49 protein-coding genes and 10 tRNA genes (2 of these 59 only partly in view) are annotated in these 57,671 nt (G+C 56.8%); 35 read left to right on the forward strand and 24 right to left on the reverse strand.

Annotation, left to right across the window (positions count from 1 at the left end; all coding sequences use genetic code 11):
- On the forward strand, positions 1–61 hold the final stretch of the coding sequence (locus RGV06_RS20365) for an MFS transporter (RefSeq protein ID WP_322151064.1). Its footprint begins 1,814 nt before the window's first position; only the last 61 of its 1,875 coding nucleotides appear in the window; its start codon lies beyond the left edge, outside the window; its stop codon occupies positions 59–61.
- Between the two features lie 108 nt (positions 62–169).
- Here the strand turns inward: RGV06_RS20365 and sugE are convergent, their stop codons facing one another.
- The 3 genes from sugE to rdgC all read right to left on the reverse strand — a co-directional run bounded on the left by sugE (position 170) and on the right by rdgC (position 2,625).
- A complete protein-coding gene (sugE, locus tag RGV06_RS20370; RefSeq protein WP_019827695.1) occupies positions 170–484 on the reverse strand; it encodes a quaternary ammonium compound efflux SMR transporter SugE in 315 nt (104 codons plus the stop codon).
- 118 nt (positions 485–602) lie between these two features.
- Positions 603–1,568: a bile acid:sodium symporter family protein gene (locus RGV06_RS20375; RefSeq protein ID WP_019827694.1), complete on the reverse strand. Its 966-nt coding sequence runs from the start codon at positions 1,566–1,568 to the stop codon at positions 603–605.
- Positions 1,569–1,704: 136 nt separating this feature from the next.
- A complete protein-coding gene (gene rdgC, locus RGV06_RS20380) occupies positions 1,705–2,625 on the reverse strand; it encodes a recombination-associated protein RdgC (protein WP_019827693.1) in 921 nt (306 codons plus the stop codon).
- Between the two features lie 160 nt (positions 2,626–2,785).
- Here rdgC and RGV06_RS20385 point away from each other — a divergent pair.
- The 4 genes from RGV06_RS20385 (at position 2,786) to RGV06_RS20400 (ending at position 3,347) form a co-directional block, all read left to right on the forward strand.
- Positions 2,786–2,861 (forward strand) — tRNA-Val (locus RGV06_RS20385).
- Between the two features lie 19 nt (positions 2,862–2,880).
- A tRNA-Asp gene (locus tag RGV06_RS20390) sits at positions 2,881–2,957 on the forward strand.
- A gap of 218 nt (positions 2,958–3,175) precedes the next feature.
- A tRNA-Val gene (locus RGV06_RS20395) sits at positions 3,176–3,251 on the forward strand.
- Positions 3,252–3,270: 19 nt separating this feature from the next.
- Positions 3,271–3,347: transfer RNA gene (locus RGV06_RS20400), tRNA-Asp, on the forward strand.
- 151 nt (positions 3,348–3,498) lie between these two features.
- Here RGV06_RS20400 and RGV06_RS20405 read toward each other — a convergent pair.
- The 8 genes from RGV06_RS20405 to RGV06_RS20440 all read right to left on the reverse strand — a co-directional run bounded on the left by RGV06_RS20405 (position 3,499) and on the right by RGV06_RS20440 (position 13,187).
- Positions 3,499–5,937: a TonB-dependent siderophore receptor gene (locus RGV06_RS20405; protein WP_322151067.1), complete on the reverse strand. Its 2,439-nt coding sequence runs from the start codon at positions 5,935–5,937 to the stop codon at positions 3,499–3,501.
- A gap of 76 nt (positions 5,938–6,013) precedes the next feature.
- Positions 6,014–7,000, reverse strand: a complete 987-nt coding sequence (locus tag RGV06_RS20410) for a FecR family protein (protein ID WP_048351038.1) — start codon at positions 6,998–7,000, stop codon at positions 6,014–6,016.
- A 7-nt stretch (positions 7,001–7,007) separates the two neighbouring features.
- Positions 7,008–7,526: a sigma-70 family RNA polymerase sigma factor gene (locus RGV06_RS20415; RefSeq protein ID WP_019827690.1), complete on the reverse strand. Its 519-nt coding sequence runs from the start codon at positions 7,524–7,526 to the stop codon at positions 7,008–7,010.
- Between the two features lie 277 nt (positions 7,527–7,803).
- Positions 7,804–8,538 carry a phosphoadenylyl-sulfate reductase gene (locus tag RGV06_RS20420; protein WP_019827689.1) on the reverse strand — a complete coding sequence of 245 codons (735 nt, stop codon included), beginning with the start codon at positions 8,536–8,538 and terminating at the stop codon, positions 7,804–7,806.
- Between the two features lie 68 nt (positions 8,539–8,606).
- Positions 8,607–9,950 carry an aminodeoxychorismate synthase component I gene (pabB, locus tag RGV06_RS20425; protein WP_322151070.1) on the reverse strand — a complete coding sequence of 448 codons (1,344 nt, stop codon included), beginning with the start codon at positions 9,948–9,950 and terminating at the stop codon, positions 8,607–8,609.
- 179 nt (positions 9,951–10,129) lie between these two features.
- A complete protein-coding gene (locus RGV06_RS20430; protein WP_019827687.1) occupies positions 10,130–11,113 on the reverse strand; it encodes an alpha-L-glutamate ligase-like protein in 984 nt (327 codons plus the stop codon).
- Positions 11,113–12,645, reverse strand: coding sequence for an inactive transglutaminase family protein (locus RGV06_RS20435; RefSeq protein ID WP_019827686.1), 1,533 nt, complete (start codon positions 12,643–12,645; stop codon positions 11,113–11,115). Before RGV06_RS20435 ends, RGV06_RS20430 begins: the two co-directional genes overlap by 1 nt.
- A 5-nt stretch (positions 12,646–12,650) precedes the next feature.
- Positions 12,651–13,187: an ATP-dependent zinc protease gene (locus RGV06_RS20440; RefSeq protein ID WP_019827685.1), complete on the reverse strand. Its 537-nt coding sequence runs from the start codon at positions 13,185–13,187 to the stop codon at positions 12,651–12,653.
- Positions 13,188–13,468: 281 nt separating this feature from the next.
- On the opposite strand from RGV06_RS20440, the gene RGV06_RS20445 reads away from it, so the two are divergent.
- From RGV06_RS20445 to prpD, 6 genes are all read left to right on the forward strand, one after another.
- Positions 13,469–14,191: a GntR family transcriptional regulator gene (locus RGV06_RS20445; protein WP_019827684.1), complete on the forward strand. Its 723-nt coding sequence runs from the start codon at positions 13,469–13,471 to the stop codon at positions 14,189–14,191.
- Complete coding sequence (gene prpB, locus RGV06_RS20450) at positions 14,188–15,075, forward strand: methylisocitrate lyase (RefSeq protein ID WP_019827683.1); 888 nt, start codon at positions 14,188–14,190, stop codon at positions 15,073–15,075. The genes RGV06_RS20445 and prpB overlap by 4 nt, the downstream gene beginning before the upstream one ends.
- Positions 15,076–15,237: 162 nt before the next feature.
- Positions 15,238–16,365 carry a 2-methylcitrate synthase gene (gene prpC, locus RGV06_RS20455; protein ID WP_322151072.1) on the forward strand — a complete coding sequence of 376 codons (1,128 nt, stop codon included), beginning with the start codon at positions 15,238–15,240 and terminating at the stop codon, positions 16,363–16,365.
- Positions 16,366–16,524: 159 nt separating this feature from the next.
- Complete coding sequence (gene acnD, locus RGV06_RS20460) at positions 16,525–19,116, forward strand: Fe/S-dependent 2-methylisocitrate dehydratase AcnD (protein ID WP_019827681.1); 2,592 nt, start codon at positions 16,525–16,527, stop codon at positions 19,114–19,116.
- Positions 19,117–19,163: 47 nt separating this feature from the next.
- Positions 19,164–20,354: a 2-methylaconitate cis-trans isomerase PrpF gene (gene prpF, locus RGV06_RS20465; RefSeq protein ID WP_046808722.1), complete on the forward strand. Its 1,191-nt coding sequence runs from the start codon at positions 19,164–19,166 to the stop codon at positions 20,352–20,354.
- Positions 20,355–20,487: 133 nt separating this feature from the next.
- Entirely contained in the window at positions 20,488–21,972 is a 1,485-nt protein-coding gene (gene prpD, locus RGV06_RS20470; protein ID WP_048351032.1) for a 2-methylcitrate dehydratase, read from the forward strand.
- Positions 21,973–22,044: 72 nt separating this feature from the next.
- Here prpD and RGV06_RS20475 read toward each other — a convergent pair whose 3' ends face one another.
- Positions 22,045–22,863 (reverse strand): pyruvate, water dikinase regulatory protein, encoded by an 819-nt coding sequence (locus RGV06_RS20475; protein ID WP_019827678.1) that lies wholly within the window; start codon positions 22,861–22,863, stop codon positions 22,045–22,047.
- Positions 22,864–23,039: 176 nt separating this feature from the next.
- Between RGV06_RS20475 and ppsA the strand changes: the two genes are divergently transcribed.
- The 9 genes from ppsA (at position 23,040) to RGV06_RS20520 (ending at position 32,292) form a co-directional block, all read left to right on the forward strand.
- Positions 23,040–25,415, forward strand: a complete 2,376-nt coding sequence (gene ppsA / locus RGV06_RS20480) for a phosphoenolpyruvate synthase (protein WP_019827677.1) — start codon at positions 23,040–23,042, stop codon at positions 25,413–25,415.
- 102 nt (positions 25,416–25,517) lie between these two features.
- A complete protein-coding gene (locus tag RGV06_RS20485; RefSeq protein ID WP_322151075.1) occupies positions 25,518–26,462 on the forward strand; it encodes an alpha/beta fold hydrolase in 945 nt (314 codons plus the stop codon).
- Positions 26,463–26,703: 241 nt separating this feature from the next.
- A complete protein-coding gene (gene rraA, locus RGV06_RS20490; protein ID WP_173667390.1) occupies positions 26,704–27,222 on the forward strand; it encodes a ribonuclease E activity regulator RraA in 519 nt (172 codons plus the stop codon).
- Positions 27,223–27,246: 24 nt separating this feature from the next.
- Positions 27,247–28,242 (forward strand): CorA family divalent cation transporter, encoded by a 996-nt coding sequence (locus RGV06_RS20495; protein WP_048351031.1) that lies wholly within the window; start codon positions 27,247–27,249, stop codon positions 28,240–28,242.
- A gap of 63 nt (positions 28,243–28,305) precedes the next feature.
- Entirely contained in the window at positions 28,306–28,551 is a 246-nt protein-coding gene (locus RGV06_RS20500; protein ID WP_019827671.1) for a hypothetical protein, read from the forward strand.
- Positions 28,552–28,553: 2 nt separating this feature from the next.
- Entirely contained in the window at positions 28,554–29,378 is an 825-nt protein-coding gene (locus RGV06_RS20505; protein ID WP_019827669.1) for a mechanosensitive ion channel family protein, read from the forward strand.
- A gap of 91 nt (positions 29,379–29,469) precedes the next feature.
- Positions 29,470–30,060 (forward strand): RNA polymerase sigma factor SigX, encoded by a 591-nt coding sequence (sigX, locus tag RGV06_RS20510; RefSeq protein ID WP_029611289.1) that lies wholly within the window; start codon positions 29,470–29,472, stop codon positions 30,058–30,060.
- A 106-nt stretch (positions 30,061–30,166) separates the two neighbouring features.
- Positions 30,167–31,144: an OmpA family protein gene (locus tag RGV06_RS20515; RefSeq protein ID WP_019827665.1), complete on the forward strand. Its 978-nt coding sequence runs from the start codon at positions 30,167–30,169 to the stop codon at positions 31,142–31,144.
- Between the two features lie 122 nt (positions 31,145–31,266).
- A complete protein-coding gene (locus RGV06_RS20520; protein ID WP_019827664.1) occupies positions 31,267–32,292 on the forward strand; it encodes a quinone-dependent dihydroorotate dehydrogenase in 1,026 nt (341 codons plus the stop codon).
- A gap of 128 nt (positions 32,293–32,420) precedes the next feature.
- On the opposite strand, the gene rmf is transcribed toward RGV06_RS20520, so the two are convergent.
- On the reverse strand, positions 32,421–32,636 hold the full coding sequence (rmf, locus tag RGV06_RS20525; protein WP_019827662.1) for a ribosome modulation factor: 216 nt from the start codon (positions 32,634–32,636) through the stop codon (positions 32,421–32,423).
- A gap of 540 nt (positions 32,637–33,176) precedes the next feature.
- Here rmf and rlmKL point away from each other — a divergent pair.
- On the forward strand, positions 33,177–35,447 hold the full coding sequence (rlmKL, locus tag RGV06_RS20530) for a bifunctional 23S rRNA (guanine(2069)-N(7))-methyltransferase RlmK/23S rRNA (guanine(2445)-N(2))-methyltransferase RlmL (protein ID WP_046810528.1): 2,271 nt from the start codon (positions 33,177–33,179) through the stop codon (positions 35,445–35,447).
- 185 nt (positions 35,448–35,632) lie between these two features.
- Here rlmKL and dacB read toward each other — a convergent pair whose 3' ends face one another.
- Positions 35,633–37,099, reverse strand: coding sequence for a D-alanyl-D-alanine carboxypeptidase/D-alanyl-D-alanine-endopeptidase (dacB, locus tag RGV06_RS20535; protein WP_019827658.1), 1,467 nt, complete (start codon positions 37,097–37,099; stop codon positions 35,633–35,635).
- A gap of 233 nt (positions 37,100–37,332) precedes the next feature.
- On the opposite strand from dacB, the gene RGV06_RS20540 reads away from it, so the two are divergent.
- Complete coding sequence (locus RGV06_RS20540; protein ID WP_019827656.1) at positions 37,333–37,677, forward strand: YggL family protein; 345 nt, start codon at positions 37,333–37,335, stop codon at positions 37,675–37,677.
- Between the two features lie 218 nt (positions 37,678–37,895).
- Here the strand turns inward: RGV06_RS20540 and RGV06_RS20545 are convergent, their stop codons facing one another.
- The gene (locus tag RGV06_RS20545; RefSeq protein ID WP_019827654.1) at positions 37,896–38,654 is read right to left on the reverse strand and encodes a hypothetical protein; all 759 of its coding nucleotides are present in this window, start codon (positions 38,652–38,654) and stop codon (positions 37,896–37,898) included.
- 333 nt (positions 38,655–38,987) lie between these two features.
- Between RGV06_RS20545 and RGV06_RS20550 the strand changes: the two genes are divergently transcribed.
- From RGV06_RS20550 to RGV06_RS20590, 9 genes are all read left to right on the forward strand, one after another.
- Positions 38,988–39,063 (forward strand) — tRNA-Glu (locus RGV06_RS20550).
- 2 nt (positions 39,064–39,065) lie between these two features.
- Positions 39,066–39,141, forward strand: a tRNA-Gly gene (locus RGV06_RS20555).
- A gap of 101 nt (positions 39,142–39,242) precedes the next feature.
- Positions 39,243–39,318 (forward strand) — tRNA-Glu (locus RGV06_RS20560).
- Between the two features lie 5 nt (positions 39,319–39,323).
- Positions 39,324–39,399: transfer RNA gene (locus tag RGV06_RS20565), tRNA-Gly, on the forward strand.
- A gap of 101 nt (positions 39,400–39,500) precedes the next feature.
- A tRNA-Glu gene (locus tag RGV06_RS20570) sits at positions 39,501–39,576 on the forward strand.
- Between the two features lie 5 nt (positions 39,577–39,581).
- Positions 39,582–39,657, forward strand: a tRNA-Gly gene (locus RGV06_RS20575).
- Between the two features lie 281 nt (positions 39,658–39,938).
- Entirely contained in the window at positions 39,939–40,961 is a 1,023-nt protein-coding gene (locus RGV06_RS20580) for an ABC transporter substrate-binding protein (RefSeq protein WP_322151086.1), read from the forward strand.
- A gap of 21 nt (positions 40,962–40,982) precedes the next feature.
- A complete protein-coding gene (locus tag RGV06_RS20585; RefSeq protein WP_322151088.1) occupies positions 40,983–41,834 on the forward strand; it encodes an ABC transporter permease in 852 nt (283 codons plus the stop codon).
- Entirely contained in the window at positions 41,831–42,661 is an 831-nt protein-coding gene (locus RGV06_RS20590; protein ID WP_019827902.1) for a quaternary amine ABC transporter ATP-binding protein, read from the forward strand. The genes RGV06_RS20585 and RGV06_RS20590 overlap by 4 nt, the downstream gene beginning before the upstream one ends.
- 22 nt (positions 42,662–42,683) lie before the next feature.
- Here the strand turns inward: RGV06_RS20590 and RGV06_RS20595 are convergent, their stop codons facing one another.
- Positions 42,684–43,310, reverse strand: a complete 627-nt coding sequence (locus tag RGV06_RS20595) for an alanyl-tRNA editing protein (protein ID WP_322151090.1) — start codon at positions 43,308–43,310, stop codon at positions 42,684–42,686.
- Positions 43,311–43,397: 87 nt separating this feature from the next.
- Here RGV06_RS20595 and RGV06_RS20600 point away from each other — a divergent pair, with 87 nt between their 5' ends.
- Positions 43,398–44,354: a LysR family transcriptional regulator gene (locus RGV06_RS20600; RefSeq protein WP_322151091.1), complete on the forward strand. Its 957-nt coding sequence runs from the start codon at positions 43,398–43,400 to the stop codon at positions 44,352–44,354.
- A 49-nt stretch (positions 44,355–44,403) separates the two neighbouring features.
- On the opposite strand, the gene RGV06_RS20605 is transcribed toward RGV06_RS20600, so the two are convergent.
- Both RGV06_RS20605 and RGV06_RS20610 read right to left on the reverse strand, forming a co-directional pair.
- A complete protein-coding gene (locus RGV06_RS20605) occupies positions 44,404–44,820 on the reverse strand; it encodes a PA2817 family protein (RefSeq protein ID WP_019827906.1) in 417 nt (138 codons plus the stop codon).
- Positions 44,821–44,883: 63 nt separating this feature from the next.
- Positions 44,884–47,331 carry an acyl-CoA dehydrogenase gene (locus RGV06_RS20610; RefSeq protein WP_019827907.1) on the reverse strand — a complete coding sequence of 816 codons (2,448 nt, stop codon included), beginning with the start codon at positions 47,329–47,331 and terminating at the stop codon, positions 44,884–44,886.
- Positions 47,332–47,482: 151 nt separating this feature from the next.
- On the opposite strand from RGV06_RS20610, the gene RGV06_RS20615 reads away from it, so the two are divergent.
- The 3 genes from RGV06_RS20615 (at position 47,483) to RGV06_RS20625 (ending at position 49,951) form a co-directional block, all read left to right on the forward strand.
- On the forward strand, positions 47,483–48,109 hold the full coding sequence (locus tag RGV06_RS20615) for a glutathione S-transferase family protein (protein ID WP_046808844.1): 627 nt from the start codon (positions 47,483–47,485) through the stop codon (positions 48,107–48,109).
- 133 nt (positions 48,110–48,242) lie between these two features.
- Positions 48,243–49,175 carry an ABC transporter ATP-binding protein gene (locus tag RGV06_RS20620; RefSeq protein WP_019827909.1) on the forward strand — a complete coding sequence of 311 codons (933 nt, stop codon included), beginning with the start codon at positions 48,243–48,245 and terminating at the stop codon, positions 49,173–49,175.
- Positions 49,172–49,951, forward strand: coding sequence for an ABC transporter permease (locus RGV06_RS20625; RefSeq protein WP_019827911.1), 780 nt, complete (start codon positions 49,172–49,174; stop codon positions 49,949–49,951). The genes RGV06_RS20620 and RGV06_RS20625 overlap by 4 nt, the downstream gene beginning before the upstream one ends.
- 134 nt (positions 49,952–50,085) lie before the next feature.
- Here RGV06_RS20625 and RGV06_RS20630 read toward each other — a convergent pair whose 3' ends face one another.
- The 6 genes from RGV06_RS20630 to RGV06_RS20655 all read right to left on the reverse strand — a co-directional run.
- Positions 50,086–52,335, reverse strand: coding sequence for a lipase family protein (locus RGV06_RS20630; RefSeq protein ID WP_322151094.1), 2,250 nt, complete (start codon positions 52,333–52,335; stop codon positions 50,086–50,088).
- On the reverse strand, positions 52,332–53,129 hold the full coding sequence (locus RGV06_RS20635; protein WP_048351252.1) for a hypothetical protein: 798 nt from the start codon (positions 53,127–53,129) through the stop codon (positions 52,332–52,334). Before RGV06_RS20635 ends, RGV06_RS20630 begins: the two co-directional genes overlap by 4 nt.
- 65 nt (positions 53,130–53,194) lie before the next feature.
- Positions 53,195–53,989, reverse strand: a complete 795-nt coding sequence (locus RGV06_RS20640) for a hypothetical protein (protein WP_322151096.1) — start codon at positions 53,987–53,989, stop codon at positions 53,195–53,197.
- Entirely contained in the window at positions 53,986–54,834 is an 849-nt protein-coding gene (locus RGV06_RS20645) for a DUF4123 domain-containing protein (protein ID WP_048350951.1), read from the reverse strand. The genes RGV06_RS20640 and RGV06_RS20645 overlap by 4 nt, the downstream gene beginning before the upstream one ends.
- Positions 54,831–56,906 (reverse strand): type VI secretion system tip protein VgrG, encoded by a 2,076-nt coding sequence (locus RGV06_RS20650; protein ID WP_322151099.1) that lies wholly within the window; start codon positions 56,904–56,906, stop codon positions 54,831–54,833. Before RGV06_RS20650 ends, RGV06_RS20645 begins: the two co-directional genes overlap by 4 nt.
- Before the next feature lie 316 nt (positions 56,907–57,222).
- On the reverse strand, positions 57,223–57,671 hold the 3' portion of the coding sequence (locus tag RGV06_RS20655) for a DUF2062 domain-containing protein (protein ID WP_019827916.1). It continues 67 nt past the right edge of the window; the window shows 449 of its 516 coding nt (coding positions 68–516); its start codon lies beyond the right edge, outside the window; the stop codon is at positions 57,223–57,225.

Below are 57,671 nucleotides of genomic sequence, written 5' to 3' on the forward strand. Positions count from 1 at the left end.
TGAGGCCACGCAGAAAGTGTTGCGTGAGAGGGTGACGGCGTTGCGCGGGGCGGTCAAATAGGTAACACAAATGTGGGAGCGGGCTTGCTCGCGATACAGGCGCTGCGGTTCTTCAGTAAAACCGCATCGACCGCCATCGCGAGCAGGCCCGCTCCCACAGTTTGTTGTGTTATGCGCTGATCTTGAGGCCAACCAGGCCGGCAATGATCAGGGCCACACTGGCCAGCCGGAACAGCGCCATCGACTCACCAAACAGGATGATCCCGGCGATCACCGTACCTACTGCGCCGACACCGGTCCAGATTGCGTAGGCAGTGCCCAGTGGCAGTTCTTTCATGGCAAGGCCCAGCAGGCCAAGGCTGATGATCATGGCGCCTACGGTCAGTGCCGTAGGTAACGGGCGGCTGAAGCCGTCCGTATATTTCAGGCCAACAGCCCAGCCAACTTCAAACAGGCCAGCGAAAAACAGAATGATCCAGGACATATTCATCTCCATCAACTGATGGGGTCGTCCCCAGAATAATCACTCGTTGAGTCGCGAGGTCGTCCTCGCAGTGCGCAGTATATTGCACATGATTATTCCGTCAGGCAACCCCGAAATTTCACTCAGTTGCAGCTTTGGCTGCCGCCAGACGATCTTCTTTCTCGCTCATGCGACGGAAATACGTCGACAGCAGCGCCCCCGAGATGTTGTGCCACACACTGAACAGCGCGCTGGGTACGGCTGCCAGCGGCGAGAAGTGTGCGCTGGCCAATGCCGCGCCCAACCCGGAGTTCTGCATGCCGACTTCCAGCGCCAGGGATTTGCGTTGGGCCAGCGGTAGCTTGAACAGACGACCGGTAAAGTAGCCTAGCAAATAGCCGAAGCTGTTGTGCAGTATCACCACGGCCATGATCAGCAAGCCCGATTTGGCAATCTGAGCCTGACTGGCCGCCACTACGGCCGCGACGATGATCACGATGCTGACCACCGAGACCAGGGGCAGTACGTCCACGGCAAAGCGCACCCGTGCACCGAGCAGACGTTGGGCCAGTACACCAAGCACAATCGGCAGCAGCACAACTTGCAGGATCGACCAGAACAGCTCCATGAATGAAACCGGCAGCCAGGCTGAAGCCAGCAGCCAGATGAGTGCCGGGGTCAGCAATGGGGCGAGGAGGGTGGTCACGGCGGCAATCGCCACAGACAGTGCAAGATCACCGCGTGCCAGCCAGGTCATGACATTGGACGAAGTGCCGCTTGGGCAGCAGCCAACCAGAATCACGCCGACGGCGATCTCGGGTGGCAAGTGGAACACTTGGCAGAGCAACCACGCCACGCCGGGCATGATCACAAAATGAGCAACCACGCCCAACGCCACGCGCCACGGATGGCGGGCGACTTCGGCGAAGTCTTCGAGTTTGAGGGTCAGCCCCATGCCGAACATCACGACGCCCAGCAAAGGCACGATGTAGCCTTTAAGGCCGACAAACCAGGCGGGTTCAAGAAACGCCAGCACGGCGAAAATCAGCACCCAGTAAGCAAAGGTATTACCGACAAAGCGGCTTAAAGCAGCCAGTGCGCGCATGGTGATCCTTATTATGATTATGGTGGTGGATATGAGTGTGGGAGCGAGCCTGCTCGCGATAATCGAGTGAGCGCCCTGGCGCTTCGACCTTCGCGAGCAGGCTCGCTCCCACAAAAAGACGGTTGCAGTGGGTTGTTTAGATCCCCTGCGGAATCTCTTCGCCGCCCAGTGCTTCAAACAGTTGCGGCAAGAACTCGCCGAAAGTCAGCATCATCAGGGTGAAGCTGGCGTCCTGCTGGCCCAGATCGTCGTCACCGCCGTCCTGTTCAGCCTGGTCTTGGAGCAAGTCTTCGAACTTGAGGCGTTTGACCACCAATTTGTCATCCAGTACGAACGACAGTTTGTCTTGCCATGCCAGTGACAGTTGGGTCACCACTTTACCGGTACTCAAATGCAGCTGGATCTCGTCGCTGGTCAGGTCCTGACGTTTGCAGCGAATGATGCCGCCGTCTTCATGGGTATCGCGCAGCTCGCATTCGTCGAGGACGAAGAAGTTGTCGGCGGCTTTTTGGGTTTTGACCCACTCGGTCATGACGGCGCTTGGTGCGATTTTGACTGCCAGAGGGCGAACTGGCAGCGAGCCGATCACTTCACGCAATGTGGACAGCAGGTCTTCGGCGCGTTTTGGGCTTGAAGCATTAACCAGGATCAGGCCCTGCTTGGGGGCGATGGCGGCAAAGGTCGCCGAGCGGCGAATAAAGGCACGGGGCAGGAACGCCTGGATGATTTCATCCTTGAGCTGATCGCGCTCCTTCTTGTAGACCTTGCGCATTTGCTCGGCTTCGATCTCGTCGACCTTTTCCTTTAAAGCATCGCGCACAACGCTGCTTGGCAGGATGCGTTCTTCTTTACGAGCGGCGATCAGCAGGAAGTCCTGGCTGACGTGAACCAGGGGTGCGTCTTCGCCTTTGCCGAACGGGGCAACGAAACCGTAGGTGGCTACTTCCTGGCTTGAACACGGGCGGGCCAGTTTGGTGGCCAGTGCAGTTTCCAGCACCTGCGCATCAAAAGGCAGATCTTGGGTCAGGCGATAGATAAGCAGGTTTTTGAACCACATGGGGTGAATCACTCCTATATACAAAGACGCATTATTCGCTTGATAGCCTTAATAGGCCAACCCTGCGCTAAGCCTTTGTCACCGTTAGAAAAATTATTTTAAAAAGTGCTTGCCAGACTATAGGTCGCTACGTAGAATGCGCGCCACACCGAGAGTGAAAGGGTGATTAGCTCAGCTGGGAGAGCATCTGCCTTACAAGCAGAGGGTCGGCGGTTCGATCCCGTCATCACCCACCATTCGCTCACAGTGTTACGCGCAGCGGTAGTTCAGTCGGTTAGAATACCGGCCTGTCACGCCGGGGGTCGCGGGTTCGAGTCCCGTCCGCTGCGCCATTTTTTGTACCATGAGCCCCTTGAACGCTTGTGGTTGGATAAGCCCGCTAAATGCAGGTTTTCCTGAAAGGCTTCGATATTGTAGTTCGCTGCAATATCAAAGATGCAGGGCGTAGGAAACGGAAGTTTTTACAGGGTTTTGAAAAAAACTTGAATAAAAACAACCACTTACACAAAAAGTGTGAGAGAATGCGCTCCGCAACGAAAGTGAAGTGAAAGGGTGATTAGCTCAGCTGGGAGAGCATCTGCCTTACAAGCAGAGGGTCGGCGGTTCGATCCCGTCATCACCCACCATTTACTTTCAATGTTACGCGCAGCGGTAGTTCAGTCGGTTAGAATACCGGCCTGTCACGCCGGGGGTCGCGGGTTCGAGTCCCGTCCGCTGCGCCATATTCGGAATACAAGCCCCTTGAACGCTTGTGATCCACATGAAGCCTGCCTAGTGCAGGCTTTTTTGTGCGCGTGTGTTTTGTTGGCGGCATAAAACCGTAGCAGCTGCCTCGTTCCTACGGCAGCTGCTACGAAAATTGCATTTGCCCTTTTAGAAGTCCCAGCGCGTTGTCACCATTACGTTGCGCGGATCACCGTAGTAGGACGAGTTGTAAAAACCGACGTTGGTGTAATACGACTTGTCGAACACGTTGTTCAGGTTGACGGTGGCCGACAGGTTTTTCGAAATCTGATAGCGCGCCATCAGATCAACCAGCCAGTACGGATCCTGGGAAAACTTTTCCTCGACGCCACCTTTGTTCCAGTTGGTCAGCACCTGCCATCCCGTGCTCTGCCAGCGAACACCGCCGCCCAACGTCAATTTGTCGAGATCACCGGTCAGCTTGTAGCTGGTATACACGTTGATCTGGTCTTCAGGCTCCCACGTCGAGACCTTTTTGCCACTTTGGTCGCGTATGACCTTGTGTGTGTAGCCCGCTTGCAATTGCCAGCCAGGCATCAGCTCCCCGGAAATTTCTGCCTCATAACCCTTGGTCGTGGCTTTGATGCCTTTATAGGCGTAGTCAATGTCGGGGTTAGTTGGATTGCCGTTGTAGGCCGTATCTGCTTCAGGACGGTTGTCCTGATGTACTTCGAAGTACGCCAGGCTTGAATTCAGGCGGCCATCAAAGAACTCGCCTTTCAGGCCCAACTCATAGTTGGTGCCTTCATCCGGCTCAAGCATCTTGTTGTCGCGGTTGCGGTAGTACGACTGCGGCAGGAAGATTTCTGTATAGCTGGTGTAGGCCGAAATAGTGTCGTTGATGTCGTAGATCAAGGCTGCATAGGGAAGCACTTTGCCCGTATCTTTAGCGTGACTGGTGCCGGTCAGGGTGTAGTTGGCCACTCGGGTGCCCAGCATAAGCTTCAGGTCGTCGGTCAGGCTGAAACGACCCGTCACGTATGTACCTGTCTGACGCGTGGTTTCATCATTGATCGACGTGACATTACCCCAGTCCGGCTCAAGGCTGTCGCCCTTCCAGTTGTAGTAGTCGTAGGCGTTGTTCACCATCTTGGCGTTGGTGTAATCCTTGCCGGTCCAATGGGATCTGGAGACCGAGCCGCCAATGACCAGCTCGTGTTCGCGTCCCAGCAGGCTGAAAGGGCCAGTGGCAAAAATGTCACCGCTGTCGCTGACGTATTCACCGGTGTACTTGCGGGCAAGCATGGGCGCAAGGCCGGTGGTGGCATCCGGATCGAGCAATGCACCCAAAGGGGCGTTATAACCGTTGATTTGATGGTTGTATTGGCCTTTGACTACCCAGCCACTGTCAAAATTGTGCTCCAGGGTCGAGAAAACCGTCCGGGTGTATTGCTCCCAACTGCTCCATTTTGCGCCGTTGTTGAATGATCGAGAGGTGCTGATTCGATCACCCTTGGAGTTGAAGAGCGAGGCGCTGCCCGACCAGCTTGAGCCTTTGGGGTTATTGTCCTGATAGTCGGCGCCAAGGGTCAGCAGGGTGTCTGGGCTCAAGTCCACCTCAAGAATGCCGTAGTACACCTCGCTGTCGCGCTTGTAGTGATCCATGAACGAGTGCTTGTCCTGATAGGCCGCCACCGCCCGGCCACGCACATTGCCGCTCTCGGTCAAGGGCCCGCTGACATCGATCTCGGAGCGGTAGTTGTTCCAGGAGCCCGCTCCCACGTCGATATGCGCCTTGAATTCATGGGTGGGTTTTTTACGCACCATATTGATGGTGCCGCCCGGCCCCCCGGCGCCGGTGAGTAGCCCTGTTGCGCCCTTGAGGATCTCGACCCGGTCGTAGATCGCGGTGTCGGTCAGGGTGTGCCCGGCAGAGTATTGCGGGTCTTGCAGGATCGGGATGCCGTCGTACTGAAAGTTTTTGATCGCAAAGCCGCGGGAATAATAGCTGGTGCGATCACTGTCGTAGGTGGCCACGGTGATGCCGGGAGTGTGGCGCATCACATCATCGATCGAGTTGAGGCCAAAGTCGTCCATTGCCTGGCGCGTCACTACGGAAATCGACTGCGGTGTTTCTCGCGGTGTCAGCACCATGCGTGTTGCGGTTGCAATGGAGCCTGGGGTGTAGGAGCCGGACCCTTCGGTAATAGTGCCCAGCTGGTTGGCGCTGACCTGAGTGGCGCCCAACTCCAGCGAACCGCTCGCAGACGGTAGAGCGTCGAGCATATAGCCATTGGCACTTTTGACCGCTGTGTAGCCACTGCCACGTAGCAGTGCTTCGAATCCGCCTTGTTCGTTGAAGGCACCCTGCAGACCAGGCGTCGACAGACCCTCCAGAGTGCTCGACTGAAAAATGATCGCCACACCGGCCTGCTGCGCGAAGCGATTTAACGCGTTGCTCAGCGGGCCTGCAGGAATGTCATAGGTTTGCACGGCCGCCGATTGTGCCTGGGCGGTCGAGGTACAGATCACACCGGCCGCCGAAGCGACACTCAAGTGAATTGCCAGGGCCAGCGGCGTGCAGGTGCGCGGGCCAAGGCGCCCGCGCAGGTTGGAGGAAGTCAGCATGGAAAGCGCAGTCCTTTGTGAGTCGTTGTATCTACCTTGACGGCTGACTCGAAAAAAGCGGAACGAATGGGAATTATTATTTTTTAGGCGGCTGCAGGTGGCTGATCACAAGGAGCCACGGTGTATAGGTTTTGATCTGCACGGGCAGGGTTTCGGCGATCAGTTGCAACGCCCGGTCGGTATCGTCCAGGGGTAGCACGGCCGAGACACGCAAGCTGGCCAGGGCTGTGCGATCAAATTGCAAATGGCCGCGACGATGGCGAGAAATTTCATCGAGCACCTGAGGCAGGGGCTCGTTTTCAACCACCAGTTGATGGCGCTCCCAGGCTTGATTGATGCTGGCCGCAGAAACGGTTCCAGAGAGCTCGACCGAGTCGCGGCGAATCAATGCCCGGGAGCCTGCATCCACTTCCAGGGTTTGCTGCTCATTGACGCTTTGTGCCGCTACACGTGACTGCAACATGCTCAAGACGGTGGTGTCACCTTGGCGTTTGACCACGAAGCGGGTGCCCAATGCTCGCATGCTGCCTTGAGCCGTCTGCACTAAAAAGGGTCGGGCGCTGTCGTGGGCGACGTCAATCAGCACTTCACCCTGAAGCAACTCAATACGGCGTTCTCGTCCATCGAAATGCACGTTGACCGCACTGGTACCGTTTAGGGTAATGGTCGAGTTATCGGCCAGACGCCGGGTCTCCCAATCGGTAGGGCCGGTGCTGATATCGGCCGTCCATTGCTCGGGATAAGGGCTTTTCATGATCAGCGCAATGGGCAGTGCCAGGCAGCTGGCAATCAGTAATGCGCGCAGGTGCTGCTTGCGTTGGGTAGCAGGTTTTCGCCGGTTAAACGCGGCGTTAAGCGCCGCTTTTGCCGGAGCTGAATGCTCGCGAAAGGCTTGCAGGCGGTTAATCACATCCTGCATGCGCAGGGCTGCGGCAGCGTGTTTCGGACTTTGTTGCTTCCAGCACTCGAACTCCAGGCGCAGCGTTTCACTGAAGTCGTCTTCGTGCAGGCGAAGAATCCATTCGGCGGCTTGTTCGTCTATGGTTTGACGCTGCTCGGACATGGTTGTTTCAGGTATCCAGACTGTGGCTGCAGTGCAGCAGCGCCTGGATCAGATACTTGCGCACTGTGCGATCAGACAACCCCAGTTGTCGGGCAATCTCGCACTGGGTCAGGCCGTCCAGGTAATACATCACGAAAGCCTGGCGCGCCTTGTCCTGCATGCCTTCCAGAATAAACGCAATCTGCTCGAGGGCTTCCAGGGTGGTCAGAATCTGCTCGGGTGATTGAAAGTTTTCGAGTGCTTCTGTGGTCAGGGCCAGCTCTTGCAAGTAGGCGTTTTCTATCTGTTTGCGGCGTACCTGATCGATGATCAGTCGGCGTGCCGTCGTGCTCAAAAAGGCGCGGGGTTCACGCAGTGTGGCTACAGACTCGCGGGCATTGAGGATTCGGGAGAAGGTGTCTTGGGCCAGATCAGCTGCATTTTGTGCGCAACCGAGCTTTCTGCGCAGCCAGCCAAACAGCCAGCCGTGATGTTCGCAGTACAGTTCAGTAATAGCGGTCTGGTAGGGAGGTTCACCCGAAGACATAGGACATTGCCTAAACGTTATTGAGAATAATTACCAATTCTTAACGAAAGTCTGGGGTAAACGCAAGGTGGGTGATTAGAGTAGAGCAGAGCTCAGTAGCAGCTGCCGAAGGAACGAGGCTGCGTCCGGCGGCGCAGCCGTCGTAAAACCAGACATTGTGGTCGTTCAGAAAAATCTCGGACTCAGGTTTCACGGTCGCTTCGCAACCGAGCGCAGCCTCGTTCCTTCGGCAGCTGCTACGAGGAGCAGCAGAATATCTAAAGGTTTTCTGCGGGGTTCAATTCTTGGCAATCAGATTGCCGGCATGCAGCCCGCATTCTTTTTGCGTGGCTTCTTCCCACCACCAACGGCCTTCGCGCTCGTGCTGGTTGGGCAGAACCGGTCGGGTGCAGGGCTCGCAGCCGATGCTGATAAAGCCACGCTCATGCAGGCTGTTGTAAGGCAGTTCCAGCATGCGGATATAGCCCCAGACTTCTTCGCTGGTCATCTGTGCCAGCGGGTTGAACTTGTACAGCGTACGTTCTGGCGTCGAGAACGCGCCGTCGATTTCCAGTGCTGCGACCTGGCTGCGGGTGCCGGGGCTCTGGTCGCGGCGTTGGCCAGTAGCCCAGGCTTTGACTGTCGACAATTTGCGGCGTAGCGGCGCGATTTTGCGCACGCCACAGCATTCGCCATGCCCGTCCTTATAAAAGCTGAACAGGCCTTTTTCTTTCACGAACGGCTCAAGCGCGGTCTGGTCAGGCGAGATCAGTTCGATCTGGATGTTGTAGTGATCGCGCACTTGCTCGATAAACCGATAGGTCTCGGGGTGCAGACGGCCGGTGTCTAGGCTGAACACCTTGACGTTCTTGTTGAGCTTCCAGGCCATGTCCACCAGCACCACGTCTTCGGCACCACTGAAGGAAATCCAGAGCTCGTCGCCAAAGTGTTCGAAGGCGAGTTTGAGTATGTCTTGCGGGGACTTGCTGGCGTATGTCGCGGCGAGTTCAGCGACGTCGAACGGGTGGCTCATCAGGCGGCTTCCTACAGTAAATGGCGCTGGGCGCTCTCTAGTGACGCGATCTTAGCAAAAAGCGCGGGCTACAGGGTTTGCAGCGTATCGAGCAGCACCTTCACTTTGGTGATGGATTCCTGGTACTCGTCCTGCCAGTCGGAGTCGGCAACAATACCGCCGCCGCCCCAGCAACTGACCCGTCCGTCCTTGACCAGCAGGCTGCGAATCGCAATGGAGCTGTCCATTTCGCCGCGTACATCGAGGTACAGCAAGGATCCGCAGTAGATGCTGCGGCGCGTAGGCTCCAGCTCATCGATGATTTGCATCGCGCGGATTTTCGGGGCCCCGGTAATCGAGCCGCCGGGGAAGCTGTCACCGATCAGATCCAGCGCATCTTTACCGTCGGCCAGTTCGCCGATCACGCTGCTCACCAGATGATGGACGTTGGGGTAGCTTTCGAGGGTAAACAACTGCGGCACGCTCACTGAGCCGGTGCGGCACGTGCGCCCCAGGTCATTTCGCAACAAATCCACGATCATCAGGTTTTCTGCACGATCCTTGGGGCTAGCCAGCAGTTCGGCGGCGTTCGCTGCATCTTCGGCGCTGTCTTTGCCCCTTGGGCGGGTGCCTTTGATCGGTCGGGTTTCGACTTGATGCTGACTGACCCGCACAAAACGCTCGGGGGACAGGCTCAAAATGGCGTCGTCGTCAGGCAGGCTCACAAACCCGGAAAAAGGTGTCGGGCAGGCAGCGCGCAATGCGCAGTAGGCGGTCCAGGCATCGCCCTCGCACTGGGCGCTGAAACGCTGGGTGTAATTGACCTGATAGCAGTCGCCCGCCTGGATGTAGCGATGGATCTGAGCCAGAGCCTGCTCGTACTGGCCGGCGCTGATATCCGGCTGCATCGGTTGTTTGAGCGAAAAAATTCCGCTGTGCAGCGGTGCGGGCTGAGTGAACAACTGGATCAGGTGCTCACGCTCCAGGGGCTCGCAGCGTGGGTGAAACACCAATTGGCTGGTGGCCGCTTGATGGTCGCTGATCAGTGCCCAGGCATACAGGCCCAGTCGCGCCTCCGGCAGGTGCAGGTCATCAAGGGCGTAGGCGGGGAGTTGTTCGAGCTGTCGGCCAAAGTCGTAGCTCAAGTAGCCGATCAACCCGCCAGCAAAGGGCAGGTCGTAACCGGCGGGGAGCGCGGCATTACCCATTTGCTTGAGGCTGTCACGCAGACGCTGCAAGAAATCGCGCCCCGACTCGCCGGGCTGCAGGGTCAGTTCTGCCTGTGGCCAGGCACTCATCAGGTCGTAGCGTCCGCGGTCTGCGGTGGGACGGCCACTGTCGAGCAGCACGGCGCCAGGGGCATGACGAATCACCGCAAAATAGTCGGCAGGATTGGTGAGATAGGGCAGCGGGTGTACAGAACAGGTCAACATGCGAAGCAAATCAGCCATCGGAGCGGGGTGCAGATTGTAGTCCTGTGCAGGACTGCAAATCTATGTGGCTTGTGGGAACTGTGGGAGCGGGCTTGCTCGCGATGGCGTCGATGCGGTCTGTCAGGCAAACCGAGTTGATAGCATCGCGAGCAAGCCCGCTCCCACAGGTTTTGAAACGCTTATTCGGGCTGGTGAATATGCCCAAACAGCTCTTGGGCAAAGCGCACGCGCTCTTCCGGAGTTTCCTTGATGCCTTTGGCTGCCAGCTCTTCGAGGCGAGCCTCGACTGCATGGGTACGCAGGGTCAGGCCACAGTCGTTGGCGATCTGGATATTCAGGCCCGGGCGGGCGTTGAGCTCCAGAATCAGCGGGCCTTTGTCCTGGTCAAGCACCATGTCGACACCGATGTATCCCAGGCCGCACAACTCATAACAGCCCGCCGCCAGCTTCATGAAACCGTCCCAGTTGGGCAGTTGCACGCCATCCACCGCATTGGTGGTGTCCGGGTGCTTGCTGATGATGTTGTTCAGCCAGGTGCCGCGCAGGGTCAGGCCCGTGGCCAGATCGACACCCACACCGATGGCGCCCTGGTGCAGGTTGGCCTTGCCGCCCGATTGGCGGGTCGGCAAACGCAGCATGGCCATCACCGGGTAGCCCATCAGCACGATGATGCGAATATCCGGTACGCCTTCGTAGCTGATGCTTTTGAAGATCTGGTCCGGAGTAACCCGGTACTCGATCAACGCTCGATCTCGGTGACCGCCCAGGGAGTACAGGCCGGTCAGGATGCTGGAGATCTGATGCTCGATCTCTTCATGGCTGATGATTTTGCCCGAGACCGTACGAAAACGGTCTTCGAAACGATCAGCGATCACCAGAATGCCATCACCGCCCGCACCTTGTGCGGGCTTGATCACGAAGTCGCTGCGATCACCGATGATTTCGTCGAGCTTGTCGATGCCTTTCTCGGTGGAGATCACGCCGTACATTTCAGGCACGTGAATGCCGGCTTTGATGGCGCGTTCCTTGGTGATGATCTTGTCATCCACAATCGGGTACAGGCTGCGTTTGTTGTACTTGAGTACGTAGTCCGCATTGCGCCGATTGATGCCCATGATGCCCTTGGCTTCCAGGGCCTTCCAGGTCTTCCAGAAGCCGAACATCAGGAATCAGCCTTCAAGAACGCTTTGAAACGCACCAGCTCGGTCAGGCGGTAGCCGCGATAGCGACCCATTGCCAGCATGAAGCCGACCATGATCAGCAAGACTGCCGGGAAGGTAAATACGAAATAGACCAGTTCCGGGATGCTCATGACCAGGTATGCCAGGGTGGCCGCGAACAGTGTGCCGATTGCAACTTTCATTGCGTGCCCACCACCTCGCTCTTCCCATGTAATCGACAGGCGCTCGATGGTCATTGTCAGAATCACCATCGGGAACAATGCTACCGAGAGTCCGCGTTCCAGGCCCAGCTTGTGGCTGAACAGGCTGATGGCCGCTATCAATATCACGACGAATGTCAGCACGACTGACAGACGCGGCAGCATTTGCAGTTTCAAGTGCTCGAGGTAGGAGCGTAGCGTCAGCCCGAGTGCCGTGATGACGGTAAACAGGATGATCCCGAAGCCCAGCTGTGTTTCGCGGAAGGCCAGAGCGATCAGTACCGGGGTAAATGTCCCCAGGGTTTGCAGGCCGATCAGGTTACGCAGAATCAGGATCACCAGTACGCCAATCGGGATCATCACCATGATCATGAAGGTTTGCTGGGTCTGCAGCGGCAAGCCGTACAGCGAGTACTCAAGGAAATTGGCGTCAGTGTTTTCGTCCGTCAGTTTGGCCAGGCGAATGGCGTTCATTTCGCTGTTATTCAGGCTGAAAGTGACGTTGGGTTTTTTGCCGCCATCGACCGTGACCATTGGCTCGTCACCGATCCACCACAACAGACGGTCAGACGGCAGGCCTTGCTCGCCGGTTTCAGGGTTGAAGTACAACCAGTCGTTGCCGTTAAAGCTGCGCAGCCACAACTCAGGGTTTTGTGGCTGATCGGCCACCAGGCGGATGGTGTGGACCTTTTCCATCGGTACGTGGGCAATCGACAGCAGCAACTCGATGACCTGAGCCTTGTGTGCAGTCGAAGGATCGCCAGCCAGCAGCAGCTTCACGTTGTCATCGTTGGGGTTGCTGACGCGCTTGATAGTCTCGCTGATAAAGGTTTCAACGTCGGCCGAGTGCTGGCGGATCGGTGCGAGCAAAGCTTCGGCAGCGATTTTTTCCGGCCCTTCGACGGCGATGCTGTCACGGAATACCGGCCCCTTGACCTTGGTCTTGTCGCCCGAGTAACGCTTGGTCAGCACCAAACGATAATAGAGGGTCTGCTTGCCACTGACCCGGCGTGCGGACCAGGTCACTTTGCGGTTGCCATCAACGCGGTTGACGCTCACCCCGTAGTTATTGGAGATGAAGCTTTCGTTCAGGCTGACGTAGTCGCGGTTCAGCGGCGGTACGAACATCTGGATCTTGACCGGATCCTTGGAGCTGGCGACGAATTCAACCTTGGCGTCGATGTTCCAGAGGTCATCCGTTGCATCCTCGGTTACGGGGATGCCAAGGGCAAAAATCTGGTAGGCCGTAATCGAAATGCCCAGCACCACAAGGATGGTGATCAAGATTTTCAGGTGAAGGGTAAGAGCGCGCATTTCAATTACTCTGCGGTTTGAGCGTTAGCGGCGCAGGCAGGTTTGCCAGCAGCGTATTTAAGACTTGGGTCAACCAGCGCATCAAAGCGTTTGAGCGCCTCGGAGCCGATCAACAGCGGGTATTGGAACGCACTTCTATCGGTCAAGTTCACTTCGATGGTGCGTAAAGCCTTGCCCATGCAGATTTCCAGGGAAATGACCGGGCGGGAGGTGTAGTTCTTGTCGGCCTGCGGATCGTAGTCACCTGAACGGCGCTTGATCTTGCTGACCCGTGCCAGCGGGCGTTCGATGGGGTGAGAGTGAGCATCATCGATGGCCAGGTAAAAGCGCACCCAGCTCTCTCCGTCACGTTTGAAACGCTTGATGTCACGGGCGCTGAGAGAGGCGGTCTTGGCGCCGGTGTCGAGTTTGGCAGCCACCTGCAAATTGATGCCTGCGAGTTCGGCGTATTCATTGAGGCCGTACACTGTTTTTTCGGCGCCAAGGCTTAAGCCCGGTACGCACAGCAGGCAAGCGAGGATGGAGATGGTGGGAAATTTCATAAATCGGGGCACGTCTCTTGCAATCTTCAGTTCAAGGCACTGGCAGTACAGAGCAAGTTTCCTCGTGCGGCTGCCCTATGGGTGGGGCAGGGCTGATGCGGTCGGCATTCTAACATGATGGTTTTATGGCGCCAGCGCCGGGGTGCTTCGGGCCGGGCGTAAGGCTTGTCGATTAAACTAAGGTCGTATTAGTACGATTGTCGACAATATCTATTTATTCTTTGACTACTTGCCGCTAAATGGCTAGTTTTGGCGCTATTGATTTTCAAGGTGTCGACAATATGCTGCAAGCACTGGAACCTGCCCAGATCACCCAGGACGACTCGGAAACCCTCTCCGAGAACGTGTTCCGGCGTATTCAGGCGGCTATTGTCAAAGGCGAGATCGCCCCGGGTAGCAAGATCTCCGAGCCTGAGCTGGCGCGCACCTACGGCATCAGTCGTGGGCCATTACGCGAAGCCATTCACCGTCTTGAAGGCCAGCGTTTGCTGGTGCGCGTCCCGCATGTTGGGGCGCGGGTCGTGTCGTTAAGCCACGCCGAACTGATCGAACTCTATGAGATTCGCGAGTCCCTTGAAGGGATGGCCTGTCGTTTGGCCGCCGAGCGTATGAGCGATGAAGACATCGCCGACTTGCGCCGGGTACTCGAAACCCACGAGCGCGATGAAGCGTTTCAGGCGGGTGTCGGCTACTACCAGCAGGAAGGTGACTTCGATTTTCATTACAAGATTATTCAGGGCAGCGGCAACCGCACCCTGACGCAAATGCTCTGCGGGGAGCTGTATCAATTGGTGCGTATGTACCGCATCCAGTTTTCTGCCACGCCCAATCGCCCGCACCAGGCGTTTGCCGAGCACCACCGAATTCTCGATGCCATTGCCGATCGCGACGGCGAATTGGCCGAGTTGTTGATGCGCCGACATATCGGCGCCTCGAAACGCAATATTGCGCGTCACTATCAAGACGGCGCCCAGCAGACAGCCACTCCACGAGGTGAGTCATGAGCAATAAAAACAGTCCAGGCCAGCGTTTCCGTGATGCAGTCGCCAGCGAACATCCTTTGCAAGTGGTAGGCGCCATCAACGCCAACCACGCGTTGCTGGCCAAGCGCGCCGGTTTCAAGGCGATCTACCTGTCGGGTGGCGGCGTCGCTGCCGGGTCTTTGGGTGTGCCGGACCTGGGTATCACTGGCCTGGACGACGTGTTGACCGATGTGCGCCGCATTACCGATGTGTGCGACCTACCGCTGCTGGTGGACGTGGACACCGGTTTCGGCTCCTCATTCTTCAATGTGTCGCGCACCGTGAAATCGATGATCAAGTTTGGCGCGGCGGCGATTCATATCGAAGACCAGGTCGGCGCCAAGCGTTGCGGTCATCGTCCGAACAAGGAAATCGTCTCGCTGCAGGAGATGGTCGACCGTATCAAAGCCGCCGTCGATGCCCGTACCGATGACAGCTTTGTGATCATGGCGCGTACTGATGCACTGGCCGTTGAAGGGCTGGAGTCTGCACTGGAGCGTGCCGCAGCCTGTGTTGAAGCCGGCGCAGACATGGTTTTCCCTGAAGCCATCACTGAGCTTGAGATGTACAAGCTGTTCGCCAATCGGGTGAAAGCGCCGATTCTGGCCAACATCACCGAGTTCGGCGCGACACCGCTGTACACCACAGAACAACTGGCTGGTGCTGATGTTTCGCTGGTGCTGTACCCGCTGTCGGCATTCCGTGCGATGAACAAGGCGGCCGAAAACGTCTACACCGCCATTCGCCGCGACGGCACCCAGCAAAACGTGATCGACACCATGCAAACCCGCATGGAACTGTACGACGCAATCAACTACCACGAATTCGAGCAGAAGCTCGATGCCCTGTTTGCGGCAAAGAAATAACCGGACACTGATCCTGTGGGAGCGAGCCTGCTCGCGATGGGATCAGTGCCGTGCTTCAGGCAAACCGTGTTGCCTGAATCGCGAGCTGGCTCGCTCCCACAGATGAATGTATTGAACCCAGTAGTTGCCGAATCCCTAACAAATTCAAGATTGGAGAGCGCAATGGCCGAAGCAAAAGTATTGAGTGGTGCCGGATTACGCGGCCAGGTCGCCGGGCAAACTGCCCTGTCCACCGTAGGTCAGGAAGGTGCGGGCCTCACTTATCGTGGTTATGACGTACGTGAACTGGCAGCCGATGCCCGTTTTGAAGAAGTGGCCTACCTGCTGCTGTACGGTGAACTGCCAACCAAAACCGAGCTGGCTGCTTACACGGCCAAGCTGCAAAAGTTGCGTGATTTGCCACAGGCACTGAAAGAAGTGCTGGAGCGCATTCCCGCCGACGCCCACCCGATGGACGTAATGCGTACCGGTTGCTCTTTCCTGGGCAACATCGAACCGGAAAAAGACTTTTCCGAGCAGCAGGACAAGACCGACCGTCTGCTGGCGGCCTTCCCGGCGATCATGTGCTACTGGTATCGCTTCAGTCACGATGGCAAACGTATCAACTGCGTGACCGACGAAGAGTCGATCGGTGGCCACTTCCTGCACTTGCTGCACGACAAGAAGCCGAGTGAATTGCACGTCAAAGTGATGAACGTGTCGCTGATTCTCTACGCGGAACACGAGTTCAACGCTTCGACCTTTACTGCACGGGTTTGCGCATCGACGTTGTCCGACCTGTACTCCTGCATCACGGCGGCCATCGGCTCGCTGCGCGGCCCGTTACACGGTGGCGCCAACGAAGCGGCGATGGAAATGATCGAGCGCTTCGGTTCGGCGCAAGAAGCGGTGGAAGGCACCCTTGGCATGCTGGCGCGCAAGGACAAGATCATGGGCTTTGGCCACGCGATCTACAAAGACAGCGACCCGCGTAACGAAGTGATCAAGGGTTGGTCGAAAAAACTGGCTGATGAAGTGGGCGACACCGTGTTGTTCAAGGTTTCCGAAGCCATCGACAAGACCATGTGGGAGCAAAAGAAGCTGTTCCCCAACGCCGATTTCTACCATGCCTCGGCGTATCACTTCATGGGCATCCCGACCAAGCTGTTCACCCCGATCTTTGTGTGTTCTCGCCTGACCGGCTGGGCGGCGCACGTGTTCGAACAGCGTGCCAACAACCGCATCATCCGCCCGAGCGCCGAGTACATCGGCGTAGAACAGCGCAAGTTCGTGCCAATCGAGCGTCGCTGATCAAGCAGGCAGAGAGCCGACTGAAGGGTGGGGGCGGGCGTGCTCGCGATGGAATCAACGCGGTTTGACTGATAAACCGCAGCGCCGGCATCGCGAGCAAGCCCGCTCCCACATGAGTCCTTTGCCCTTTTGTAATTACCGTGATCGAGTCCCACGCCAATGAATACTGAATTTCGCAAAACACTACCGGGCACCCGGCTGGATTATTTCGATACCCGTGCGGCAGTCGATGCGATCAAGCCCGGCGCTTACGACACCCTGCCTTATACCTCCCGCGTACTGGCCGAAAACCTGGTACGCCGCTGCGATCCGCAAACCCTGAATGCCTCGTTGAGCCAGTTGATTGATCGCAAGCGCGATCTTGACTTTCCATGGTTCCCGGCACGTGTGGTCTGCCACGACATTCTGGGGCAGACCGCGCTGGTCGACCTGGCCGGTCTGCGTGATGCCATCGCCCTGCAAGGCGGTGATCCGGCACAAGTAAACCCGGTGGTGCCGACCCAACTGATCGTCGATCACTCGTTGGCCGTGGAGCGTGACGGCACCGATCCCGAAGCGTTCGAGAAGAACCGCGCCATCGAAGACCGTCGCAACGAAGACCGTTTCCACTTTATCGAGTGGACCAAAAAAGCCTTCAAAAACGTCGACGTGATCCCTCCGGGTAACGGCATCATGCACCAGATCAACCTGGAGAAAATGTCTCCGGTGATCCAGGTCCGTGATGGCGTAGCCTTCCCGGACACCTGCGTCGGCACTGACAGCCACACCCCGCACGTCGACTCCCTGGGCGTAATCGCCATCGGTGTGGGCGGCCTTGAAGCAGAAAGCGTGATGCTTGGTCGTGCGTCGTGGATGCGCCTGCCGGAAATCGTCGGCGTTGAGCTGACCGGCAAGCTGCAACCGGGGATTACTGCCACCGACATGGTGCTGGCGCTCACCGAATACCTGCGCAAGCAAAAAGTGGTCGGCGCCTGGCTGGAGTTCTTCGGCGAAGGCGCATCAGCGCTGACGTTGGGCGACCGCGCGACCATCTCCAACATGGCCCCGGAATACGGCGCCACGGCGGCGATGTTCTACATTGACCAGCAAACCATCGACTACCTCAAGCTGACCGGTCGCGAAGACCAGCAAGTGCAGCTGGTCGAGAACTACGCCCGGCTCACCGGCCTGTGGGGTGACAGCCTCAAAGGCGCGCAATACGAGCGCGGGCTGAGCTTCGACCTGTCCAGTGTTGTGCGCAACATGGCAGGCCCGAGCAACCCCCACGCCCGCGTGGCCACCACCGATCTGTCCTCCAAGGGTATCGCCGGCCAGTGGGATGACGTGCCGGGGCAAATGCCTGACGGGGCGGTGATCATTGCCGCCATCACCAGTTGCACCAACACCAGCAACCCGCGCAACGTGATCGCTGCCGGTCTTATCGCCCGCAACGCCAACAAGCTGGGGCTAACCCGCAAACCGTGGGTCAAGTCGTCGCTGGCGCCAGGCTCCAAAACCGTGGCCCTGTACCTGGATGAGGCCGGTCTGACCGATGAGTTGGAGCAACTGGGCTTCGGCATCGTCGCGTTTGCCTGCACCACCTGCAACGGAATGTCCGGTGCACTGGACCCTGAAATCCAGCAGGAAATTATCGACCGTGACCTGTACGCCACGGCTGTGCTCTCGGGCAACCGCAACTTTGACGGGCGCATTCACCCGTACGCCAAGCAGGCGTTCCTGGCGTCTCCGCCATTGGTCGTGGCCTATGCCATTGCTGGCACCATCCGTTTCGATATCGAAAAAGACGTGCTGGGCCTGGATGCCGACGGCAAGGAGATCCGCCTGAAAGACATCTGGCCGAGCGACGAAGAAATCGACGCAGTGGTCAAGGCATCGGTGAAACCTGAGCAGTTCCGTCAGGTTTATATTCCGATGTTCGCGATCCATGAAGACACCGGCCCGAAAGTCGAGCCGCTGTACGACTGGCGCCCGCAGAGCACTTACATCCGTCGTCCACCGTATTGGGAAGGTGCGTTGGCCGGTGCGCGTCCACTTAAAGGCATGCGCCCGCTGGCCGTGCTGCCGGACAACATCACCACCGATCACCTGTCGCCATCCAACGCGATCATGCTCGACAGCGCCGCGGGTGAGTACCTGGCGAAAATGGGCTTGCCGGAAGTCGACTTCAACTCCTACGCCACACACCGTGGCGACCACTTGACGGCCCAGCGGGCAACCTTCGCCAACCCGAAACTGTTCAACGAAATGGTGATCGAGGACGGCAAGGTCAAGCAAGGGTCGCTGACCCGTCTTGAGCCGGAAGGCCAAGTGATGCGCATGTGGGAAGCCATTGAAACCTACATGGACCGCAAGCAGCCGCTGATCATCATCGCCGGCGCCGACTACGGTCAGGGCTCGTCCCGCGACTGGGCGGCCAAGGGCGTGCGTCTGGCGGGTGTCGAGGCCATTGCTGCCGAAGGCTTTGAGCGTATACACCGCACCAACCTGGTGGGTATGGGCGTGTTGCCGCTGGAGTTCATGCCGGGCACCAACCGTAAAACCCTGCAGATCGACGGCAGTGAGACCTATGACGTGATTGGCGAGCGTACTCCGCGTGCCACGCTGACGCTGGTGATCACCCGTAAAAATGGCGAGCGTGTCGAAGTGCCCGTGACCTGCCGTCTGGATACCGCTGAAGAAGTCTCGATCTATGAAGCGGGTGGCGTTTTGCAGCGCTTTGCCCAGGACTTCCTGGAATCAGCCACCGTTTGATCACTGCGCCGGGGCCACGTGCCCCGGCCTTAACAGGACTGTGTTTTATGGCCTATGCAGCGCAAATCAAAATCCCCGCGACTTACATGCGTGGCGGCACCAGCAAGGGCGTTTTTTTCAGCCTGCTGGACCTGCCCGCCGTGGCTCAGGTGCCGGGCGCAGCCCGTGATGCCTTGCTGCTGCGAGTGATTGGCAGCCCCGATCCGTACGAAAAACAGATCGACGGCATGGGGGCTGCCACATCCAGTACCAGCAAAACCGTGATCGTGAGCAAAAGCCTGCACGCTGATCACGACGTGGACTACCTGTTCGGTCAGGTTGCAATCGACAAGCCATTCGTGGACTGGAGCGGCAACTGCGGCAACCTGTCGGCGGCAGTGGGTTCGTTCGCTGTCAGCAGCGGTTTGGTGGATGCGGCTCGTATCCCTCGCAATGGTACGGCTGTGGTGCGTATCTGGCAGGCCAATATCGGCAAAACCATCATTGCCCATGTACCGATCACCGACGGCGAAGTCCAGGAAACCGGCGATTTCGAGCTGGATGGCGTGACCTTTCCGGCGGCCGAAGTTCAGCTGGAATTCCTCAATCCGGCGGCGGATGAAGAGGGGGCGGGCGGTTCGATGTTCCCTACCGGCAATCTGGTGGACGACCTTGAAGTACCTGGGGTTGGCACCTTGAACGTGACAATGATCAATGCCGGGATCCCGACGATTTTTGTCAATGCGCGGGACATCGGTTACACCGGTTCGGAACTTCAAAGCGACATCAACAGCGACCCTAAAGCCCTGGCGATGTTTGAAACCATCCGCGCCCACGGTGCGCTGCGCATGGGGCTGATCGACACGCTTGAAGAGGCCGCCAAGCGTCAGCACACGCCCAAGGTTGCCTTCGTTGCACCCCCTGCGGCTTATGTGTCGTCCAGCGGCAAGCCGGTGGCAGCGCAGGATGTGGACTTGCTGGTGCGGGCCTTGTCGATGGGCAAGTTGCACCACGCGATGATGGGTACCGCGGCCGTGGCAATTGGCACGGCCGCGGCGATTCCGGGCACGCTGGTTAATCTGGCTGCGGGTGGTGAATTGCGCAGTGCCGTGCGCTTCGGCCACCCGTCGGGCACCTTGCGCGTTGGTGCGCAGGCGCAGCAGGTCAACGGTGAATGGACCGTGACCAAAGCCATCATGAGCCGCAGTGCGCGGGTGTTGATGGAAGGCTGGGTGCGGGTGCCCGGCGATTCGTTCTAAATCCGGTGGGAGCGGGCTTGCCCGCTCCCGCTGATTGACATGTGTATTTCAGAGCAGGCATTCAGATCTGCCATGTAACGACCCTGACCCTGAGGATGGAACACGACACCTAACCACTCTTTGGAGGCACCCCATGAGCGCCAACGTCGACCTCAACAACCGCCCCGACTATGACCGGGTTTTGCAGGACATCGCCGATTATGTCCTGACCTACACCATCACCTCCCCCGAAGCGCTTAACACTGCGCGTAACTGCCTGATGGACACCCTGGGCTGCGGCCTGCTGGCGCTGCGTTTTCCGGAATGCACCAAGCACCTGGGGCCCATCGTCGAGGGCACCGTGGTGCCGTTTGGCGCTCGGGTACCGGGTACGTCGTATCGCCTCGACCCGGTCAAGGCAGCGTGGGATATCGGCTGCATCGTGCGTTGGCTGGATTACAACGACACCTGGCTGGCGGCTGAGTGGGGTCATCCTTCGGACAATCTGGGCGGCATCCTGGCAGTTGCCGATCACCTGTCGCAAAAGCGTATCGCCCATGGTGAGGCGCCGCTGACAGTGAGGGCTGTGCTTGACGCCATGATCATGGCCCATGAGATCCAGGGTGTGATTGCTCTGGAAAACTCCTTCAACCGTGTCGGCCTGGATCATGTGTTGCTGGTTAAAGTCGCTTCAACGGCGGTCTGTGCCAAGTTGATGGGTGCTAATCGTGAACAGCTGCTGTCGGCGTTATCCCACGCGTTTGTGGATGGTCAGGCGCTGCGTACCTATCGTCATGCACCCAATGCCGGGTCGCGAAAATCCTGGGCGGCAGGGGATGCGTCGAGCCGAGGCGTGCGCCTTGCCGATATTGCGCTGCGAGGCGAGATGGGTATTCCGGGTGTGCTGACGGCCCCGCAGTGGGGCTTTTATGATGTGCTGTTCAGCCATACCAACAAGGATCTGGCGCTCAAGCCCGAAGGCCGGCGTGAGTTCAGCCTGAGTCAGCCTTACGGCACTTATGTGATGGAGAACGTGCTGTTCAAGATCAGTTTTCCGGCTGAGTTTCATGCGCAAACCGCCTGCGAAGCGGCGGTGACGTTGCATCCTCAGGTCAAGGATCGCCTGCACGAAATCGATAAAATCGTGATTACCACCCACGAATCAGCGATTCGGATCATTTCCAAGCAGGGTAAATTGGCCAACGCGGCAGACCGTGATCACTGCATTCAATACATGACTGCCGTACCGCTGGCCTTTGGCAACCTGGTGGCCGAGCACTACGAGGACGACTTTCACGCCGCGCATCCGATCATCGATCAGTTGCGCGAAAAAATGGTAGTGATCGAAGATCCGCGCTACACACGCGAATACTTGGAGGCTGACAAGCGCTCGATTGCCAACGGGATTCAGGTGTTTTTCACCGATGGCACTCAGACCGGGCAAGTGGTGGTGGAGTACCCTATTGGTCATCGCCGGCGCAGGGCTGAAGGGATTCCATTGCTCGAAGACAAGTTCAAGGCCAATTTGGCGACGCGTTTTGTGGGTCAGCGTTGTGCCGATATTTTTGCGCTGTGCAAGGATCAGCCGCGGCTTGAAGCGATGCCGGTTAACCGGTTTGTGGACCTTCTGGTGCCTTGATGCATAACACTGCCCCTGTGGGAGCGAGCCTGCTCGTGAAAGCCTCCCACAGTGGTCATGTGTTTTGGCCGGTTACTTGAACCGCCGCTCCACGCCTTTTTCGACCAGAATCTTGGCCGAGATTTCCTCAACCGAGAAATGCGTGGAGTTGATGTGCGGGATGTTTTCGCGTTGGAACAAACGCTCGACTTCACGGACTTCAAACTCGCACTGGGCAAAACTGGAGTAGCGGCTGTTGGGCTTTCGCTCGTTGCGAATGGCGGTCAAGCGGTCCGGGTCGATGGTCAGGCCGAACAGCTTGTGTTTGTGTTCGCGCAGGGCTGCAGGCAGTTTGAGACTCTCCATGTCGTCATCGGTCAGCGGGTAGTTGGCCGCGCGGATGCCGAATTGCATGGCCATGTACAGGCAGGTAGGGGTTTTGCCGCAGCGCGACACGCCTACCAGAATCAAATCGGCCTTGTCGTATTTGTGGGTGCGGGCGCCGTCGTCGTTGTCGAGGGCGAAGTTCACCGCCTCGATTCGCTCCATGTAGTTGGAGTTATGACCAATGGAGTGGGATTTACCCACCGAATACGAGGAGTGCTCACCCAGCGCCTGCTCCAGTGGTGCCAGGAAGCTGGAGAAGATGTCGATCATGAAACCATTGGATGTGGCGAGGATCTCGCGAATGTCCTGATTGACGATAGTGTCGAAAATTATCGGGCTATAACCGTCTTTTTCGGCGGCGTTATCGATTTGTTGTACCATTGCCCGCGCTTTGTCCACGCTGTCTATGTAAGGGCGCGTGAACTTGCTGAAGGTCACATTTTCGAATTGAGCCAACAAACTTTGGCCCAAGGTTTCGGCAGTAATGCCCGTGCCATCGGAGATAAAGAAAGCAGATCGTTTCATTTGCGCCTGGGGCCTTAAGCTGGTGACGATTCTTGGATATGATAGGCGCGCTTTTGTCGCGCTACATGGCAGGCAGTGTCACTTATTTTCCGGGTCCAGGCCACAATCGCTGCGATGACTCATGATGAGTGTCCAGCGCCCTGAGCTTTTCCAACACAGTTAGTGGAGAGATCACCTTGGTAGAGTACGTAGTTTCCCTCGATAAGCTCGGCGTCCATGATGTAGAGCACGTAGGGGGCAAGAACGCATCCCTCGGCGAGATGATCAGTAATCTTGCAGGCGCTGGTGTTTCAGTTCCAGGTGGCTTCGCCACTACTTCTCAGGCATATCGTGATTTTCTAGAACTGAGTGGTTTGAACGATCAGATCCATGCAGCGCTGGATGCGCTCGATGTTGATGACGTTAATGCTCTGGCCAAGACCGGTGCCCAGATCCGTCAGTGGATCATGGAAGCCGAGTTCCCTGAGCAACTTAACGCCGAAATTCGTACCGCCTTTGCCGCTCTGTCCCAAGGCAACCCGGACATGGCCGTTGCCGTGCGTTCCTCGGCTACCGCCGAAGACTTGCCGGACGCGTCCTTTGCCGGCCAACAAGAAACTTTCCTGAACATCCGTGGCGTTGAGAACGTGATTCGTGCGGCCAAGGAGGTTTTTGCCTCCCTGTTCAACGATCGTGCGATTTCTTACCGTGTACACCAGGGCTTCGATCATAAACTGGTCGCCCTGTCGGCAGGCGTACAGCGCATGGTGCGGTCAGAAACCGGCACTGCAGGCGTGATGTTCACTCTGGACACCGAGTCGGGCTTTCGCGATGTAGTGTTCATCACTGGCGCCTACGGCCTGGGTGAAACCGTCGTACAAGGTGCGGTAAACCCGGATGAGTTCTACGTCCACAAGCAAACCCTCGAAGCCGGCCGCCCTGCGATTTTGCGTCGCAACCTGGGCAGCAAAGCCATCAAGATGATCTACGGCGAAGAAGCCTCTGCCGGTAAGTCGGTCAAGGTGATCGACGTAGATAAAGCCGACCGCGCACGCTTCTGCCTGACCGACGCTGAAGTGAGCGAACTGGCCAAGCAAGCGATGATTATCGAAAAGCACTACAAGTGCCCGATGGACATCGAATGGGCCAAAGACGGTGATGACGGCAAGCTGTACATCGTTCAGGCACGCCCTGAAACCGTGAAGAGCCGCAGCGCCGGCAATGTCATGGAGCGTTATCTGCTCAAGGAAACCGGAACAGTACTGGCCGAAGGCCGTGCCATTGGCCAGCGCATTGGTGCGGGTAAGGTTCGTATCATCAAAGACGTGTCTGAGATGGATAAAGTCCAGCCGGGCGACGTGTTGGTATCGGACATGACCGACCCGGACTGGGAACCCGTGATGAAGCGCGCCAGCGCCATCGTGACCAACCGTGGCGGTCGTACCTGCCATGCGGCGATCATTGCCCGCGAGCTGGGTATCCCGGCCGTTGTGGGTTGTGGCAACGCTACCCAGCTGCTGAAAGACGGTCAGGGCGTTACCGTATCGTGTGCCGAAGGTGATACCGGTTTTATCTTCGAAGGCGAGCTGGGCTTTGACATCAAGAAGAACTCCGTGGATGCCATGCCGGATCTGCCGTTCAAGATCATGATGAACGTCGGTAACCCGGATCGCGCCTTTGACTTCGCACAGCTGCCGAACGCCGGTGTGGGCCTTGCCCGTCTGGAATTCATCATCAACCGCATGATCGGTGTGCACCCTAAAGCGCTGCTGAACTACGATGGCCTGCCACAGGAAATCAAGGACAGCGTCGACAAACGCATCGCGGGCTATAGCGATCCAGTTGGTTTCTACGTAGAGAAACTGGTTGAAGGCATCAGCACGTTGGCTGGCGCGTTTACGCCGAAGAAAGTGATCGTGCGCCTGTCGGACTTCAAGTCCAATGAATACGCGAACCTGATCGGCGGCAAGCTGTACGAGCCGGAAGAAGAGAACCCGATGCTGGGCTTCCGCGGTGCTTCGCGTTACATCAGTGAAAACTTCCGCGACTGCTTTGAACTCGAATGCCGCGCTCTTAAGCGTGTACGCAACGAGATGGGCTTTACCAACGTCGAAATCATGGTGCCGTTCGTTCGTACCCTGGGTGAAGCGAGCCAGGTCATTGATCTGCTGGCTGAAAACGGCCTGAAGCGTGGCGAAAATGGCCTGCGCATCATCATGATGTGCGAGCTTCCGTCCAATGCCATTCTGGCTGAAGAATTCCTTGAGTTCTTTGACGGTTTCTCCATCGGCTCCAACGACCTGACTCAGTTGACCCTGGGCCTGGACCGTGACTCCGGTGTGATCGCGCATCTGTTTGACGAGCGTAACCCTGCCGTTAAAAAGCTGCTGTCCAACGCCATTCAAGCGTGCAACAAGGCTGGCAAATACATCGGTATTTGCGGTCAGGGCCCATCCGATCACCCGGACCTGGCGCTGTGGTTGATGGAGCAGGGCATTGAAAGTGTTTCCCTGAACCCGGATACCGTTCTGGAGACATGGTTCTTCCTGGCAGAAGGCCAAGCTCAGGCTTGAGTCGTTGAGCGAGGAGCAGGGTGGCCGTAAGGGCTGCTCTGCTCTTTATAGGCAGTAGGGCGAGTTCCTGTGTGAAGTCGCCCTTTTTTGTGCAAGAGCATTATGCAAAGCAGCAGTCTCCTTTTTCCCGTTGCCCTGATCAGCGCTGAGCGTCGGGGCGATCTGAGCGAAGATGTTTATCGCTTGAAACCCGCCAATAGCCCGGATATTTCCGTTGAACTGGTGGTTACTCGACTGGGTATGGCCGACGACAGCCAGGTGCGCGGTGTGCCGGTCATCCTGTTGCATGGCAGTTTTTCCAATCGGCGTTTCTGGTACTCACCCAAAGGCGTGGGGCTTGGGGCATATTTGGCCCGTGCCGGTTTTGATGTGTGGCTGCCAGAGATGCGTGGTCACGGCCTTTCGTCGCGCAATATTGCCTGGAGCAAGAACCGCGTGGCGGATTATGCCCGCTACGATTTACCCGCGATTGGGGCATTTGTTCGTGAGCAAAGCGGGCAAGTCCCGCACTGGATAGGACACTCCCAAGGCGCCATCAGTTTGGCCGCAGCCCTTGGTGGGCAGTACCTGAATGACGAGGACGTAGCGTCGGCGGCGTTTTTTGGTTGTCAGATCAATCGTCGTTATTGGTCACTGAAAATTCCGCCCGTGCAGTGGGGCGCTTATTTGTTGTTGAAGCGTTTTGCGCAATTGTCGGGTACGCGACTTAAGCGTGGCCCTGAGGATGAGCCTGTCAGCATTGCTCTGGAAGCCTTGCGCTGGAATGGTTTGATGGGGCGCTTCAAGGACGCTGAACGAGACTGGTGGGCTGGATTGGCAGAGGTCCAGGTCCCGACGCTGGTCGTGGCGGCTGTGGGCGATCGGCTAACACCGGAGTGGGCGTGTCGTAAATTGTTCGATCAATTGGGCTCTGAGCAGCGCACGTTTGTGTCTCTGGGCACCGAGCACGGTTTTAGCTCTGACTTCAGCCATGTCGAAATGCTGGTCAGCCAGCCTGCACAGAAGGAAGTCTGGCCATTGGTGCGTAATTGGCTGAGTGAGCGGTAGCGGTTGCTTCGCAGGAAGGAGTAACAGGAAACTTCAACCGTGGGAGCGAGCCTGCTCGCGAACGACTTTCACGAACAGGCTCGCTCCCACAGGGGTGGTTGATTTGTGACGCGATTGGCGAGCCGGGTCATATTTTGTTGCTTTAATCCAGGCAGGCTCTCATGGTGGGGCGCTGTCAATCTATAAGGCCAGCCCTTACCAAAGCGTCTATAACCATAGTGCTAACGTTGTTTTGATTGCTATGCCCACCCTGAACAGGAGCTTTCTCGTGAATCACTACATCACTCCCGATCTGTGCGATGCCTACCCTGAACTCGTGCAAGTGCTTGAACCTATGTTCAGCAACTTCGGCGGGCGCGACTCCTTTGGTGGCGAGATCGTGACCATCAAGTGTTTCGAGGACAACTCGCGCGTCAAGGAGCAGGCCGAACTCAACGGGCAGGGCAAAGTACTTGTGGTTGATGGCGGTGGTTCGCTGCGCCATGCCTTGCTGGGCGACATGATTGCCGAGAAAGCCGCGAAGAATGGTTGGGAAGGCATTGTGATTTACGGCTGTATCCGCGATGTGGATGTACTCGCGCAAACCGACCTGGGCGTGCAGGCTTTGGCCAGTCATCCGCTCAAGAGCATCAGGCGCGGCGTGGGTGATGTGAATGTGCCGGTGACGTTTGCGGGTGTCACGTTCCGCCCCGGAGAATTCATTTATGCCGACAATAATGGCGTTATCATTTCGCCCACGGCTCTGAAAATACCGGGCTAAAGGCATTAACACTAAGGATCACGGATGTTCGAGGACGAAAACGCTCAATGGGGGCTGGTGCATGCACTGGTGCTGGATGGGGAAGGCGGTGCGCGTTCGATTGCGCGCACCGAGCTGAACGATCTGCAGTTGCAGGCCCACGAGAGCATCTGGTTGCACTGGGATCGCAGTCACCCGCAGACTCAGAGCTGGTTGCGTGATTCGAGCGGTTTAAGTGATTTCAGCTGTGACTTGTTGCTTGAAGAAAACACCCGTCCTCGTTTGGTGTCTGTTCCCAATAATGAACTGCTGCTCTTCATGCGCGGGGTCAACCTGAATCCTGGCGCAGAGCCTGAGGATATGGTTTCGCTGCGTATTTTCGGCAGTGCGCAGCGGGTGATCTCGCTGCGTATGCGTCCGCTTCGGGCCACTGACGAACTGCTCGGTGAGTTCTCCCAGGGCGAGGGCCCCAAAACCCCCTCTGAACTGATCCTTTATCTGGCACAACACCTGACGTTGAAGGTGCAGGATTTGATCGGAGATCTGTCAGAAATCGTCGATGACGAAGAAGATAAAATAGATGCCGACGAACGGTATACCCCTGACCATAATTCCATTTTGCAGATTCGTCGAAGGGCAGCTGCCTTGCGTCGTTTTCTGGCTCCGCAGAGGGATATTTTCGGTCAGCTCACGCGTATCAAATTACCGTGGTTTAGTGCCGATGATGCCGACTACTGGAACGAATTGAACAACAGCCTGACCCGCTATCTGGAAGAGCTTGAACTGACCCGCGAGCGCGTGGGGCTGGTGCTTGAGTCTGAAGACCGGCGCTTGAATGTGCGCATGAGTCGCATCATGTATCGCTTCGGTGTGCTTACCGGGATCTTTCTGCCGATCACGTTTATTACCGGTTTACTGGGGATCAATGTGGGGGGCGTTCCGTTCTCCAATGACTCTTACGGCTTTGCGGTGACGTGCGGTGTGATGCTGCTCATCGGGGTGGGGCAGTGGTGGTTTTATCGCCGATTGCAGTGGCTGTGAGTGAGCCTGATGTGACCTCGATAAATGTGCCTTCGTCTTTTACTGACTTACCGAGAGGTGCTTATGCACGATCCGTTTGAACAGTCCTTACGTGAAATGCTCAAGGCTCCTACGTCCAATCGTGACGACGACGCCTGCCTGGGCCGAGTGCTGAAAACCGCCAACCGTCAGGTCGGTGCGGGTGATCTTTTCAGTCTGCTGGGGCGCTGGATGCAAGCACTGATGATTGCTTTGAATAGCGGTTCAGCTCATATTGCGCCCGTTTCGCGGCGCAAACCTGCTGCTCGCCCTGTTGATAAGGCTGATTGAACATGGAATTGAATGTCTGGACCCAGAGCCTGGTCGCGGCAATGACTGCCTTGTGGACTAAGATTGCGAACTTTATTCCCAACCTCTTCGGGGCGTTGGTGGTCGTACTGCTGGGCTTCGTGGTTGCAAAACTGCTCGACGCCTTGCTGTCCAAGCTCCTTGCCAAATTGGGCCTTGATCGCCTGATGGGTGGCACGGGCTTGACCAAAATTCTGGCGCGGGTCGGTATTCAGGTACCGATCTCGACGCTGATCGGCAAGATCGTGTATTGGTTCGTGCTGCTGGTGTTCCTGGTTTCCGCGGCCCAGTCGCTGGGCCTGGATCGTGTTTCATCAGCATTGGACCTGCTGACCGTGTATCTGCCCAAGGTGTTTGGTGCGCTGCTGGTCCTGCTGGCTGGCGTGCTGCTTGCGCAGGTGCTTAACGGTCTGGTTCGTGGTGCTGCCGAAAGTGTCGGTTTTGATTACGCTGGCGGGCTGGGTCGAGTGACTCAAGGTCTGGTCATTATCATCAGTATTTCGGTGGCCATCAGCCAGCTGGAGGTCAAAACCGATCTCCTTAACCATGTCATTGTGATTGTGTTGATTACCGTTGGTCTGGCCATTGCCCTGGCAATGGGGCTGGGCAGCCGGGAAATCGCGGGGCAGATACTTGCCGGTATCTATGTGCGTGAGCTGTATCAGGTTGGGCAAGAAGTGCGTGTGGGCGAGGTTGAGGGGCAGATCGAAGAGATTGGCACGGTTAAAACCACGTTGCTGACCGATGAGGGTGAGCTAGTCTCCCTCTCTAATCGGATCTTGTTGGAGCAGCACGTAACCAGTCGCTGAGGCGGCAAACCCTGCTAATGTACGCCGCCGCAAAAAAGCCATGATTGATAGGCTGCGGCGGACATTGACCTGACTGCTGGCACAACTTGTTTTGAATAAAGCCCAATCGCTATCCATGCGCTACGACCCCCGCGAACTCTCTGATGAGGAGCTGGTGGCGCGCTCGCATGATGAGTTGTTTCACGTGACGCGCGCTTATGAAGAGCTGATGCGGCGCTATCAACGCACTTTGTTCAACGTTTGTTCAAGGTATTTAGGGAACGATAGGGACGCTGATGATGTCTGTCAGGAAGTAATGCTTAAAGTGTTGTACGGTTTGAAAAATTTCGAAGGGAAGTCGAAATTCAAAACATGGCTATATAGCATCACTTACAACGAATGCATCACACAGTATCGGAAGGAACGGCGAAAGCGTCGCTTGATGGACGCGTTGAGTATTGACCCCCTCGAGGAAGCGTCTGAAGAAAAGGCGCCGAAACCTGAGGAAAAGGGCGGACTTGATCGCTGGCTGGTGCATGTAAATCCGATTGATCGTGAAATTCTTGTGCTGCGTTTTGTCGCAGAACTGGAATTTCAGGAAATCGCGGACATAATGCATATGGGTTTGAGTGCGACAAAGATGCGTTACAAGCGTGCTCTAGATAAATTGCGTGAGAAATTTGCAGGCATTGCTGAAACTTAGTTCAGCGCAAATGGCTCTACGTGTAGGCAAGGTCTGATAGACTTGCCGCCGAGTTGTCCCCCGGTATGTGGGACTGCTTTACAATCACCAGATGGGGATTTAACGGATGAAACTGAAAAACACCTTGGGCATTGCCATTGGTTCCTTTGTAGCCGCAACTTCGTTCGGTGCCCTGGCACAAGGCCAAGGCGCGGTCGAGGGTGAACTGTTCTACAAAAAACAGTACAACGACAGCGTCAAGCACGTAGAAGACGGCTACAACCCAGGCGCATCGATCGGTTACTTCCTGACCGACGACGTTTCGTTGAACCTGACCTACGACAAAACCAACCACACCCGTTCGAATGACGGCACTGGCCATCAGAAAATCAAAGGCGACAACTTTGGTCTGAACGCTCAGTACCACTTCGGCACCGTAGGCGACGCTCTGCGTCCATACGTTTCCGGCGGTGTTGCTCACAAGAGCATGACCAACGTGATCGCAGACGGCCACAGCGGTCGTGACCAGTCGACTTTCCTGACTGCAGGCGCTGGTGTTAAGTGGTACATCACTGACAACCTGTTTGCCCGTGCTGGCGTTGAAGCTGACTACAAACTGGACAACGGCAAGTGGGACTACGCTCCTACCGTTGGTCTGGGTGTGAACTTCGGCGGCAACGGCGGTAAAGTCGCTCCTGCTCCAGTTCCAGCTCCAGCACCAATCGCTGAGCCAGAACCAGAAGCTCCAATCGCTGAAGTTGTTCGCGTTGAACTTGACGTGAAATTCGACTTCGACAAATCCAACGTTAAGCCGCAGTACGCAGCTGATATCAACAACGTTGCTGATTTCATGAAGCAGTACCCTGCGACTACCACCACTGTTGCTGGTTACACTGACAGCGTTGGTACCGATGCCTACAACCAGAAACTGTCGCAGCGTCGTGCTGACGCCGTTCGTGCAGCTCTGGTTAACCAAGGTGTTGCAGCTAACCGTGTAGACGCTGTTGGTCACGGTAAAGCTAACCCAGTTGCAAGCAACGCAACTGCAGAAGGCCGTGAACTGAACCGTCGCGTAGAAGCGACCGTCCAAGCAGAAGCTAAGTAATTATTTAGCTCGGCTGTTCAGAAAAACCCGGCTTAGGCCGGGTTTTTCTTTGCCTGTGATTTAGCGGTCCGCGCAGCTATAATCGCGCACTCTTCAAGTAACCCTTTGAGTCCAATCAGCCCATGTATAACCTGGCCCGCCAGTTGCTCTTCAAACTCTCCCCTGAAACCTCTCACGATTTGTCCCTGGACTTGATCGGTGCGGGCGGCCGTCTTGGGCTCAACGGTTTGTTGTGCAAGGCGCCGGCAAGGCTGCCAGTGAAGGTCATGGGGCTCGATTTTCCGAATCCGGTCGGGCTGGCCGCAGGTCTGGACAAAAACGGTGCTGCGATTGATGGTTTTGCGCAGTTGGGCTTTGGTTTTGTCGAGATAGGTACGGTCACGCCACGACCTCAGCCAGGCAATCCCAAGCCACGAATTTTTCGGTTGCCTGAAGCGCAGGCAATCATCAACCGCATGGGGTTTAACAACCTAGGGGTTGATCATTTGCTGACGCGGGTTCAGGCGGCCAAGTACACCGGTATTCTTGGGATCAATATCGGCAAGAACTTCGACACGCCGGTCGAGCGTGCGGTCGATGATTACCTGATTTGCCTGGACAAGGTGTATGCCCACGCCAGCTACGTCACCGTGAACGTGAGTTCGCCCAACACTCCTGGCCTGCGCAGTCTGCAATTTGGTGATTCGCTCAAACAGTTGCTCGAAGCCCTACAGTTGCGTCAGAACGAACTGACACAGCGCCACGGTAAGCGCGTTCCACTGGCCATCAAGATCGCCCCTGACATGACCGACGAAGAAACCGTGCTCGTGGCTCAGGCGCTGCTAGAGACGGGTATGGACGCAGTCATTGCGACCAACACGACCCTGAGTCGGGTCGGTGTCGAAGGCATGGAGCATGGTGACGAGGCCGGTGGCCTGTCGGGCGCCCCGGTGCGTGACAAGAGTACCCATACGGTCAAGGTGCTGGCAGGTGAACTGGCAGGCCGTATGCCAATCATCGCTGCGGGCGGGATCACCGAAGGCAAGTACGCGGCTGAGAAAATCGCTGCGGGTGCGAGCCTGGTGCAGCTCTACTCGGGTTTCATCTACAAGGGCCCGGCCTTGATTCGCGAATCGGTAGATGCCATTTCTGCCTTGGCGCGTTCATAAGTCATCGCATCAACCGGCAGGCATTAAAAAGGGCTCCCTAGGGAGCCCTTGGGCCGAAGCCCGCCGCCTGGATAGGACGGCATGGTTAAGTCATTGCATCTTCGAGGTGATGTCGGATTTGCCCAGAGTTAGCCGACGGCGTGAAGTTCGTTGAGTCTGTGGATGCCCGCAGTGCCAGTCATACCGTCCCAGTTGTCGCCGCGTCCTTCGCGCCAGCCGTTAATCCAGGCTTGGCGTACCGACGGTAGAGTAAAAGGGCAAAGCTCGCGGGATTTTCCATGAACACCGTATTGATATCCGCGTAAGAAAGCTTTTTCCAACGGATCACGCTTAAGTCTTCTCATAGGGTAGTGCCCTCACTTGTTGACTGTTTTATTTAGCGTCGACCTTCTGAAGGTCGGGGCAGAGTGTTCTGCCGTTGGTGTGCTCGCTGCCGGCGTGGCGAGCATTTTGTTGTGGCCTGTGCGGCCATAACCTGTGTTGAGTTCTAACCAATGCGCCAAGGCGTGTGAATGATCGTTTTGTCATAAGGACGTAACGATAATGGTGTTATGGCCATAAGTAAGGTCGCTTTTTCACTGCGAAATACGACCAAAGCCTGACAGGACGAGAGTTTACAAAGATGATGCGTTTCATTCTCTGCTGCGAATACCCCCCTGTTTTACTGGGGCACTATTCGACGAAGGGTCTGAGTATGACCAGTTGTTTCTCGATGAATGACCTGCCCTTGCGTCTAAACTCTTCGTGCCTAAGTGCACGAATAACGCCTCGGTGGAACGGCACAGTTTCGTGCCACACGAGCGCTCTTCAAGAAAAGCGCTTGATTGAAAACGGAGCAGGCAATGCGTTGCCTCTTCACTGATAGCTAAAAGCTCAGGAATCCCATGTCGGATCGTTACGAACTCTTCCTTACCTGCCCTAAAGGCCTTGAAGGCCTTCTCCTCGAAGAGGCCACCGGCCTTGGCCTTGAGGAAGCTCGCGAGCATACCTCGGCCATTCGTGGCATGGCAGATATGGAAACTGCCTACCGCTTGTGTCTGTGGTCGCGCCTTGCCAACCGTGTACTGCTGGTGCTTAAGCGCTTTCCGATGAAAGATGCGGAAGACCTGTATCACGGCGTTCTGGACATCGACTGGCATGACCACATGGTCCCGGATGGCACTCTGGCTGTTGAATTCAGCGGTCATGGTTCAGGCATCGACAACACGCACTTCGGCGCCTTGAAAGTAAAAGACGCCATCGTCGACAAGCTGCGTACGCCGTCCGGCGAGCGTCCGTCCATCGACAAGATCAGCCCGGACATGCGCATCCACCTGCGCCTGGACCGTGGCGAAGCCATTCTGTCCCTGGACCTGTCGGGTCACAGCTTGCACCAGCGCGGCTACCGTCTGCAGCAAGGTGCTGCACCGCTCAAAGAAAACCTTGCAGCAGCCATTCTCATTCGTTCGGGCTGGCCGCGTCTGGCTGCCGAAGGCGCCGCCCTGGCTGACCCGATGTGTGGTGTGGGTACGTTCCTGGTTGAAGGCGCAATGATCGCTGCCGACATGGCGCCCAACCTGAATCGCATTCACTGGGGTTTTGATGCCTGGCTGGGGCACGTACCGGCGATCTGGAAAAAACTTCACCAGGAAGCCACTGAGCGTGCAGAGGCCGGTATGGCCAAGCCGCCACTGTGGATTCGTGGTTATGAAGCCGACCCGCGTCTGATCCAGCCTGCGCGCAATAACATCGAGCGTGCAGGCCTGAGCCACTGGATCAAGATTTACCAGGGCGAAGTCGCGACCTTCGAGCCGCGTCCGGATCAAAACCAGAAAGGCCTGGTGATCTGTAACCCTCCGTACGGCGAGCGTCTGGGTGACGAGGCGAGCTTGCTCTACCTCTACCAGAACCTGGGTGAGCGTCTGCGTCAGGCCTGCTTGAACTGGGAGGCTGCGGTGTTCACCGGTGCCCCGGATCTGGGCAAGCGCATGGGTATCCGCAGCCACAAGCAGTACTCGTTCTGGAACGGCGCCTTGCCGTGCAAGTTGCTGTTGATCAAGGTTGTGCCTGATCAGTTCGTGACGGGTGAGCGACGTACGCCTGAGCAGCGTCAGATTGATCGTGAGCAGGCCGAATCCGATCTGCCGTCGAACATTGAAGCGCCAGGCAAGTACGAGAAGTTCAACAAGAACGGTAACCCGATCAAGCCGGTGCCGGTGGTGATTGAGCAGCCGCGCTTGAGCGAAGGCGGGCAGATGTTTGCCAACCGTCTGCAAAAGAACGTCAAGGCGCTGAGCAAGTGGGTCAAGCGCGAAGGCATCGATTGCTACCGTGTTTATGACGCCGATATGCCTGAGTATTCGATGGCTATCGACCTGTACCACGACTGGGTTCACGTCCAGGAATACGTGGCACCGAAGTCCATCGATCCGGAAAAAGCCTCGGCACGCATGTTCGATGCCCTGGCGGCCATTCCGCAGGCGCTGAACATCGACAAGAGTCGTGTGATCGTCAAGCGTCGTGAGCGTCAGAGCGGCACCAAGCAGTACGAACGTCAAAGTGCCCAGGGCAAGTTCACCGAGGTCAATGAAGGCGGCGTGAAGCTGCTGGTGAACCTCACGGACTACCTGGATACGGGTCTGTTCCTGGATCACCGCCCGATGCGCATGCGCATTCAGAAAGAGGCGGCCGGCAAGCGCTTCCTCAACCTGTACTGCTACACCGCAACTGCCAGCGTACATGCGGCCAAGGGCGGTGCGCGCAGCACCACCAGCGTTGACTTGTCCAAGACCTATCTGGACTGGGCGCGCCGCAACCTGTCTCTGAACGGATTCTCTGACAAGAACCGTCTTGAGCAGGGCGATGTAATGGTGTGGCTGGATGCCAGTCGTGAAGAATACGACCTGATCTTTATTGATCCGCCGACCTTCTCCAACTCCAAGCGCATGGAAGGTATCTTCGATGTGCAGCGCGATCACGTGCAGTTGCTGGATCTGGCCATGGCGCGTCTGGCGCCGGGTGGGGTTCTGTACTTCTCGAACAACTTCCGCAAATTCATCCTCGATGAAAATCTGGAAGCGCGTTATGCCGTTGAAGAAATAACCGCCAGCACCATTGATCCGGACTTTGCCCGCAACAGCAAAATCCACCGTGCCTGGAAAATCATGGCCCGTTAATAGCGACTGTGTACTGGCCTGCCTGCTTCTTGCAGGGGTGGGCCTGTAGTGGGAGCGAGCCTGCTCGCGATGGCACCTGCGCAGTTTTGCGACTGACCGGGTCGCCTGCTTCGCGAGCAGGCTCGCTACCACAATAAAAAACGCCCCTGATCATGCGATCAGGGGCGTTTTTTTATTGTGGGATTTTATTGTGCGATGGAAACCGTGGTATTGGCGAGTGGAGGCTGGCGATACAGGTCGAGTAGCACCTGATCGAGAATCGCCGAGGCGCCCCACGGGCGAGGGTCGTTGAGGATGGCGACCACAGCCCAGGTGTTGCCGTTGCTGTCGCGGCTAAACCCGGAAATGGCACGCACGGTATTGAGCGTGCCGGTCTTGATATGAGCTTGACCGTTCATGGCTGTGGTTTTCAAGCGCTTGCGCATGGTGCCGTCTTTGCCGGCAATCGGCATGGAGCTGATGAACTCGGCAGCGTATGGGCTTTGCCAGGCGGCCTGGAGCATCTGTGCCATTTCACGTGCGCTCACGCGTTCGGCACGGGACAAGCCGGAGCCGTTTTCCATGACCAGGTGCGGTGCGGTGATGCCTTTCTTGGCCAGCCATTGGCGCACAACTCGCTGTGCGGCCTTGGCATCGTCACCGTCGGCGTCGTTGCGGAACTGTGCGCCCAGGCTCAGGAACAACTGCTGGGCCATGGTGTTGTTGCTGTACTTGTTAATGTCGCGAATGATTTCGGCCAGATCCGGAGAAAATGCCCGTGCCAGCAGTTTGGAGTTTTTCGGCACGCTGGCCTGACGGTCCTGGCCCTGAATGCTGCCGCCCAGCTCTTTCCAGATGGCGCGTACAGCGCCTGCGGTGTAGGTCGCGTGATCAAGCAGGGACAGGTACGTCTGCGAGTTGCAGCCATCGGCCAGTTGCCCGCTAACAGTAACGAGTACCGAGCCGTCTGCTTGCGGGACCGGGTTGTAGCGCACATCGCCAGTACATTGTTTAGCGTTGATGGCCTTGACCTGATTGTCGATCTTGATGCTCGCAATCGGAGGTTCCACCGAGATCAGCACCTTGCCGCCGTCGTTTCGTGCCACGAAGCGCAAGGCTTTCAGGTTGACCAGCAGCGAGTCGGGCTTGACCAGGAAGGGTTTGTTTTTGTCATTGCCGTCGTCGTTGAACACGGGGAGTTGAGGTTGATTGAAGAAGTTGCGATCAAGTACCAGGTCGCCGGTGACCTGTTGCACGCCATTGGCGCGCAAGTCGCGCATCAATAGCCAGAGCTTTTCCATGTTCAGCTTGGGGTCGCCGCCGCCTTTCAGGTAGAGGTTGCCTTGCAAGATGCCGTTGTTCAGGGTGCCGTCGGTATAGAACTCGGTTTTCCACTGATGGGTCGGACCGAGCATTTCGAGGGCGGCGTAAGTGGTCACCAGTTTCATGGTGGAGGCCGGGTTCATGGAGACGTCGGCATTGAATACGGTGGGAATGCCGGGGCCATTGAGCGGTAGAAGAACCAGCGACAGTGCGTCGTTCTGCAGTTTGTTGGTCTTGAGTGCTTGTTGAACCTTGGGCGAAAGCGTTGTGTTGACGGGGGCGGCGTTGGCGCCGAAGGCCAGTGGCAGAAAAAAGCTGGCAAGAAGCAATGGCCGTAAAGATTTGATCATAAGAAGTAAAACCCTGCAGGCGAGGGAGAAAAAATACGAGGGATGATGGAAAGTTCCCTCAATGGTCGTAAAAGTGTTGGCATTATGCCCCAAGGTTGTTGGGCTTGTGCATCCACCTGTAACAGGGTTTGGCTGATTAAGTATAGAAAACGATGAACCGTTCACACGGAACCGGGCAAGCGTTGCCTTAAGCTGCTAAAGTGCCGCCCGTTATTACTTAAGAGGATTGTTCAATGGCTACTAATCGTTCCCAGCGTCTGCGCAAAAAACTGTGCGTTGATGAATTTCAGGAGTTGGGTTTTGAGCTGAACCTGGATTTCAAAGAAGACCTGTCGGAAGAGGCTATCGATGCATTCCTGGCAGACTTCCTGGCGCAAGCCATGGAAGCTAACGGCCTGGGTTATGTTGGCGGCGACGACTACGGTCTGGTTTGCCTGCAGAAGCGCGGCTCGGTCAGCGAAGAACAGCGTGCAGCTGTTGAATCCTGGTTGAAAGCGCGCCCAGAGCTGAGCAGCGTTGAAGTTAGCCCGCTGTTGGACGTGTGGTACCCGGAAAAGCCAATCAATCCGGTAGCCTGACGTCAAACGCAAAGGCGGCCCGAGCGGCTGCCTTTGTGTGTTACGCCCTCTGACCCGTCCCGGGTTTTGCAGCACATCCTTTCACTTTATTGCCCGCACTGATCTGCGTGATTTTTCGTGGGTGCCATTAACGTGTTCGGTCAGACACGTCGCGTCGCTTTTTATCGCGAGCAAGCCCACTCCCACAAGAGCGGTATTGAACACTCATTTTGGGTGCCTCAGTCGTAAATGGCTTTCTTCTTCCAGTCAGCATCCGCTTCGTCGGTTTTCAAGCCTTCAGTCAGTTCATTGACTTCGCCCGTTGACGGCTCTAGGGCGTTCAGCACTTGTGCGTTGGCGCGTGCAAGTTGTGCCTCGAAATCCTTGATCTGCGCGTTATACATGGCGGGCACCGGCTGTTTGCGCAAGTACTGTACAGCGCGCTCAAAGGCCAGGCGCGCCTGCGCAGGCTGATTCTTTTGCAGGGCGAGTTTGCCCAGGTTATTGAAGAATTCGATATGTAGCACGACCAGCAAGTGGCGAATCTCTTTGATCCACTGCTTGGCTTCATTGGTGGGCAAAAAGCCGTCTTTGGCGGCACGGGTAATTTGGCCGTGCAGTGTTTCAAGCAAAAAGCGTACGTCTTTGGCTTTTGCTTCTGTCAGTACAGGGTTGGGCGGGTTGTTAACCGGGATCGACTCGCCTTTAGCTATCAGCCCGTTGAGCTCTGCTACTTGCGCCTTTAAAGCCGCGCTGGATTTTTGCAGGAGTAACAGGCGTTGCGTGGCGTTGAGCTCAAGGCGTGTGAGCAGCAGCTTGAGGCCTGGGGTCATCAGCTGGCCGGGAAAGGTTTCGTTTACTTCGCTGCAGCGACGTATGCGATCGTTGAGCTCGACTTTGAGGCGCGCTTTTTCCAGTTTGTTGTTTTCAACTACATGGTTCATGTAGACGATAGCGATCAGTAGTGCGATCCCGACAACGACAAGCAGGGCGATCATGGAGGGCGTCAACGTTAAAACCTCTTGTGGGTGTGGATGCGCTGTCTCGGTGAGGTCGGCGTGCCTGGCTATATAAAGAGGCTAAAGATCGACAGGCAGCAAACTGCCATCACTGAGGTCGAGCCATCATAACCTCCTTGTAGGGTGACGGAATATAGGCGTCAGGAGCTGGGCGACATACTGCGTAGGAAAGCGCCGAGAGAAGAGGGAAGTCATTGATTTCAATATATTTTCATATTGGGGTTGACGACTTTCAAATCCATCCCTAGAATGCGCGCCAATTGCAGCGTAAAGCGAACAGCTAAACGCATGTAACCAGTGAAGTTGTAGCGTGTCCCCTTCGTCTAGTGGCCTAGGACACCGCCCTTTCACGGCGGTAACAGGGGTTCGAGTCCCCTAGGGGACGCCATTGCGGGAATAGCTCAGTTGGTAGAGCACGACCTTGCCAAGGTCGGGGTCGCGAGTTCGAGTCTCGTTTCCCGCTCCATTTTTAAGCAGCTTCGCTTTCGGGCGGGGTTGAGTGAAAGCCAAGACATTAGCGTTTGTTAGTGATCTGGCACTGAAATGTACGTGTACATTTCGGGCAACGTCCCCTTCGTCTAGTGGCCTAGGACACCGCCCTTTCACGGCGGTAACAGGGGTTCGAGTCCCCTAGGGGACGCCATTATTGCGGGAATAGCTCAGTTGGTAGAGCACGACCTTGCCAAGGTCGGGGTCGCGAGTTCGAGTCTCGTTTCCCGCTCCATTTTTAAGCAGCTTCGCTTTCGGGCGGAGTTGAGTGAAAGCCAAGACATTAGCGTTTGTTAGTGATCTGGCACTGAAATGTACGTGTACATTTCGGGCAACGTCCCCTTCGTCTAGTGGCCTAGGACACCGCCCTTTCACGGCGGTAACAGGGGTTCGAGTCCCCTAGGGGACGCCATTATTGCGGGAATAGCTCAGTTGGTAGAGCACGACCTTGCCAAGGTCGGGGTCGCGAGTTCGAGTCTCGTTTCCCGCTCCAAATTTTGTTTTTTGGAGCTACGCAGTTTCAAAAAACACACAAAAAGCAGCCTTAGGGCTGCTTTTTGCGTTTTTGGGTTTTGATTTTCCGTTCACCCCTCGCAAAAAACCTGCAGCAATGGTGCGATCGGCATCTGTCCGAATGTTTGTACCGCTCTCTCGATTTCAGCAGCTACGCTGAAAACATCGCAGCCCATATTTTCCAAGGCTTTAGGCGCTCTCGCAGAGAAGACGACTGGCAAGTTGCGTGCTCGGCCGTCCCTCCATAACCAGAGAAACCGTATGACTAACTTTAAAAAGTGGCTTGGTGGTTCACTGCTGGCATTTGGGCTTGTCGCTCAGCCAGTATTGGCAGATAACGCGGGCAACCCCGTTCACTTCGGCGACCTCACCTGGGAGAGCGGCAGCCTGATCACTGAAGTGCTGCGTCTGATCACCGAAAAAGGCTATGGCGTTGCAACCGACACCTTGCCCGGCAGCACCGTAAGCCTGGAAGCTGCGCTGGCCAAAAATGACATTCAAGTGATCGGCGAAGAGTGGGCAGGGCGAAGTCCCGTGTGGATCAAGGCTGAGGCCGAAGGCAAGGTTTTCGGTTTGGGTGACATCGTCAAGAACGCCAGCGAGGGCTGGTGGGTGCCGGAGTATGTAATCAAGGGCGATCCGGCAAAAGGCATCAAGGCATTGGCACCGGACTTGAAGTCGGTCAACGATCTGGCCCGCTATAAAGAAGTATTCCGTGATCAGGAAGACCCTGCTCGTGGGCGCTTCCTTAATAGCCCCAGCGGTTGGACCTCCGAGACCGTCAACAGCCAAAAGCTCAAGGCTTATGGTCTGGATAAGGACTTCGTTAACTTTCGCACCGGTTCAGGGGCGGCGCTGGATGCCGAGATCAGCTCCTCGATCCGTCGTGGCAAGCCGGTGTTGTTCTACTACTGGTCACCGACTCCGCTGATCGGGCGCTACAAACTGATCAAGCTCGAAGAGCCGCCTTTCGACGCCGAGGCCTGGAAGACCCTGGCTGATGCCAACAACCCCGAACCCAAAGGTACGCGCTCATTACCGGCGAAACTGTCCATTGGCGTATCGGCACCTTTCAAAGCCCAATACCCGCAGTTGGTCGAGTTCTATGAAAAGGTCGATTTCCCTATCGACTTACTCAACATCACCCTTGCCCAAATGAGCGAAAAGCGCACCGAGCCGCGCAAGGCAGCCGAAGCTTTTTTGCGCGAGCAGCCGCAGATCTGGCACGCCTGGGTGACCCCGCAAGCGGCTGAAAAAGTCGATGCAGCGCTTGAATCTCAATAACCCGCGGAGCACGAGCATTGCATGTTTCCTGACAATCTGACGTTTTCCATCGCAGGGTGGGTCAATGACGGGGTTGATGCACTGGTCAGCAATTACGGCGATGTGTTCCGGCATATCTCCGAAACGCTGCTGTGGGCCATCATCCATCTCGAAAACCTGCTGCGCATTACCCCGTGGTGGCTGATGCTGGCCATCGTTGGGGTGATTGCCTGGCATGCCACACGCAAAATCCTCAGCACTCTGTTGATCATCGGCCTGTTGTTTTTGGTAGGTGCAGTTGGCCTGTGGGACAAGCTGATGCAAACCATGGCGCTGATGATGGTGGCCACGGTGATTTCGGTGTTGCTGGGCATCCCCCTCGGGATTCTGGCCGCACGCAGCAACCGGCTGCGTTCCGTGTTGATACCACTGCTGGACATCATGCAGACCATGCCCAGTTTCGTGTACCTGATTCCTGTGCTGATGCTGTTTGGCCTGGGCAAGGTTCCGGCGATTTTTGCCACGGTAATTTATGCCGTGCCGCCGCTGATCCGCCTGACCGACCTGGGTTTGCGTCAGGTCGACCGTGAGGTGATGGAGGCGATTAACGCGTTCGGCGCCAACCCCTGGCAGCAGCTGTTTGGCGTGCAATTGCCACTGGCCATGCCCAGCATCATGGCCGGTATTAACCAGACCACCATGATGGCATTGTCGATGGTCGTGATTGCCTCAATGATCGGTGCCCGGGGTCTGGGCGAGGATGTGCTGGTGGGGATTCAAACACTCAACGTCGGCAAAGGCCTGGAGGCTGGTCTGGCCATTGTCATTCTGGCAGTGGTGATCGACCGCATCACTCAAGCGTATGGCCGGCCTCGGCGTGGAGGCCCGAAATGAATGAAATGGCGATCAACAAGATCGAGGTGCGTAACGTCTTCAAGGTGTTTGGCAACCGCGAAAAAGAAGTGATGGCCCTGATTCGTGAAGGCAGAACCAAGGACGAAGTGCTGGCCAGAACCGGCTGCGTTATCGGTATCAACGATCTGTCGTTGTCGATCCGCGCCGCAGAGGTGTTCGTCATCATGGGGTTGTCCGGCTCGGGCAAGTCCACGCTGGTGCGGCATCTGAACCGTTTAATCGACCCTACCAGCGGCCAGATTCTGGTGGATGGTGAAGACATCCTTGAATACGACATGCCCGCCTTGCGCCAGTTTCGGCGGCACAAAATCAGCATGGTTTTTCAAAATTTCGGCCTGTTACCCCATCGCAACGTGATTGAAAACGTCGCGTATGGCTTGAAGGTGCGGGGCGACAGCAAGGCGCAATGGGAAGAGCGAGCGCAGCACTGGATTTCCACGGTCGGGCTGGAGGGGTATGAGCACGCTTTTGTTCATCAGCTGTCGGGCGGTATGCGCCAGCGTGTCGGGCTGGCCCGGGCGTTGGCGACCGACACCGATATCATTCTGATGGACGAAGCCTTCAGTGCCCTCGATCCGCTGATCCGTGCCGAGATGCAGGACCAGTTGCTGGAGCTGCAACGAAGGCTGCAAAAAACCATCGTGTTTATCACCCATGACCTGGACGAAGCGTTACGCATCGGTAATCGCATCGCCGTGCTCAAGGACGGGCGTTTGATTCAGGTCGGCACCCCCCGGGAAATCCTGCAGTCCCCGGCGGATGACTACGTGGACCGGTTCGTCCAGCGGCGTCGCACCAGCATTTAGGTTGTTTGAGCCGATGTCATGGTCAATTCAGATCGTAACGCACGGACAGCACACCTTTTTTGAGGGTGACAGAAAGCACGTTGACCGCCACTAATTCGCTCAGGGAGCGAACATGGGTGCCACCGCACGGATAGCTCGGCAAATTGCCAAATCCGACGGCGCGTTGGCTGGAGTCCAGATGAAGCTGGCGGGGTAAGTCGGCACTGATCCAGCGCTCCAGTTGTAGCTGGATGGCTAGGGCTTCCAGTGGTTGAGCGTCTTCGCCGGGGGTGAAGCTGACCCGGCATTCGCCCGGCCAGTGATGTGCCTTGGTCGGCATCCAGCCAGCCTGTTCGCCGAGGACTCCAATCAAGTGCCCGGCACTGTGCAGTCGGGCGTTGAGATGTCGTCGCGCTGCATCCACCTGAGCGCGTGCGGGGCCAGGTGCAATGGCCTGCGTGACGTAATGCACAATGTTGTCTTGTTCTTGCAGCACCTTCACCACTTCACTGTCACCGATCAGGCCCAGATCGCACGGCTGCCCGCCGCCTTGCGGATGAAAAGGGGTCGCCTCCACGGTCACGGCAAATACGTCTTCGTGGGCTGTGCAACTGATCACGTTAATGTCTGCAGTCAGTGCGTCATCGGTAAAAAAGAGGCGTTGGGTCATTATGGTGTCCTGGTCGGTGTCTTTTTTTAGTATAGAGTTGCGCGTTGATCGTGATAATCCACCAGAATTTCAATGGACCTGTGCGCTGTGAGCATAAATCTACCGTTATCGTTGTTGGCTGAAATGGTGATGTTCGTGAAGGTGGTCGAGGCCGGGAGCTTCTCTGAAGTGGCGCGGCAGCTCGGTACATCACCTTCTGCGGTCAGTCGCAGCGTTTCGCGTCTGGAAAAAGCCCTGGCTATCCGTTTACTGCAGCGCACCACGCGCAAATTACGCTTGAGCGATGATGGCGAAGAAGTCTTCAAGCGCTGCTGTGAGGTGGCGGGTGCTGCCCAATCCGTCATGGACCTTAGCGGGCGCTTCACCCGCAGCGCTGAGGGCTTGATCCGGATCAGCGTGCCCAAGGCCGTTGGGCGTTATGTGATTCACCCGCACATGCCCGAGTTTTTACGGCGCTACCCACACGTTGATGTGCAATTGATTCTGGAAGACCGTTATGTCGACCTGATCGATGACAACGTTGACCTGAGCATTCGTATCACCGACCAGCCGCCTCCGGGGCTTGTGGGGCGTCAATTATTCCCGATCGAGCATGTGTTATGCGCCACGCCTGCTTATTTGGCGGAGCACGGCACGCCCACCGAGCCCGAGGATTTACGTGGGCATAGCTGTATTTATCTGGGAGAAACACCAGCGGATGCACGGTGGAAATTCAAGCAGAGCGCCAGGTCGGTAACCGTTGGCGTGCGCGGGCGCTACGCGGCCAATCACACCGGGGTGCGGCTGGATGCCGTGTTACAGCATCTCGGAATTGGCAGCCTGCCGTACTTCACTGCGCGTCAGGCACTGGATCAAGGGCTGATCGTTCAAGTGTTGCCTAAGTGGAGTTTTATTGCTTCCTACCATGGAGGTGCATGGCTGCTGCATGCACCATCGCGTTATTTGCCCCCCAAAATGCGGGTGTTCATCGACTATTTGGTTGAGCAACTGGCGCAGGAACCCACCCTTGAAATGGGGCGGACACAGGATTTTCGTCCTTCATAAAAAAGCCCGCGCGGTAAACCGGGCGGGCCTTGAATAGTTTGCGAAGCGATCAGTGCTGTGTGCTGTCGTCTGACACAGGCATCGCCATCAGTTGTTTTTCCTGATTCCAGTCGAACGGCTCGTCGTTCTGTTCTGCTTCGTGACGACGCTCTTCCAGTGCTTCATACATGTCCAGTTCTTCATCCGACAGGAAGTTGAAGCAGGCACCACCGAAGTACCAGAGCAGATCACGCGGGACCAGGTGAGCGATCTGTGGATAGCGCTCGATGACCTGGCACATGATGTCCTGGCCCAGATATTGGCTATTGATCGGGTCAACCGGCAGCGAACTGCGCATGTCGTCAAAGCGTTCCAGAAACAGAGCGTGGCTTTCCTCAGGGATCTGCTCAGCGTCACCGACAGCAACCAGGATGCTGCGCAGAATGTCGAGCAAGACAAGGTTGTGGTTCAGATCATTGGTGGCCATTGCGGGTGTCCTCTAGAGCAAAACGGGCGCGAGAGTATAAAGCCCCCGGCGCCCGCTGTCCCGTTATCGAATCTTTCCTTCACTGTGGGTGAGTTCTTCCTTGGAGAAGTCATCCACATCAATCACCTTGCGCCGCGCCGCTTCAGCGGTGCGTAGCGTGTGTGCCTCGGCCGGTTGCAGTACGCCGGCTTGCAGTGCTGCATCGATGGACGGTTCTCCCGCCTCCGGTTTTACCTGACCGCTTTTAAGGGCTTGATGCAATTTTTTGTGCAGCGGGCGCGCCTCATTCAGCAGGTCGCAGGCATGTTGCAAGGCGCCCACCGCGTCGTCTGGCGATTGTGGGCGATAACAGCCCGAGAGCACCGCCTCAAGCGTCGGATCACCCTTGCCACGACCCAGTACTTCGGCAACTTCGGCATCCAGCTCATCTGATGGCCCGGTGTGGCGTCGACCAAACGGGAACACCACGCCGCGCAGCAGGCAGCCCAGTATGCGGCTCGGGAAGTTTTTCAGCAGTTCATCCAGTGCGCGCTCGGCGTGCCCTAGGCTTTCTTCCATGGCCCATTTGAACAACGGGTTGAGGTACTCCGGCGAGTCCAGATCGTGGTAACGCTTGAGCGCGGCGCTGGCCAGGTACATGTGGCTCAACACGTCACCCAGACGCGCGGACAAACGCTCGCGACGTTTGAGCTCGCCCCCCAGCAGCATCATGCTCAGGTCGGCCAATAGTGCAAAGGCTGCTGCCTGGCGGTTCAGTGCCCGGAAATAACCTTGGCTCAGGGCGTTGCCCGGTGCATGTTCAAATCGACCAAGGCCCAGGTTCAGCACAAAAGTGCTGGCCATGTTGCTGATCGCAAAACCGATATGCTTAAGCAGCAGGTCGTCAAACTCAAGCAGTGCCTGATCCTTGTCTTCACGCCCGGCCAGGGCCATCTCCTTGAGTACGAAGGGATGGCAGCGAATGGCGCCCTGACCAAAGATCATCAGGTTGCGTGACAGGATGTTTGCGCCTTCCACGGTGATGAAAATCGGCGCGCCTTGCCAGTTGCGGCCCAGATAGTTGTTGGGCCCCATGATGATGCCCTTGCCGCCGTGGACGTCCATGGCGTGGCTGATGCATTCGCGGCCGCGTTCGGTGAGGTGGTACTTGAGAATCGCCGACAGTACCGAAGGTTTCTCGCCCAGGTCCACTGCGTTGGCGGTGAGCATGCGCGCGCTGTCCATCAGCCAGGCGTTGCCGCCAATTCGTGCCAGGGCTTCCTGGATACCCTCGAAGGCGGCCAGCGGCACATTGAACTGCTCACGCACCTGGGCGTACTGCCCGGTCACCAGACTGGTGAACTTGGCTGCGCCGGTGCCGACAGCCGGTAACGATATCGAACGCCCGACCGACAGGCAGTTCATCAGCATCATCCAGCCCTTACCGAGCATTTCCTGGCCACCGATCAGGTAATCCAGGGGGATAAATACGTCTTTGCCTGAGTTTGGACCGTTCATGAAGGCTGCGCCCAAAGGCAGATGGCGGCGGCCGATCTCAACCCCGGGGGTGTCAGTGGGGATCAGCGCAAGGCTGATGCCAAGGTCTTCCTTGTCGCCCAGCAGATGGTCCGGGTCGTGGGCCTTGAAGGCCAGGCCAAGCAGGGTGGCGACAGGGCCCAGAGTGATGTAGCGCTTCTCCCAGTTCAGACGCAGGCCGATCACTTCTTCGCCTTGCCATTGGCCTTTGCAAATGATCCCGGTGTCGGGCATTGCGCCGGCATCGGAGCCGGCCAGCGGGCCGGTCAGGGCAAAGCAGGGGATGTCATCGCCACGGGCCAGGCGTGGCAGGTAGTGGTCGCGCTGCTCATCGGTGCCGTAATGCAGCAGCAACTCGGCGGGGCCGAGGGAGTTGGGCACCATTACGGTGGAGGCCAGATCGCCACTGCGGGTGGCCAGCTTCATTGCTACCTGGGAGTGGGCGTAGGCCGAGAAACCTTTGCCACCGTAGGCTTTCGGGATGATCAGGGCGAAGAAGCCGTGTTCCTTGATATGCGCCCAGGCCTGTGGCGGCAAATCCATGGCCTGCCCGATTTCCCAGTCGCTGACCATCGCGCACAGTTCTTCAGTGGGGCCATCAATAAACGCCTGTTCTTCTTCTGTGAGCTTGACCTTGGGGTAAGCCAGAAGCTGGTTCCAGTCGGGGCGGCCGCTGAACAATTGACCATCCCACCATACGGTGCCGGCGTCGATGGCATCGCGCTCGGTTTGCGACATGGGTGGCAGGGTCTTTTGAAACCACTTGAACAACGGTGCGGTAAATATTTTGCGCCGAAGGTCTGGCAACAGCAGCAGAGCGGCGGGCGCTGCCAGCAGTAGCCAAAGGATTGTCAGCAACCAGCCCGGCACATGGCCGATGACACCCATTGCCAACAGATAAACCGCGACAACAGCCAGAGTCGTCAGCGGAGCGATGCGGCGATGGGCCATATAGGCGATGCCAACAATCAGAACCAGTATCCACAACAACAGCATATTTAATCCTCCATGAAACCAGGGGCGATAACTCTTGTGAGCTTAGTCGCAACTTCCGATCAAGGTTGTAAGGATAGTGACCTTGCGCTGGAGGCAGAGTTCGACATCCCGGCGTAGACTCCGTCGGCGTCTATCAATCAGGAGCCAGATCATGCTGAAAGTGTGGGGTCGCAAGAATTCGTCAAACGTGCGCAAGGCGTTGTGGTGTGTCGAAGAATTGGCGTTGCCGTATAGCCGGGTAGAGGCGGGCGGTGCATTTGGAGTGGTCGACAGTCCTGAGTACCGGTCGTTGAATCCCAATGGTCGGGTTCCCATGATCGAGGAGGATGACGGCTTTGTGCTGTGGGAATCAAACGCCATCGTGCGTTACCTCACAGCCAGATATGGTTCGGACACGTCCTGGTATCCAACCGATGCCCGAGTGCGTGCGCAGGCTGATAAATGGATGGACTGGACCAGTACCTCATTTGCGGTTGAGTTTCGTGCAGTGTTCTGGGGTGTTCTGCGCACGCCTGCCGAGGAGCAGGACTGGGTGAAAATCAACGCCGCCATCAAAGCCTGCGATCAATTGCTGGCTGTTGTGGATCAGGCGCTGGCTGAAAAACCCTACCTGTCGGGTGATGAGATCGGCATGGGCGATATCCCGCTGGGATCCTTTATCTATGCCTGGTTTGAAATGCCCATCGAACGTGCGTCCCTGCCGCATTTGAGTGCCTGGTATGAGCGCTTGAAGCAGCGTCCGGCTTACCGAAATGCAGTGATGACCGCGTTGACTTAATAGCCACTATTAATACGGGCGACTGTACTTGTGCGGCGAGGCCAAGCACCATACGGCCTTGTCGGACTTGCCCTACAGGTAGTTCGCCCTTACTTATACCTCCCCATTTCCCCATCTTGGTGCGTAATCCGATATGAGTTCCGCTCTGTCCATACGGCAGCTAACCAAAACCTACGGCAACGGTTTCCAGGCCCTGAGTGGTATCGATCTGGATGTTGCTGAAGGTGACTTTTTTGCCTTGCTGGGCCCTAACGGCGCCGGCAAATCCACGACCATCGGCATTCTCTCGACCCTGGTAAATAAAACCAGCGGTACGGTGAATATCTTTGGCCATGACCTCGATCGCAATCCGGCAGCCCTTAAGCGCTCGATTGGCGTGGTGCCGCAGGAGTTCAATTTCAACCAGTTTGAAAAGACCTTCGACATCGTCGTGACCCAGGCGGGTTACTACGGCATCCCAGCCAAAATCGCCAAGGAGCGTGCTGAAAAGTACCTGACGCAGTTGGGGCTTTGGGATAAACGCGACACGCCTTCGCGCTCGTTGTCCGGTGGCATGAAACGCCGCTTGATGATTGCCCGGGCCTTGGTGCACGAGCCGCGTCTGTTGATTCTCGATGAGCCCACTGCGGGTGTGGATATCGAGCTGCGTCGCTCGATGTGGAGTTTTCTCACCGAGCTGAACGAGCAAGGCACGACTATCATCCTCACCACTCACTATCTGGAGGAGGCTGAGCAGTTGTGCCGCAACATCGGGATCATCGACCACGGCACTATTGTTGAAAACACCAGCATGCGCCAGTTGCTGGGGCAGTTGCATGTCGAGACCTTTTTGCTCGATTTGAAGCATCCATTGCAGGCGGCCCCGCAGCTGATCGGTTATCCGAGTCAATTGCTCGACGCCAGTACGCTGGAAGTACAGGTCGACAAAGCCGTGGGTATTACCGGTCTGTTCACTCAGTTGGCTGCGCAAAGCATCGAAGTGGTGAGCTTGCGCAATAAAACCAATCGCCTTGAGGAGTTGTTCGTGTCGTTGGTCGAAAAAAACCTGGCAAAGGTGGCGGTATGAGCTCGGAGCTGCGTCCCAACCTGGTCGCGTTGAATACTATCGTTTACCGCGAAGTTCGACGCTTCATGCGCATCTGGCCGCAGACACTGCTGCCGCCTGCGATCACCATGGTGCTGTACTTCGTGATTTTCGGTAACTTGATCGGTCGACAAATCGGTGATATGGGTGGTTTCACCTATATGGAGTACATCGTGCCGGGCTTGATCATGATGTCGGTGATTACCAACTCCTACGGTAACGTGGTCTCAAGCTTCTTTGGTGCCAAGTTTCAGCGCTCGATTGAAGAGCTGATGGTGTCGCCGGTATCGCCCCACACCATTCTGATCGGTTTTACCGTGGGCGGGATTTTGCGCGGGTTGATCGTGGGCTTGATCGTGACGCTGCTGTCGCTGTTCTTCACCCACCTGCAGGTACACCATCTGGGCCTGACCATTGTGGTCGTGGTGCTGACGGCGACGATCTTCTCGCTGCTGGGGTTTATCAACGCCGTATTTGCGCGCAACTTCGACGATATTTCGATTATCCCGACCTTCGTGCTGACGCCGCTGACGTACCTGGGCGGGGTGTTTTACTCGATCACACTGCTGCCGCCGTTCTGGCAGAGCGTGTCGCTGGCCAACCCAGTGCTGCATATGGTCAACGCATTCCGCTACGGGATTCTTGGAGTGTCGGACATCAAGATCAGCGTGGCGCTGACCTTCATGGTGGTGGCAACCATCGTGCTGTACTTCGGCTGCGCGAAACTGCTGGTGAGCGGGCGGGGTATGCGTCAGTAGTTGGGAGCGCCATGTCTTTGAGCTGCGCTGCCGTGTAGAGAACATGCCGTTGTCTTGGGTAATGACTTGTCTTGCTAATCAATAAGATAAGCCATGTTCTGTTCACGCAGCGCTAGAGCCGTATCCCAAACGGGCTAGCTAAACGAATCAATATCAAAATTGAAGGGTGTTCCCGGAATGCGGACTCCGGTAATGGCTGCTATCGCCCGCTCATCATCATCGTCGGCTGCTGGCGGAGCCATTGCCAGTTGTTCCTCCTTACGGTTCTCTGCATGAGCTTTCCAGCGAGGCAAATCGTCCTCTGCCAGTTCGGGTAGTCCCGCGAACAAGCCATACACATCGGCCTCACTGATACGGTTTGCCCGTAACTCGCTCAGCCGCGTGCGCGTGATTTCTATGTTGGTGAACTCTTGTTGAAGAGCGGCCATCGCCGCGGCTTGATGACTGACATATCTGTCGGGGCTCGCCGCCAGACGGCTCTCCAGGGTGAGTATTTGCCGCTTGGCATTCGTTAATGCCTCATCCACTTGCTCAAACTCATCAATAGTCACCAATGAGCGATTGGACTCCTGAGCAGCCTGCCAGCGGCGCAGGCTGGCCCAACAGTTTGGAATGTAGCTGACGACCATTTTGTGGTGGGCATTATCAATCACCTGCCGCAAGAATGGGCCGCGGGCGGGCAGGCCGTCGGTTGCCTTCAGCGCTACGGCACAACCGTGGTCGTTGATGGTGCTGCACCCTGGCTTCCAGAGGATCGAGGACATGATGCCCGCGTTAAAGTAGACCGGCATGAAGTGTCGCAGTGTGCCGTGGTGGGCGTAGGGCTCACCGGTCATGTTGACCATGCCCAGTACCAGCGATGCCACCCCGATAGCCGGATTCACCACGGTAACGACACCCTGTGCCATGTACTCCCGCTGGGTGGACGTATTCATCCATGTCGATGGAACGCTTGGCACCGGGTCGTTGTGGTTGACTATGCGGTGGTGAACCAGCGGTTTTGCGCCCTCAACGAAGACCTTGTCACCGGCCCGGGGGGCACCGTAGGTGTAAAGCACGATGTCTGCTGTATACCGTTTATCACGTCGTAGCATTTCAGACACGATCAAGGCAATCGCCCCGCCCAGGCTGTGCCCGGTGATAACCAGCTTTTGTCCGCTGTAAAACTTGTTCAGGTAACGGGTAACAAAAAGGTAGGCCACCTTGGCCGCACCATAAAATCCGTTGTGCACCTTGCCAGGCGAATCGCCAAAGGGCACCTGAGTCGCATCCATGTCGCGCAAGGCATCAGCCACACTGGCCGTGCCCCGGATCGAGAGAAGAATCAGCGCATCATGGTGAGTGATGAAAGCTTGGGTATCGGTGCCACCGTCTTCTGCACGATCATCAAGCCAGTGAATAGTCGCCGGATTTTCCTGCTTTTCCCCCAGGCTTGGGCTATTAACCTGCGGGTAGAGTTCCGGGTCGAAGGGCACCACCTCCAGGCGTCTGGAGTACGGCACCTCCTCATACAGCGGGTAATACGCCTTTCCCCCGGCCTGCGCCGCATCCACCTGCCAAAGCTCGTCAAATTTTGCTAATGCGTCAGCAAACCAATTGCCGATGCTCGGCTGTAGCGGAAAGCTCACTGTGTCGGTTTCTACCGGATGATCGTTGGGCTGCTGGGCGAAGTCGCTGTAACTCAGGGTTGACATCAGTGCCAGTTGGTAGAGGTTGAGCGCGCAGAAATCGTTGCTGGGTGACAGCATGGGGCGCAGGGCGCGCAGAGGGCGCACCTCCAGCACGGTGTGCCGGTTCGGCATCAGCGCAACGCCGAAACGTTTTGTTAGCTCAGGCTTGTAGCCAGCACTCCCTTTGACAGGTAGCGGTCGAAACAGCTTAAAGACATGGAAGTTGGGAGGGGAATGGCGTGCGGCCAACGGCGGCAGGTGTGCGCCGTGTTCCACGAGTTCTCGTACCTCTACCTGATAAAAGGCACCTGCATTGGTCCTGTCTTGTGCAGGATTGGATTGAGTGCGAAGACCGGACTTATTGGAGAAGCGAGTTTTTTCGGCTCGTACCTGTAGTTCGGTGATGGGTAGGGGGTAGTTTTTCCGGACTATTAGTTCGTTGTAGTCGTCTTCACGACCTTGGTATGTCTGATTCAGTCGAAGCTCCACAGGGCCGCAGTAGTGGTTTTCCACCTTGCCGGAGCCTGTCGCATCCAGCTTGCCGGTGTAAATAATGTCTTCGTGGTCGATGATTTGATAGGCCAGCCCGGCATAAGGTTGTCCATCGCCGAACTCGTCCACTAACTGAAAACTGGTCGAGTGCTCCCGTAAAGGGCAAGCGTGAATGGTGCCATCCATGGATGACCTGTCACGTTCTGGCAGTGCAAGGCTCATGGGGCAATCTCCTTGTTTTCAGTACAACCGGGGTAAATGGTGCAGGTGTCGCGGCCATCCGGCATGCGGAAGGTGCTGAAGTCTTTGTGGTTGCCGTAGCAGAAAGCGTGCTGGTCTTCAAAACCTTTGCCCATACAGCGTTTCCAGCCACCGGGTACCTTGACCCAGGTATCGCCCATGTAGGGTTCTTCCTCATCAGCCAGCTTGATCTTCAGTTTTACGGTTTTGCCCGGCAACTGATCGAGGGTGTACGCGGCAAACGGACGACCTTTGGTGACATTGCCCTGGGCATCGGTGTTTTTGCAGTCAAGTATTTTGGTGATGTAACGCTTGGGGCCAATCGTGCGAAATAACCACTGACACTGCCCCGAAAACTGGCTTTCACCAGCCGCATTGAAGGTGCCCTTGTCGCGAGCGTCGAGATAATCGCGCACCGCGATAAACCCGGAATCACCGCCTGAGTCACCAAAGTCTTTGCCGTATACCCCATTGATCTCAAGGTCTATGCCATTCAGCACCAACTCGCAGCCTTTGCGGGCGCGGTGTATTTCAATCTCTACAGTGGCCTTGTATTCAGCCCACCATTCGCGGTTGAACTGCTGTTTCACATTGTTATACCTGCCCAGGTTGCAAGATTGACCGGGGACGGGCACGTAGGTCACTTTCGCGACATAGGCAAAGCCCGGAGGCATGTCGGCAGTAAGGGTAAAAGTGTCGGACTTTCCTCTGGCTGAGCAGCCGACGGTCAAGGCCAGGCAACTGCCAAGAATTAAACTCTGAATGACGCGTTTTATACGGGGGCAGGTATGGATACGGCTATCAAAGGACGCTTTAACACTGTCTTTCAGGGAAGCAAGGCTCATGGGGTCACCTCCTTGTTTTCGGTGCAGCCGGGATAAATGGTGCAGCTACTGCCATCAGGCATTTTGAAGGTGCTGAAGTCTTTGTAGTTGCCATAGCAAAAGGCATATTGGTCTTCAAAATTTTCGCCCATACAACGTTTCCAGCCACCGGGTACCTTGACCCAGGTATCGCCCATGTAGGGTTCTTCCTCATCAGCCAGCTTGATCTCCAGTTTTACGGTTTTGCCCGGCAACTGATCGAGGGTGTACGCGGCAAACGGACGACCTTTGGTGACATTGCCTTGAGCATCGGTGTTTTTGCAGTCGAGGATTTTTCTTAGAATTCGAGTTTTACCCGAGGTCCGAAATAACCACTGACATTGCCCGGAAAACTGGCTTTCGCCAGCCGCATTGAAAGTGCCCTTGTCGCGAGCGTCGAGATAATCGCGCACCGCGATAAACCCGGAATCACCGCCGGAGTCACCAAAGTCTTTGCCGTATACCCCATTGATCTCAAGGTCTATGCCATTCAGCACCAACTCGCAGCCTTTGCGGGCGCGGTGTATTTCAATCTCTACAGTGGCCTTGTATTCAGCCCACCATTCGCGGTTGAACTGCTGTTTCACATTGTTATACCTGCCCAGGTTGCAAGATTGACCGGGGACTGGCACGTAGGTCACTTTCGCGACATAGGCAAAGCCCGGAGGCATGTCGGCAGTAAGGGTAAAAGTGTCGGACTTTCCTCTGGCTGAGCAGCCGACGGTCAAGGCCAGGCAACTGCCAAGAATTAAACTCTGAATGACGCATTTCATACGGGGGCATTCCCCTGCCAATACAGCGTCTCCTGATAAACCCGGTCAAAGTGCATCGCCGGGGTTTCGTTTGGCCGGGGTAGCCAGTTTTTGGGTGGGGTGTAATCCGGCGCCTGCAAGCTTTGCGTCAACAAAAAATGAATGCTGTCGGGTTCCTGCCAGCCCCAGGTGTGCGCCAGGTCGAGTTGACCCCGTAGCCAGCTATCAATGTCTTGTTCTCGGGCCAGATCGAGCAGCGTGTCGAGGTACTCGCGGACCAGGTAACGGCGCGTATTGTCGAACTGTATGCCCTTGAAGATTTCTTCCGGTGTAGGGGTATGGCACCAGGCGGGGTCTGTGGGCAGGGGATGAGCACCGGGATCAGGGTTGTCGGTAACAGTCCACTGCTCAGCCTGCCAGTAACACACGCTGGTCATGAGGCCGAGGTACTCTGCACGTTGCTCGGGTTGCAGGTAGGCCAGTGCACGCCCCAGTACGCGGTTATCGTGAAAGCGATAAAGCGCTTGGTTCGGCCGCTCACCGGTCACCAGACGGTTCTGCCAATGGGCGGTCAACGCATCGAGGTCAGCGCTTGCGGCGCTGGCAAGCCAGCCCCAGTGACGGTCCGGTGTCTTGAGCAGGGCCTGAAGGGCCGGATGCTCAACCGCGTCCAACCTGAAGAGGTAGGGGGCAACGTTGGCCAATGAATCAGCAGGTGTTCCCCTGTACAGATTGCGGTAGTGATCGACGCCCAGTTCACTGACCAACCCATTGCGCTCGTCAAGTTGGCCATCTGAATCCAGTACCAGGTAAAGGTGTCGTCCCTGCCGGGTTTGCTCTTGCAACCATTGCTCAAGGGTAATCATGCACGTTCTCCAGTGCTGCATAGTCCATCACGACAGGCCTCGCACAGTGGGCATTTGTCCGCTGCTTTCTGTTTGACGGCGGCCAAGATGGACAGCGGACTCGCGATAATCGATTGCGGTGCGTTGACCAGCGCCTGCGCGGCTTGCAGCGAAGGAACACCCGCCACCGGCGCACCTCCCTGAACAATGTCCACGCTGCTGAAAATGCCGCCTGCGGTAATGAGAATGTGTTGACCACCGGCCTGGAGCGTCAGGCTCATGCCGGCATTGATCACCACATCGGCGGCGGTGACATGGGCGTGTGCCCCCGCCTGAATCACCAGCGTGCCGTCGGCCGTCGTGCTGCTGTTACCGGTGATGCTGATCAGTTCGTTGCCACCGATCACCGTGTTACGCAGGCCTTGGGTGGTGTGCAGTTCGTCACCCTTGATCAGGCTGGAGCTGTTGTTGTCGACTTGTTCAAAACGGTCGTTGCTGATCAGGCTGTGGCTGTCTCGGGTGACCTGTTCGCGGCGGTCATTACCGACTTTAGTGTCGATGTCGTTGAGGATCACCTGCTCCATGTCGCGCTGCGCACGCAGGTAGATCAGTTCCTGCCCGGCCCGGTCTTCAATCGACAGCTCGTTGTAGCCGCCACTCGCGGGCGAGCTGTGGCTGCGCAGGGCTGTTTTGGTTTTGTTCGCGGGCAAGGGGTATGGCACCGGCGTGATCTTGTTGGGTACGCAACCCGTAATCAGCGGGAGGTCGGGGTTGCCCTCCAAATAGGTCACCACCACTTCCATGCCGATACGCGGGATGGTCACCGCACCGAAACCTTCCCCCGCCCAGCTGGATGACACCCGTAGCCAGCAACTGCTCTTGTCGCTGCCCAGCTCAGCGCGATCCCAGTGGAATTCGACCTTGACCCGGCCGTATTCATCGCAAAAAATCTCTTCCCCTACAGGGCCGGTGACTCTGGCCGTCTGACTGACCAATACTGATTGGCGCATGACCAAGGGGGGGCGGTAGAACACGTCCCAAGGAATCGCACTGAAGGTGTTGCGGTAACCCTGGGTGAAGCCGTCTTCGGGGTTAACGTCGTGGGTGATCGTTTCTTCTAGCGCCTGAGGCTGCTTGCCTGTGTGCGTCACGCTGAGCAACAGCCACAAGTCGTTGCACGCTGTGCGGGGGTGTTCGGTCAGGTCGAAGAAGTGACCGCTGCGCAGAGTCGGCTGGTCGCTTTTGCCCTCGGCCAACTGGTAGTCGGTGCGGTGCCGCTCCAAGGCCTGCTGGGCAATCTGTTTGCCGAGCTTTTCATTTTCGATCAACGCCGGGTAACGGTAGTCTTCGAGCGCAGGACTGAACTCGGCAGTGAAGTGGCTTTCCAGCAACAGGCTTGGGCGTTTTAAGTCATAGCCCCGGCGCGTGGTGGTGCTGGTTCGGGTGCTGAAACGCATGGAGAACTGGCTGACGACCGGGTGATCCGCGGCCAGGCCAGAGCCTTGCAGATAGGGCGTGCCCCCCAACTTTGGGAAATAGGTCTGATCGTCGGTGAATACGAGCAGGTGGCCATCTTGGCTGTGTTGGTGGTGCCACGAAATCCCGTCCTCACTGCACAACCTCTGGATGAACTCGAAGTCGTTTTCCCCATATTGAGTGCAGTATTCGCGTTCCGGGCTGGTGTTGACGTGGAAGGTGTACGCATCGGCCTGGATGCCATGGCCTTTAAGGACCTGAGCAACGATCTGCGGCACTGTCAGGTGCTGAAAAATTCGTTGGTTATGGCTGAACTGCAAGTAGTAAAGCGCTGGCACCAAGGTCAACTGATAGCGGGTCAGACGTTTACCGGCCTCGCCCACGAACACCTCTTCGATATGGCCATGAATGCCTTCACCCCTCAGACCAAACTGGAGAAACGCCGGCTGACTGAGCAGGCTCTCCAGATCGAAATCAGCGAACTCACTGACGAGTTCAACCTGGATCGCATACAGGCTGCTGATGGCTTCGGTGCCCTTAAAGGCCAGCACCTTGAAGTCGTTGCGAACATGGGGGATCACTAACGTGAAATGCGCAGCATTGGCCGACGCGAACATACGCTTGTCCTTAAGCAGGGGATAAAGGGGCGTTGCGATACCTGAGCCTGAGCAAGCTCGAAAACTGCGGTGCAAGCTAGCAGGGCGCCAAACCGATTGATGTAAGACGCTTCCTAAAACAGGAGGGAATTTTCAGTTGTTCAGGGTGCTGAGTCGGCGAACGGCAGAGGCAATGAAGGTGACGCTGAAGTGATGGTTCAACTGTCTGGATGCGCTACCCAGAATTATTCAGCAGCGCAAAGCTGCTGATCCGCGGGTGTGGTGTGTCAGTAGTTGTCGTTAAATACACATGAAAAGGCCCCTTTCGGGGCCTTTTCTATGGGTGCTTGTTTTTCCGTCCCTTCCATTTACGGCTGACCCACCAGCGCCAATAAAGCATGGTCAGGCAGTAGGCCAGTGCTCCAAGTACCACTCCGCACACGACTGAGCCCAATAGGAATGGTTGCCACACGGTTGAAAGCTGGCCGCTGATCCATTCCCAGGTCAGCTCATCGGGCAGGGTGCGCGCAGGGACATTCATCAGCCAGGCGCCAATCTTGTAGGTGCAATAAAACACCGGCGGCATGGTGATCGGATTGGTCAGCCATACCAGGCCCACTGAGATCGGCATGTTGGCGCGCACGTTTACGGCCAGAAAGGCCGCGAGCAGCATCTGAAACGGCATGGGGATAAAGGCTGCAAAAATACCCACAGCCATTGCCCGGGCCACGGAGTGACGATTGAGGTGCCAGAGGTTTGGGTCATGCAGCAAGGTGCCCAAAAATC

The organism is Pseudomonas sp. CCI3.1 (assembly GCF_034313985.1).
Classification (GTDB): Bacteria; Pseudomonadota; Gammaproteobacteria; order Pseudomonadales; family Pseudomonadaceae; genus Aquipseudomonas; species Aquipseudomonas psychrophila.

Coding starts and splice junctions, on each gene's coding strand:
- sugE (WP_019827695.1), bottom strand. CDS start 484: ATGTCCTGGATCATTCTGTTTTTCGCTGGCCTGTTTGAAGTTGGCTGG.
- RGV06_RS20375 (WP_019827694.1), bottom strand. CDS start 1,568: ATGCGCGCACTGGCTGCTTTAAGCCGCTTTGTCGGTAATACCTTTGCT.
- rdgC (WP_019827693.1), bottom strand. CDS start 2,625: ATGTGGTTCAAAAACCTGCTTATCTATCGCCTGACCCAAGATCTGCCT.
- RGV06_RS20405 (WP_322151067.1), bottom strand. CDS start 5,937: ATGCTGACTTCCTCCAACCTGCGCGGGCGCCTTGGCCCGCGCACCTGC.
- RGV06_RS20410 (WP_048351038.1), bottom strand. CDS start 7,000: ATGTCCGAGCAGCGTCAAACCATAGACGAACAAGCCGCCGAATGGATT.
- RGV06_RS20415 (WP_019827690.1), bottom strand. CDS start 7,526: ATGTCTTCGGGTGAACCTCCCTACCAGACCGCTATTACTGAACTGTAC.
- RGV06_RS20420 (WP_019827689.1), bottom strand. CDS start 8,538: ATGAGCCACCCGTTCGACGTCGCTGAACTCGCCGCGACATACGCCAGC.
- pabB (WP_322151070.1), bottom strand. CDS start 9,950: ATGTTGACCTGTTCTGTACACCCGCTGCCCTATCTCACCAATCCTGCC.
- RGV06_RS20430 (WP_019827687.1), bottom strand. CDS start 11,113: ATGTTCGGCTTCTGGAAGACCTGGAAGGCCCTGGAAGCCAAGGGCATC.
- RGV06_RS20435 (WP_019827686.1), bottom strand. CDS start 12,645: ATGCGCGCTCTTACCCTTCACCTGAAAATCTTGATCACCATCCTTGTG.
- RGV06_RS20440 (WP_019827685.1), bottom strand. CDS start 13,187: ATGAAATTTCCCACCATCTCCATCCTCGCTTGCCTGCTGTGCGTACCG.
- RGV06_RS20445 (WP_019827684.1), top strand. CDS start 13,469: ATGCTGCAAGCACTGGAACCTGCCCAGATCACCCAGGACGACTCGGAA.
- prpB (WP_019827683.1), top strand. CDS start 14,188: ATGAGCAATAAAAACAGTCCAGGCCAGCGTTTCCGTGATGCAGTCGCC.
- prpC (WP_322151072.1), top strand. CDS start 15,238: ATGGCCGAAGCAAAAGTATTGAGTGGTGCCGGATTACGCGGCCAGGTC.
- acnD (WP_019827681.1), top strand. CDS start 16,525: ATGAATACTGAATTTCGCAAAACACTACCGGGCACCCGGCTGGATTAT.
- prpF (WP_046808722.1), top strand. CDS start 19,164: ATGGCCTATGCAGCGCAAATCAAAATCCCCGCGACTTACATGCGTGGC.
- prpD (WP_048351032.1), top strand. CDS start 20,488: ATGAGCGCCAACGTCGACCTCAACAACCGCCCCGACTATGACCGGGTT.
- RGV06_RS20475 (WP_019827678.1), bottom strand. CDS start 22,863: ATGAAACGATCTGCTTTCTTTATCTCCGATGGCACGGGCATTACTGCC.
- RGV06_RS20485 (WP_322151075.1), top strand. CDS start 25,518: ATGCAAAGCAGCAGTCTCCTTTTTCCCGTTGCCCTGATCAGCGCTGAG.
- rraA (WP_173667390.1), top strand. CDS start 26,704: ATGCCCACCCTGAACAGGAGCTTTCTCGTGAATCACTACATCACTCCC.
- RGV06_RS20495 (WP_048351031.1), top strand. CDS start 27,247: ATGTTCGAGGACGAAAACGCTCAATGGGGGCTGGTGCATGCACTGGTG.
- RGV06_RS20500 (WP_019827671.1), top strand. CDS start 28,306: ATGCACGATCCGTTTGAACAGTCCTTACGTGAAATGCTCAAGGCTCCT.
- RGV06_RS20505 (WP_019827669.1), top strand. CDS start 28,554: ATGGAATTGAATGTCTGGACCCAGAGCCTGGTCGCGGCAATGACTGCC.
- RGV06_RS20515 (WP_019827665.1), top strand. CDS start 30,167: ATGAAACTGAAAAACACCTTGGGCATTGCCATTGGTTCCTTTGTAGCC.
- RGV06_RS20520 (WP_019827664.1), top strand. CDS start 31,267: ATGTATAACCTGGCCCGCCAGTTGCTCTTCAAACTCTCCCCTGAAACC.
- rmf (WP_019827662.1), bottom strand. CDS start 32,636: ATGAGAAGACTTAAGCGTGATCCGTTGGAAAAAGCTTTCTTACGCGGA.
- rlmKL (WP_046810528.1), top strand. CDS start 33,177: ATGTCGGATCGTTACGAACTCTTCCTTACCTGCCCTAAAGGCCTTGAA.
- dacB (WP_019827658.1), bottom strand. CDS start 37,099: ATGATCAAATCTTTACGGCCATTGCTTCTTGCCAGCTTTTTTCTGCCA.
- RGV06_RS20540 (WP_019827656.1), top strand. CDS start 37,333: ATGGCTACTAATCGTTCCCAGCGTCTGCGCAAAAAACTGTGCGTTGAT.
- RGV06_RS20545 (WP_019827654.1), bottom strand. CDS start 38,654: ATGATCGCCCTGCTTGTCGTTGTCGGGATCGCACTACTGATCGCTATC.
- RGV06_RS20580 (WP_322151086.1), top strand. CDS start 39,939: ATGACTAACTTTAAAAAGTGGCTTGGTGGTTCACTGCTGGCATTTGGG.
- RGV06_RS20585 (WP_322151088.1), top strand. CDS start 40,983: ATGTTTCCTGACAATCTGACGTTTTCCATCGCAGGGTGGGTCAATGAC.
- RGV06_RS20590 (WP_019827902.1), top strand. CDS start 41,831: ATGAATGAAATGGCGATCAACAAGATCGAGGTGCGTAACGTCTTCAAG.
- RGV06_RS20595 (WP_322151090.1), bottom strand. CDS start 43,310: ATGACCCAACGCCTCTTTTTTACCGATGACGCACTGACTGCAGACATT.
- RGV06_RS20605 (WP_019827906.1), bottom strand. CDS start 44,820: ATGGCCACCAATGATCTGAACCACAACCTTGTCTTGCTCGACATTCTG.
- RGV06_RS20610 (WP_019827907.1), bottom strand. CDS start 47,331: ATGCTGTTGTTGTGGATACTGGTTCTGATTGTTGGCATCGCCTATATG.
- RGV06_RS20615 (WP_046808844.1), top strand. CDS start 47,483: ATGCTGAAAGTGTGGGGTCGCAAGAATTCGTCAAACGTGCGCAAGGCG.
- RGV06_RS20620 (WP_019827909.1), top strand. CDS start 48,243: ATGAGTTCCGCTCTGTCCATACGGCAGCTAACCAAAACCTACGGCAAC.
- RGV06_RS20625 (WP_019827911.1), top strand. CDS start 49,172: ATGAGCTCGGAGCTGCGTCCCAACCTGGTCGCGTTGAATACTATCGTT.
- RGV06_RS20630 (WP_322151094.1), bottom strand. CDS start 52,335: ATGAGCCTTGCACTGCCAGAACGTGACAGGTCATCCATGGATGGCACC.
- RGV06_RS20640 (WP_322151096.1), bottom strand. CDS start 53,989: ATGAAATGCGTCATTCAGAGTTTAATTCTTGGCAGTTGCCTGGCCTTG.
- RGV06_RS20645 (WP_048350951.1), bottom strand. CDS start 54,834: ATGATTACCCTTGAGCAATGGTTGCAAGAGCAAACCCGGCAGGGACGA.
- RGV06_RS20650 (WP_322151099.1), bottom strand. CDS start 56,906: ATGTTCGCGTCGGCCAATGCTGCGCATTTCACGTTAGTGATCCCCCAT.